This is a genomic window from Lentzea sp. NPDC036949, assembly GCF_055608075.1.
In genome coordinates, this window is record NZ_JBVJRA010000022.1 from 1 (window position 1) to 55,003 (window position 55,003).

At 70.0% G+C, this 55,003-nt stretch carries 55 protein-coding genes and 1 tRNA gene (1 of these 56 cut by a window edge); 35 read left to right on the forward strand and 21 right to left on the reverse strand.

Translation table 11 applies throughout. The features are described from left to right. Positions 1–224 precede the first annotated feature (224 nt). Positions 225–1,262 (reverse strand): winged helix DNA-binding domain-containing protein, encoded by a 1,038-nt coding sequence (locus ACZ7CD_RS36740; protein WP_470371846.1) that lies wholly within the window; start codon positions 1,260–1,262, stop codon positions 225–227. Continuing rightward, positions 1,250–2,359, reverse strand: coding sequence for a phytase (locus tag ACZ7CD_RS36745; protein ID WP_470380702.1), 1,110 nt, complete (start codon positions 2,357–2,359; stop codon positions 1,250–1,252). The genes ACZ7CD_RS36740 and ACZ7CD_RS36745 overlap by 13 nt, the downstream gene beginning before the upstream one ends. Before the next feature lie 67 nt (positions 2,360–2,426). Between ACZ7CD_RS36745 and pnuC the strand changes: the two genes are divergently transcribed. The 3 genes from pnuC to ACZ7CD_RS36760 all read left to right on the forward strand — a co-directional run bounded on the left by pnuC (position 2,427) and on the right by ACZ7CD_RS36760 (position 5,465). After that, positions 2,427–3,038 carry a nicotinamide riboside transporter PnuC gene (pnuC, locus tag ACZ7CD_RS36750; RefSeq protein ID WP_360397452.1) on the forward strand — a complete coding sequence of 204 codons (612 nt, stop codon included), beginning with the start codon at positions 2,427–2,429 and terminating at the stop codon, positions 3,036–3,038. Next, on the forward strand, positions 3,035–4,213 hold the full coding sequence (locus ACZ7CD_RS36755; protein ID WP_470380703.1) for a M14 family zinc carboxypeptidase: 1,179 nt from the start codon (positions 3,035–3,037) through the stop codon (positions 4,211–4,213). The genes pnuC and ACZ7CD_RS36755 overlap by 4 nt, the downstream gene beginning before the upstream one ends. Before the next feature lie 127 nt (positions 4,214–4,340). Next, complete coding sequence (locus ACZ7CD_RS36760) at positions 4,341–5,465, forward strand: DUF4279 domain-containing protein (RefSeq protein ID WP_470380704.1); 1,125 nt, start codon at positions 4,341–4,343, stop codon at positions 5,463–5,465. A 135-nt stretch (positions 5,466–5,600) separates the two neighbouring features. Here the strand turns inward: ACZ7CD_RS36760 and aceE are convergent, their stop codons facing one another. Next, the gene (aceE, locus tag ACZ7CD_RS36765; RefSeq protein WP_458433809.1) at positions 5,601–8,360 is read right to left on the reverse strand and encodes a pyruvate dehydrogenase (acetyl-transferring), homodimeric type; all 2,760 of its coding nucleotides are present in this window, start codon (positions 8,358–8,360) and stop codon (positions 5,601–5,603) included. A gap of 324 nt (positions 8,361–8,684) precedes the next feature. Between aceE and ACZ7CD_RS36770 the strand changes: the two genes are divergently transcribed. The 7 genes from ACZ7CD_RS36770 to ACZ7CD_RS36800 all read left to right on the forward strand — a co-directional run bounded on the left by ACZ7CD_RS36770 (position 8,685) and on the right by ACZ7CD_RS36800 (position 13,032). Continuing rightward, positions 8,685–9,116 carry a DUF3052 domain-containing protein gene (locus ACZ7CD_RS36770; protein ID WP_360397271.1) on the forward strand — a complete coding sequence of 144 codons (432 nt, stop codon included), beginning with the start codon at positions 8,685–8,687 and terminating at the stop codon, positions 9,114–9,116. A 90-nt stretch (positions 9,117–9,206) separates the two neighbouring features. Beyond that, on the forward strand, positions 9,207–9,671 hold the full coding sequence (locus ACZ7CD_RS36775) for a peroxiredoxin (protein WP_360397273.1): 465 nt from the start codon (positions 9,207–9,209) through the stop codon (positions 9,669–9,671). Between the two features lie 37 nt (positions 9,672–9,708). Continuing rightward, positions 9,709–9,780 (forward strand) — tRNA-Val (locus ACZ7CD_RS36780). A gap of 158 nt (positions 9,781–9,938) precedes the next feature. Then, the gene (locus tag ACZ7CD_RS36785; RefSeq protein ID WP_470380705.1) at positions 9,939–10,310 is read left to right on the forward strand and encodes a hypothetical protein; all 372 of its coding nucleotides are present in this window, start codon (positions 9,939–9,941) and stop codon (positions 10,308–10,310) included. A gap of 28 nt (positions 10,311–10,338) precedes the next feature. Next, positions 10,339–11,595 carry a cytochrome P450 gene (locus ACZ7CD_RS36790; RefSeq protein WP_470380706.1) on the forward strand — a complete coding sequence of 419 codons (1,257 nt, stop codon included), beginning with the start codon at positions 10,339–10,341 and terminating at the stop codon, positions 11,593–11,595. A gap of 108 nt (positions 11,596–11,703) precedes the next feature. Further along, positions 11,704–11,997, forward strand: coding sequence for a hypothetical protein (locus tag ACZ7CD_RS36795; RefSeq protein ID WP_360397279.1), 294 nt, complete (start codon positions 11,704–11,706; stop codon positions 11,995–11,997). Between the two features lie 9 nt (positions 11,998–12,006). Further along, positions 12,007–13,032: a saccharopine dehydrogenase family protein gene (locus ACZ7CD_RS36800; protein ID WP_470380707.1), complete on the forward strand. Its 1,026-nt coding sequence runs from the start codon at positions 12,007–12,009 to the stop codon at positions 13,030–13,032. Between the two features lie 175 nt (positions 13,033–13,207). Here ACZ7CD_RS36800 and lipA read toward each other — a convergent pair whose 3' ends face one another. The 3 genes from lipA to ACZ7CD_RS36815 form a co-directional block, all read right to left on the reverse strand. Continuing rightward, complete coding sequence (gene lipA, locus ACZ7CD_RS36805) at positions 13,208–14,209, reverse strand: lipoyl synthase (RefSeq protein ID WP_360397283.1); 1,002 nt, start codon at positions 14,207–14,209, stop codon at positions 13,208–13,210. 235 nt (positions 14,210–14,444) lie between these two features. Then, positions 14,445–15,335 (reverse strand): oxidoreductase, encoded by an 891-nt coding sequence (locus ACZ7CD_RS36810; RefSeq protein WP_470371840.1) that lies wholly within the window; start codon positions 15,333–15,335, stop codon positions 14,445–14,447. Beyond that, complete coding sequence (locus tag ACZ7CD_RS36815; protein WP_360397287.1) at positions 15,332–15,640, reverse strand: hypothetical protein; 309 nt, start codon at positions 15,638–15,640, stop codon at positions 15,332–15,334. Before ACZ7CD_RS36815 ends, ACZ7CD_RS36810 begins: the two co-directional genes overlap by 4 nt. 89 nt (positions 15,641–15,729) lie before the next feature. On the opposite strand from ACZ7CD_RS36815, the gene ACZ7CD_RS36820 reads away from it, so the two are divergent. The 3 genes from ACZ7CD_RS36820 to ACZ7CD_RS36830 all read left to right on the forward strand — a co-directional run bounded on the left by ACZ7CD_RS36820 (position 15,730) and on the right by ACZ7CD_RS36830 (position 17,913). Then, the gene (locus tag ACZ7CD_RS36820) at positions 15,730–16,320 is read left to right on the forward strand and encodes a TetR/AcrR family transcriptional regulator (protein ID WP_360397289.1); all 591 of its coding nucleotides are present in this window, start codon (positions 15,730–15,732) and stop codon (positions 16,318–16,320) included. 66 nt (positions 16,321–16,386) lie between these two features. After that, entirely contained in the window at positions 16,387–17,067 is a 681-nt protein-coding gene (locus ACZ7CD_RS36825) for an SDR family NAD(P)-dependent oxidoreductase (RefSeq protein WP_360397291.1), read from the forward strand. A gap of 240 nt (positions 17,068–17,307) precedes the next feature. Further along, the gene (locus tag ACZ7CD_RS36830) at positions 17,308–17,913 is read left to right on the forward strand and encodes a response regulator transcription factor (protein ID WP_360397293.1); all 606 of its coding nucleotides are present in this window, start codon (positions 17,308–17,310) and stop codon (positions 17,911–17,913) included. A gap of 252 nt (positions 17,914–18,165) precedes the next feature. Here the strand turns inward: ACZ7CD_RS36830 and ACZ7CD_RS36835 are convergent, their stop codons facing one another. Then, on the reverse strand, positions 18,166–19,296 hold the full coding sequence (locus tag ACZ7CD_RS36835) for a sensor histidine kinase (RefSeq protein WP_470380708.1): 1,131 nt from the start codon (positions 19,294–19,296) through the stop codon (positions 18,166–18,168). 373 nt (positions 19,297–19,669) lie between these two features. Between ACZ7CD_RS36835 and ACZ7CD_RS36840 the strand changes: the two genes are divergently transcribed. Genes ACZ7CD_RS36840 through ilvN form a run of 3 tightly spaced genes read left to right on the forward strand, consistent with a single transcriptional unit; the run spans position 19,670 to position 22,478 of the window. Then, the gene (locus ACZ7CD_RS36840; protein ID WP_360397297.1) at positions 19,670–20,485 is read left to right on the forward strand and encodes an AfsR/SARP family transcriptional regulator; all 816 of its coding nucleotides are present in this window, start codon (positions 19,670–19,672) and stop codon (positions 20,483–20,485) included. 20 nt (positions 20,486–20,505) lie between these two features. Continuing rightward, positions 20,506–22,212, forward strand: a complete 1,707-nt coding sequence (locus tag ACZ7CD_RS36845; RefSeq protein WP_470371839.1) for an acetolactate synthase large subunit — start codon at positions 20,506–20,508, stop codon at positions 22,210–22,212. Beyond that, on the forward strand, positions 22,212–22,478 hold the full coding sequence (gene ilvN / locus ACZ7CD_RS36850; protein ID WP_470371838.1) for an acetolactate synthase small subunit: 267 nt from the start codon (positions 22,212–22,214) through the stop codon (positions 22,476–22,478). Before ACZ7CD_RS36845 ends, ilvN begins: the two co-directional genes overlap by 1 nt. A gap of 64 nt (positions 22,479–22,542) precedes the next feature. On the opposite strand, the gene ACZ7CD_RS36855 is transcribed toward ilvN, so the two are convergent. Continuing rightward, entirely contained in the window at positions 22,543–23,025 is a 483-nt protein-coding gene (locus ACZ7CD_RS36855) for an SRPBCC domain-containing protein (RefSeq protein ID WP_360397301.1), read from the reverse strand. Positions 23,026–23,190: 165 nt separating this feature from the next. Between ACZ7CD_RS36855 and ACZ7CD_RS36860 the strand changes: the two genes are divergently transcribed. The 3 genes from ACZ7CD_RS36860 to ACZ7CD_RS36870 all read left to right on the forward strand — a co-directional run bounded on the left by ACZ7CD_RS36860 (position 23,191) and on the right by ACZ7CD_RS36870 (position 26,730). Beyond that, entirely contained in the window at positions 23,191–23,628 is a 438-nt protein-coding gene (locus ACZ7CD_RS36860; protein WP_360397303.1) for a nuclear transport factor 2 family protein, read from the forward strand. A gap of 24 nt (positions 23,629–23,652) precedes the next feature. Continuing rightward, positions 23,653–24,732, forward strand: a complete 1,080-nt coding sequence (locus ACZ7CD_RS36865) for an acyl-CoA dehydrogenase family protein (protein ID WP_458433799.1) — start codon at positions 23,653–23,655, stop codon at positions 24,730–24,732. A gap of 243 nt (positions 24,733–24,975) precedes the next feature. Then, entirely contained in the window at positions 24,976–26,730 is a 1,755-nt protein-coding gene (locus tag ACZ7CD_RS36870) for an MFS transporter (RefSeq protein ID WP_458433798.1), read from the forward strand. Between the two features lie 170 nt (positions 26,731–26,900). Here the strand turns inward: ACZ7CD_RS36870 and ACZ7CD_RS36875 are convergent, their stop codons facing one another. Then, positions 26,901–27,374: a hypothetical protein gene (locus ACZ7CD_RS36875; RefSeq protein WP_360397311.1), complete on the reverse strand. Its 474-nt coding sequence runs from the start codon at positions 27,372–27,374 to the stop codon at positions 26,901–26,903. Between the two features lie 142 nt (positions 27,375–27,516). On the opposite strand from ACZ7CD_RS36875, the gene ACZ7CD_RS36880 reads away from it, so the two are divergent. Then, positions 27,517–28,998 (forward strand): amino acid adenylation domain-containing protein, encoded by a 1,482-nt coding sequence (locus ACZ7CD_RS36880; RefSeq protein WP_470380709.1) that lies wholly within the window; start codon positions 27,517–27,519, stop codon positions 28,996–28,998. 64 nt (positions 28,999–29,062) lie between these two features. Here ACZ7CD_RS36880 and ACZ7CD_RS36885 read toward each other — a convergent pair whose 3' ends face one another. Both ACZ7CD_RS36885 and ACZ7CD_RS36890 read right to left on the reverse strand, forming a co-directional pair. Further along, complete coding sequence (locus ACZ7CD_RS36885) at positions 29,063–30,103, reverse strand: ketoacyl-ACP synthase III family protein (protein ID WP_360397315.1); 1,041 nt, start codon at positions 30,101–30,103, stop codon at positions 29,063–29,065. Positions 30,104–30,112: 9 nt separating this feature from the next. After that, positions 30,113–30,337 (reverse strand): acyl carrier protein, encoded by a 225-nt coding sequence (locus tag ACZ7CD_RS36890; RefSeq protein ID WP_360397317.1) that lies wholly within the window; start codon positions 30,335–30,337, stop codon positions 30,113–30,115. Between the two features lie 173 nt (positions 30,338–30,510). Between ACZ7CD_RS36890 and ACZ7CD_RS36895 the strand changes: the two genes are divergently transcribed. Next, on the forward strand, positions 30,511–30,966 hold the full coding sequence (locus ACZ7CD_RS36895) for a hypothetical protein (RefSeq protein WP_470371837.1): 456 nt from the start codon (positions 30,511–30,513) through the stop codon (positions 30,964–30,966). A 49-nt stretch (positions 30,967–31,015) separates the two neighbouring features. On the opposite strand, the gene ACZ7CD_RS36900 is transcribed toward ACZ7CD_RS36895, so the two are convergent. After that, positions 31,016–31,852 carry an NAD(P)H-binding protein gene (locus tag ACZ7CD_RS36900; protein ID WP_360397321.1) on the reverse strand — a complete coding sequence of 279 codons (837 nt, stop codon included), beginning with the start codon at positions 31,850–31,852 and terminating at the stop codon, positions 31,016–31,018. 142 nt (positions 31,853–31,994) lie between these two features. Between ACZ7CD_RS36900 and ACZ7CD_RS36905 the strand changes: the two genes are divergently transcribed. Continuing rightward, the gene (locus ACZ7CD_RS36905; protein WP_470380710.1) at positions 31,995–33,203 is read left to right on the forward strand and encodes a cytochrome P450; all 1,209 of its coding nucleotides are present in this window, start codon (positions 31,995–31,997) and stop codon (positions 33,201–33,203) included. A 53-nt stretch (positions 33,204–33,256) separates the two neighbouring features. On the opposite strand, the gene ACZ7CD_RS36910 is transcribed toward ACZ7CD_RS36905, so the two are convergent. Continuing rightward, positions 33,257–34,663, reverse strand: coding sequence for an MFS transporter (locus ACZ7CD_RS36910; RefSeq protein WP_458433793.1), 1,407 nt, complete (start codon positions 34,661–34,663; stop codon positions 33,257–33,259). Continuing rightward, positions 34,660–35,784, reverse strand: coding sequence for an epoxide hydrolase family protein (locus ACZ7CD_RS36915; protein ID WP_470380711.1), 1,125 nt, complete (start codon positions 35,782–35,784; stop codon positions 34,660–34,662). The genes ACZ7CD_RS36910 and ACZ7CD_RS36915 overlap by 4 nt, the downstream gene beginning before the upstream one ends. A 119-nt stretch (positions 35,785–35,903) precedes the next feature. On the opposite strand from ACZ7CD_RS36915, the gene ACZ7CD_RS36920 reads away from it, so the two are divergent. Both ACZ7CD_RS36920 and ACZ7CD_RS36925 read left to right on the forward strand, forming a co-directional pair. Next, positions 35,904–37,139: a cytochrome P450 gene (locus tag ACZ7CD_RS36920; protein WP_470380712.1), complete on the forward strand. Its 1,236-nt coding sequence runs from the start codon at positions 35,904–35,906 to the stop codon at positions 37,137–37,139. Continuing rightward, positions 37,136–38,146 (forward strand): NADP-dependent oxidoreductase, encoded by a 1,011-nt coding sequence (locus tag ACZ7CD_RS36925; RefSeq protein WP_360397331.1) that lies wholly within the window; start codon positions 37,136–37,138, stop codon positions 38,144–38,146. The genes ACZ7CD_RS36920 and ACZ7CD_RS36925 overlap by 4 nt, the downstream gene beginning before the upstream one ends. Here ACZ7CD_RS36925 and ACZ7CD_RS36930 read toward each other — a convergent pair. Next, positions 38,133–38,477, reverse strand: a complete 345-nt coding sequence (locus ACZ7CD_RS36930; RefSeq protein ID WP_470375800.1) for a hypothetical protein — start codon at positions 38,475–38,477, stop codon at positions 38,133–38,135. The two genes, ACZ7CD_RS36925 and ACZ7CD_RS36930, sit on opposite strands and share 14 nt — an antisense overlap. A gap of 79 nt (positions 38,478–38,556) precedes the next feature. Here ACZ7CD_RS36930 and ACZ7CD_RS36935 point away from each other — a divergent pair, with 79 nt between their 5' ends. Continuing rightward, positions 38,557–39,315: an SDR family NAD(P)-dependent oxidoreductase gene (locus ACZ7CD_RS36935; RefSeq protein ID WP_360397335.1), complete on the forward strand. Its 759-nt coding sequence runs from the start codon at positions 38,557–38,559 to the stop codon at positions 39,313–39,315. 28 nt (positions 39,316–39,343) lie between these two features. Next, positions 39,344–40,576, forward strand: a complete 1,233-nt coding sequence (locus tag ACZ7CD_RS36940) for a cytochrome P450 (protein WP_360397337.1) — start codon at positions 39,344–39,346, stop codon at positions 40,574–40,576. 53 nt (positions 40,577–40,629) lie between these two features. Here the strand turns inward: ACZ7CD_RS36940 and ACZ7CD_RS36945 are convergent, their stop codons facing one another. Beyond that, positions 40,630–42,048: an alpha/beta fold hydrolase gene (locus tag ACZ7CD_RS36945; protein WP_360397339.1), complete on the reverse strand. Its 1,419-nt coding sequence runs from the start codon at positions 42,046–42,048 to the stop codon at positions 40,630–40,632. A 163-nt stretch (positions 42,049–42,211) separates the two neighbouring features. Between ACZ7CD_RS36945 and ACZ7CD_RS36950 the strand changes: the two genes are divergently transcribed. The 3 genes from ACZ7CD_RS36950 to ACZ7CD_RS36960 are packed head-to-tail and all read left to right on the forward strand — an operon-like array spanning position 42,212 to position 44,566. Further along, a complete protein-coding gene (locus ACZ7CD_RS36950; RefSeq protein ID WP_360397341.1) occupies positions 42,212–42,535 on the forward strand; it encodes a 2Fe-2S iron-sulfur cluster-binding protein in 324 nt (107 codons plus the stop codon). 32 nt (positions 42,536–42,567) lie between these two features. Then, positions 42,568–43,347 (forward strand): SDR family NAD(P)-dependent oxidoreductase, encoded by a 780-nt coding sequence (locus ACZ7CD_RS36955; protein WP_458433787.1) that lies wholly within the window; start codon positions 42,568–42,570, stop codon positions 43,345–43,347. Between the two features lies 1 nt (position 43,348). Continuing rightward, the gene (locus tag ACZ7CD_RS36960; protein ID WP_458433786.1) at positions 43,349–44,566 is read left to right on the forward strand and encodes an NAD(P)/FAD-dependent oxidoreductase; all 1,218 of its coding nucleotides are present in this window, start codon (positions 43,349–43,351) and stop codon (positions 44,564–44,566) included. A gap of 21 nt (positions 44,567–44,587) precedes the next feature. Here the strand turns inward: ACZ7CD_RS36960 and ACZ7CD_RS36965 are convergent, their stop codons facing one another. Further along, complete coding sequence (locus ACZ7CD_RS36965; protein ID WP_360397347.1) at positions 44,588–45,193, reverse strand: response regulator transcription factor; 606 nt, start codon at positions 45,191–45,193, stop codon at positions 44,588–44,590. A 108-nt stretch (positions 45,194–45,301) separates the two neighbouring features. On the opposite strand from ACZ7CD_RS36965, the gene ACZ7CD_RS36970 reads away from it, so the two are divergent. Both ACZ7CD_RS36970 and ACZ7CD_RS36975 read left to right on the forward strand, forming a co-directional pair. After that, positions 45,302–45,889 (forward strand): NAD(P)H-dependent oxidoreductase, encoded by a 588-nt coding sequence (locus ACZ7CD_RS36970; RefSeq protein WP_360397349.1) that lies wholly within the window; start codon positions 45,302–45,304, stop codon positions 45,887–45,889. 5 nt (positions 45,890–45,894) lie between these two features. Next, positions 45,895–46,902: a ketoacyl-ACP synthase III family protein gene (locus ACZ7CD_RS36975; RefSeq protein WP_360397351.1), complete on the forward strand. Its 1,008-nt coding sequence runs from the start codon at positions 45,895–45,897 to the stop codon at positions 46,900–46,902. Between the two features lie 152 nt (positions 46,903–47,054). On the opposite strand, the gene ACZ7CD_RS36980 is transcribed toward ACZ7CD_RS36975, so the two are convergent. The 4 genes from ACZ7CD_RS36980 to ACZ7CD_RS36995 all read right to left on the reverse strand — a co-directional run bounded on the left by ACZ7CD_RS36980 (position 47,055) and on the right by ACZ7CD_RS36995 (position 52,525). Further along, positions 47,055–49,313 (reverse strand): sensor histidine kinase, encoded by a 2,259-nt coding sequence (locus ACZ7CD_RS36980; RefSeq protein ID WP_470380713.1) that lies wholly within the window; start codon positions 49,311–49,313, stop codon positions 47,055–47,057. Between the two features lie 97 nt (positions 49,314–49,410). Further along, complete coding sequence (locus ACZ7CD_RS36985; protein WP_360397355.1) at positions 49,411–50,082, reverse strand: hypothetical protein; 672 nt, start codon at positions 50,080–50,082, stop codon at positions 49,411–49,413. Continuing rightward, positions 50,079–52,340, reverse strand: coding sequence for a TOMM precursor leader peptide-binding protein (locus tag ACZ7CD_RS36990; protein WP_470380714.1), 2,262 nt, complete (start codon positions 52,338–52,340; stop codon positions 50,079–50,081). Before ACZ7CD_RS36990 ends, ACZ7CD_RS36985 begins: the two co-directional genes overlap by 4 nt. Continuing rightward, positions 52,337–52,525 carry a hypothetical protein gene (locus tag ACZ7CD_RS36995; RefSeq protein WP_360397359.1) on the reverse strand — a complete coding sequence of 63 codons (189 nt, stop codon included), beginning with the start codon at positions 52,523–52,525 and terminating at the stop codon, positions 52,337–52,339. The genes ACZ7CD_RS36990 and ACZ7CD_RS36995 overlap by 4 nt, the downstream gene beginning before the upstream one ends. 210 nt (positions 52,526–52,735) lie before the next feature. Here ACZ7CD_RS36995 and ACZ7CD_RS37000 point away from each other — a divergent pair, with 210 nt between their 5' ends. The 4 genes from ACZ7CD_RS37000 to ACZ7CD_RS37015 all read left to right on the forward strand — a co-directional run. Continuing rightward, positions 52,736–53,545, forward strand: coding sequence for an AfsR/SARP family transcriptional regulator (locus tag ACZ7CD_RS37000; protein WP_360397361.1), 810 nt, complete (start codon positions 52,736–52,738; stop codon positions 53,543–53,545). Positions 53,546–53,703: 158 nt separating this feature from the next. Beyond that, positions 53,704–53,955: an acyl carrier protein gene (locus ACZ7CD_RS37005; protein WP_470380715.1), complete on the forward strand. Its 252-nt coding sequence runs from the start codon at positions 53,704–53,706 to the stop codon at positions 53,953–53,955. A 28-nt stretch (positions 53,956–53,983) separates the two neighbouring features. Next, entirely contained in the window at positions 53,984–54,919 is a 936-nt protein-coding gene (locus ACZ7CD_RS37010) for an aromatase/cyclase (protein WP_470380716.1), read from the forward strand. A gap of 13 nt (positions 54,920–54,932) precedes the next feature. Further along, on the forward strand, positions 54,933–55,003 hold the 5' portion of the coding sequence (locus ACZ7CD_RS37015) for a hypothetical protein (RefSeq protein WP_360397367.1). 115 nt of this gene lie beyond the right edge of the window; the window shows 71 of its 186 coding nt (coding positions 1–71); it begins with the start codon at positions 54,933–54,935; its stop codon lies off the right edge, out of view.

Here is a 55,003-nt window from a genome sequence, read left to right on the forward strand (position 1 = left end):
ACAGCACTCAAAACCGACATGAGCAGCACAAACACCCAACTACCCGCCACCGCTTGACATAGAAGCTTCCAACTCAACATCAACCAGCACTTTTCTACTGCCAACAGCGCCGCCGGCCACCCGTGGACACAGGGCTGGTTCGTTAGACGACGAACAGGTTGGTGGTAGTCGGCGGCGATTTGATCATGTGTTGGTGGTACTTGCAGATGCTCTCGTCAAGGGGGTCAGCACAGCCAGTCGCGAAGGCGGTCGGCCTCCTGGCCGACCGCCTTCTGCCGGCTCTTCGGCATCCGGTCGAGGTAGTCGACGGTGACGCCGCGGTCCTTGCCGATCGACCAGGTGGCGACGACGTAGCCGTCGACGAGGACGGTGGGCTTGCCGCCGATGACGACGCCGAGCCGGTCGTCGGCGATGACCCTGCGGCGGTCGGCGTGGGCGAGCAGGATGTTGTCGAACTCGGGCAGGAACCGCACCGGCAGCTCGGTGTCCGCGCCGGGGCGTGGGGCGTCGGGCAGGTCGAAGAGCTCCTTGCCCGCTTCGGTGCGGAACGTCACGAGCTGTGGCCGCAGCTGGTCGAAGACCTCGCCGAGCCGGGTGGTTCCCGACCACTGCTGGGCGTCCATGACGGTCGCCGGACCGAACGCCCGCAGGTAGCGCAGGACCAGCTCGGTGCGCGGCACGGCCCGCTGCGGCTGCCCGAGCCAGTTCTCGACGGTCGTGCAGACCGCCCTCCCGCTGGTGTGCCAGAGGCCGCGGGGCGGGACCTGGACGAGGGCGAGCTTGTTGCGCAGGACGTTGCCCAGGACGGTGTGCTCGCGGTCGGGCCAGCGCGCCTGCAGCAGCTTGCCGGCGTCGGCGGTGCCCATGGCGGTGTCGTCGAGGATCTTACGGCCGGCCTCGGCGATCTCGTCGAAGTCGAGGCCCCGCAGCCGTTTCGCGAACGGGCCGCTCTGCAGCTCGCGGTCGAGCTTGAGCTGGGTGAGCGGGCGCAGTCCGAGCGCGTCCCGTGCGCTGACCAGGTGGATCGTGCCGCGCATGAGCAGCATGCGGACGGCCTGGCGACCGGTGAGCAGGTCTTCGAGCTCGGCGGGCCGGAAATCCTCGACCCTGCTCCACAGGCCGACGTAGGGCGACTTCGGTTCCTGCGCCTGGACGCCGAAGAGGTGCTCGATCGTGGCGAGCGCGCTCGTCTCGGCGCGCTCGCGCAGCAGCTGGCGTTCGATCAGTGCCCTGTTGAGCGCGTCCTGGCTCAAAGTCCCCATCGGGACAGGTTATGCCGGACGAAGGCGAATCCGGTGCCGTTCTCGCGTTCCCCGTCGTGGACGACGAGCAGGTTCAGCTTGCCGAGCACGACGTCGGCGCCGTCGGAGTGCTCGACGTCCTCGACCCGGAAGTCCTTGAGCGGCTTCATGTCGGCTTTGCGGTACACGACGAACCGGGAGTCGCCCTGGCTGGAGGCGAGCAGCACGTCACCGGCGATCGCGAGCCCCTCGGCGTCGGCTTCGAGCCACCTGCCGCCGAAGCCGGGGTCCGGGCCGTCGGCCACGCACTCCTCGGTCACCGGGTCGTACTTCTGCGGCGCGCCGAACGCGCGGACCCTGTCGACGAGCTGCGGCGTGCCGAAACCGTTGGCGCGCAACGGGATGCGCCAGATCCCGACGTCCTCCTGGGCTGCGTAGAGGGTGCCGGTGGCCTCGTCGACGACCATGCCCTCGACCTGCGGGCCCTCACCGGGCTCGCCGCAGACCGTCCAGCGCGTGCCGTCGGGCAGGGTGAAGGTGTCCGGCAGCTCCAGGGTGGACACCTTGCGGGTGTCGTACCGCGCGCCCTTGACGACGTGCAGCAGCGCGATGCTCGTCTCGTTGCGGCGGCTGGTGACGACGACGTCCGTGCCGTGCACCCGGCCCGCCGCGAGGCCGTAGGCGGTGTGCTGCTCCTCGACCTCGGCCTCGGTCTTCGCGAACACCGGCCTGGTCGCCGGGTCCGTGACGTCCCTCGCACCGCGTTCGTCCACTTGGAACACCCGGATGCCGTCGCGGCCCCGGTCGCTCACGAACGCGAGGTTCCCGAGCACGTCGACGTTGTTGTACCGGCCGGGCTTGGCCCCCGGCGCCGGCGGCAGCGGTGCCGGGCTCACGCCGATCGTGCGGCCGTTCAGGTCGAACGCCGCCAGGCCGCCTTCCTTGAGCGTGCCCAGCACCACACTGCGTTCCGGGTCGCGCGGGTTCACCCAGATGGCCGGGTCGTCCGCGTCGGCGGGCTCCTCGAACGTCCGGGTGACCACCGTCGGTGTGATGACGGGCGTCGCGGCCGGAGTGAGGAACAAAGGCACGAGCGCCAGTGCTAAGGAGGATGACATGGTGGCAAGGTAGGAAACACCGGTATACGGCGACTGAACCACGGGGGAACAAGCCGTGTGGTACGAGATGGGACTGACGATCTTCGGGCAGAAGATCGCGTACACCGAGCTGGTCGGGCAGGTGCTGGCACTCGCCGTCGTCTTCCTGGCGCAGCGCCGTTCACTCCTGACCTGGCCGGTTCAGCTCGTCTCGGTGGCGCTGCTGTTCACGGTCTACCTGTCCTCGCACCTGGGCGGGCTGGCCACGCGGCAGGTCGTCGTCGGGCTGATCGCGCTCTACGGCTGGTACGCGTGGGTGCGCCGGCGTGACCCGGTGTTCGGCGTCGTGGTGCGCAAGGGCTCCTGGCTCGAACGCGGTGTCGTCGCCGGCGTCTTCGTCGTGGGCACGGTCGCATTCGCGCTGCTCCTGGACGCGCTGGACGCCTCGTGGGCGCCGTGGCCGGACGCCGCGATCTTCGTCGGCACCGTGCTCGCGTTCGCGCTGCAGGGGCTGGGGCTGGTGGAGTTCTGGCTGGTGTGGCTGGTGGTCGACGCGGTCGGCGTGCCGCTGCAGATCCAGTCGGGCCTGTACTTCAGCGCGTTCGTCTACGTGATCTTCGCGGGCCTGGTGGTCCACGGTTTCATCGACTGGAACCGCACCGCCCGCCGGTTGACACAGGCGGCAAAGTCTCCCCTATGAGGGGACTGATCGCGTTACTCGCCGCACTGTCGTTGCTGGTCACCGTCCCGGTCACCGCCGCGGCGGCTCCTGAGCCGCGCACCGGGTTCGAGCTCACCGGCAGGTGGACCACCGAGTCAGAGGAACAGGCCTACCTGCGCTCGCTGGGCCTGCCGCTCACCCGGATCGGCACCACCCTGCAGGGCCGTCCCGTGCAGCTCGTGCGGGTCGGCCCCGCCTCGGCCCGCACCGTGGTGCTGTTCATCTGCTCCCAGCACGGCGACGAGCCGGCGGGCCGCGAGGCGTGCCTCATCCGCATGCGCTCCCTGCCGCGCACCGGCCCGGTGACCTACCTGTTCGTCCCGAACGCCAACCCCGACGGCCGCGCCCTCGACACGCGGGGCAACTCCTCCGGCATCGACGTCAACCGCGACCACCTGCTGCTGCGCACCGCCGAGGCCCGCGCGATGGCCGCCGTGATCCGCGACTTCCAGCCCGACGTCATCCACGACCTGCACGAGTTCGGCCCGACCGCGCCGTACTACGTGAAGGACGTCCTCTGGCTGTGGCCGCGCAACCTCAACGTCGCCCCCGGCGTGCACGACCTGTCCGAGACGCTGTCCCGCTCGTACGTCCGCCCGTCGGTCGAGGCAGCCGGCCGCACCTCCGGTGTCTACGGCATCTACGTCGACCCGGTGACCGGTGAGCCGATCCGCCAGGTCGCGGGCGACGGCCAGGAACGCATCCTGCGCAACACCGGCGGCCTCAAGCACGGCATGGGCCTGCTCGTCGAGACGAACGCCGACGGCACCCCGGCGTTCCGCGTCGACTCGCACCTGAAGGCCCTCGACGGCACCCGGTCGTTCGTCCGCGAGAACCGCTCGGCCATCGAGTCCGCCAACGCCGCCTCGCGTGCCGTGCGATCCGGGCCGGTGTACTTCGGCGGCGCCGACAACCAGGCCCCGGACCCCTCGGACGTGCTGGCCACCCCGCCGTGCGGCTACGTCGCGACCGGCGCCCAGTACTCGGAGTACCGCGACGAGCTCGAACTGCACGGCATCAAGTCGCAGTACCTGCGCGGCGGCGACCGCATCGTGCCGCTGAAGCAGGAGGCCCGCGCGCTCATCCCGTTGCTCCTCGACGCCCGCGCCGACCAGCCCCTGTTCGCCGCCCAGCCCGTCGCCCAGTGCCAGTAGCTCGCTGACCAGCGGTTACTCACCCTGTTGCAAAAGACGTTTGCGGACGTCCGCAAACGTCTTTTGCAACAGGGACGTGCCGGTGAACTGATATATCGGTCGCGAGCTACTGCTGCGTCGTGGTCGGATGCCCGTCGTGCGAGTCGAGCAGTACAGCTACTTCGCCCTCACGAGCGACACCGTGCCCGCCGCCGAGATCACCCGGCGGCTGGGCCTGGAACCGGATGAGGTGCTCGTCCGCGACAGCGAACAACCCGAGCACGACCTCCCGCGGCGCCACGTGTGGAAGCTCGTCCACCGAGGCCCCGAACGCCTCGACGAGCAGGTCCAACTCCTCGTCGACCGCCTGCTCCCGGTCCGTGACGAGCTCGTCGAGCTCACCGCGGTATCCGATATATCAGCGAGCTTCGTCTTGGTGCGGCACGACGGCGACGGCGGGCCGTTGCGCGAGCTCACCACCGACCTGACGGCGAGCGCGGAGCAGAACCTCGCCGAGCACGCCTGCCACCTCCACCGCCACCTGCCGGGCGCGACCGTGACGCGGACCGGCGACCTCCTCGTCGCCGACAGCGGCCTGACCGACGACACGTTCAACATCGTCGCCACCGCCCGCTTCACCCCGGCCACCGCCGCCACCCGCGTCGCGGAGACGGTGGCGGCGCTGAAGGCGACCGGCCGCCCGTTCTCCTGGTGGGTCGGCCCCGCCACCACGCCACCCGATCTCGCCACCCTGCTCACCCAGGCCGGTCTGACCGCGGCCGAGACCGAGGCGGCGATGTGGGCGGAACTGCCGGACGACCTCCCCGACCCCCACGCCGACGGCCTCGACCTCCGCCGCGTCACCACCGAGGCCGAGCTCGCCGACTACGCCACCGTCCTGGCCGCCAACTGGACCCCGCCCGCCGCCACGGTCCGCGAGTTCTACGCCGCCACCGCCGCGCACGCGTTGCGCAGTCAGGCCCGCTACCTGGTCGGCTACGTCGGCGGCCGGGCGGTCTGCACCGCGGAGGTGTTCCTGCACGCGGGCGTCGCCGGCGTCTACAACATCGCCACCCTCGCCACGGACCGCCGCCGCGGCTATGGCGGCGCGATCACGCTGGCCGCCTTGCACACCGCACGCGCCGAGGGGTACCGCATCGCCGTCTTGCAGGCGTCGGAGGAAGGCGAGCCGGTCTACCGCCGACTCGGGTTCACGGTCGCGGGCCGGTTCACCGAGTACGCCGTCGACGGAGGCGGGGACGCCGGCCGCTGAGCGGCCCGTGGATCTCCAGCCGCACCCGTTCGCGGTGATCGTGTGGGCGGGGACGGCTCCGGTCGCCACGGTCGCGCTGAAACGGCCGGAGGGCCGTTCCACGCGAAGTGGAACGGCCCTCCGGAGGACGAAGACCTACGCGAGACCCGCGTCCGACGTGGACGGCCCCGCCGCCTGCACATCGTCGATCTTGTACTTGCGCGCCGCCTCGACGACCTTCGACCGCTCCACCTCACCGCGCTTGGCCAGCGCCGCCAGCGTCGCGACGACGACCGACTCCGCGTCCACCAGGAAGTGGCGGCGGGCGGCCGGGCGGGTGTCGGAGAAGCCGAAGCCGTCCGTGCCCAGCGTCGTCATGTCGGTCGGCACGTACGGGCGGATCAGGTCAGGGATCGCCGACGCCCAGTCGGACACCGCGATGACCGGGCCCTGCACGTCCTTCAGCACCTGCGTCACGTACGGCACGCGCGGCTCGGCGTCCACGTGCAGCAGGTTGTGGCGGTCGGTCTCCACGGCCTCGCGGCGCAGCTCCGAGTACGACGTGGCGGACCACACGTCCGCGGAGACGCCCCAGTCGTCGGACAGCATCTGCTGGGCCTTGAGCGCCCACGGCAGGCCCACACCGGAGCCGAGGATCTGCGCGCGCGGACCGGGCGTCGCCGGGCCGTCCTGGTACTTGTAGAGGCCCCGCAGCAGGCCCTCCACGTCCAGGCCCTCCGGCTCGGCCGGCTGCACGTACGGCTCGTTGTAGACCGTCATGTAGTAGAAGATGTTCTCGGCGTTCTCGCCGTACATCCTGCGCAGACCGTCCTTGACGATGTGCGCCACCTCGAACGACCACGCCGGGTCGTACGCGATCACGGCCGGGTTCGTGTGCGCCAGCAGCAGCGAGTGGCCGTCGGCGTGCTGCAGGCCCTCACCGGTCAGCGTCGTGCGGCCCGCGGTGGCACCGAGCACGAAGCCGCGCGCCATCTGGTCCGCCGCCGCCCACAGGCCGTCACCGGTGCGCTGGAAGCCGAACATCGAGTAGAAGATGTAGATCGGGATCATCGGCTCGCCCTGCGTGGCGTAGGACGTGCCGACCGCCGTGAACGACGCCGTGGAACCCGCCTCGTTGATGCCCTCGTGCAGGATCTGGCCCTGCTCGGACTCCTTGTAGGCGAGCATCAGGTTGGCGTCCACCGAGGTGTACGCCTGGCCGTTCGGGTTGTAGATCTTCTGCGTCGGGAACATGGAGTCCATGCCGAACGTTCGTGCCTCGTCCGGGATGATCGGCACGATCCGCGGGCCGATCTCCGGGTCCTTCGCGAGGTCGCGGACGAGCCGGACGAACGCCATCGTCGTGGCGACCTCCTGCTTGCCGGAACCGCGGCGCACGCCCTCGTAGACCTTGTCGCCCGGCAGCACCAGCGCCTTGGACTTCGTGCGGCGCTCCGGCACGAACCCGCCCAGCTGACGGCGGCGCTCCTGCATGTACTGGATCTCCGGCGAGTCCTGCCCGGGGTGGTAGTACGGCGGCAGGTACGGGTCGGCCTCGAGCTGCTCGTCCGTGATCGGGATGCGCAGGCTGTCGCGGAAGCCCTTCAGGTCCTGCAGGGTCATCTTCTTCATCTGGTGCGTCGCGTTGCGGGCCGCGAAGTGCGGGCCGAGCGAGTAGCCCTTGATGGTCTTGGCGAGGATCACGGTCGGCTGGCCGACGGTCTCGGTCGCCGCCTTGTACGCCGCGTAGACCTTGCGGTAGTCGTGGCCGCCGCGCTTGAGGTTCCACACCTCGTCGTCGCTCATGGCGTCGACGAGGGCCTTCGTGCGCGGGTCGCGGCCGAAGAAGTGCTCCTTGACGTACGCGCCGTCGTTCGCCTTGTAGGTCTGGTAGTCACCGTCGGGCGTGTTGTTCATCAGGTTCACGAGCGCGCCGTCGCGGTCCGCGTGCAGCAGCGCGTCCCACTCGCGGCCCCACACGACCTTGATGACGTTCCAGCCGGCACCGCGGAAGAACGACTCCAGCTCCTGGATGATCTTGCCGTTGCCGCGCACCGGGCCGTCGAGGCGCTGCAGGTTGCAGTTGACCACGAACGTCAGGTTGTCGAGCTGCTCGTTCGCCGCCAGCTGCAGCAGGCCGCGCGACTCCGGCTCGTCCATCTCACCGTCGCCGAGGAACGCCCACACGTGCTGGTCGGAGGTGTCCTTGAAGCCGCGGTCGTGCAGGTAGCGGTTGAACCGCGCCTGGTAGATCGCGTTCATCGGGCCGATGCCCATCGAGACCGTGGGGAACTCCCAGAAGTCCGGCATCAGCCGCGGGTGCGGGTACGACGGCAGGCCGCCACCGGGACCGGCGTGCGAGTACTCCTGGCGGAAGCCGTCGAGCTGGTGCTCGGACAGGCGCCCCTCCAGGTACGCGCGGGCGTAGACACCGGGGGAGGCGTGCCCCTGGATGAAGATCTGGTCGCCGCCACCGGGGTGGTTCTTGCCGCGGAAGAAGTGGTTGAAGCCGACCTCGTAGAGCGACGCGCTGGACGCGTACGTCGAGATGTGGCCACCGACACCCACGCCGGGTCGCTGCGCGCGGTGCACGGTCATCGCGGCGTTCCAGCGGATCCACGCGCGGTAACGGCGCTCCACCTCCTCGTCACCGGGGAACCACGGCTCCCGCTCGGTGGGGATGGTGTTGACGTAGTCGGTGCTGATCAGCGAGGGCATGCCGACCTGGTTCTCGCCCGCGCGCTCCAGCAGCCGCAGCATCAGGTACCGAGCGCGCTGCTGTCCGCCACCCTTGAGGACCTCGTCGAACGACTCGAGCCACTCGGCCGTCTCTTCGGGGTCGATGTCCGGCAGGTGCGCTGCCAGGCCGTCGCGAATGACACGTACCCGCTCGGGGCCTGTGTTCTGCGGGCTCAAGGTGTCTCCTCGGCTTCGTTGGCGGTACACGCGCTGGCCCGGAAAACCGTGCCACGCGCTCCTATCGTTGTCCTTGCGCGACGACTTCGTCACCGCTACTGATCGGTAGTTCTGGATCGTGTCGCTCACGCGCGCGCGATAAGAGGTATGTAGAGCATGCCTGGTGCCAGTCTAAGCACCTTCACAGGGGTCCCCCACACGGCGTGTCACGTGGTCAACAGTTGCGCCGGGGGTAGCCGACAGTGTTCGCTGTCCCGTGTAGTGGACCATCCGGCGACAGTCTTCACGGGCTGTCGCCCTTGCGTAGTTGGAGGAGTGAAAACCGTGGTCGCCGCGGAAGACGCCGGCAAGATCGGCGTCGCCGAGAAGCTCGGGATCGAATCGGGCATGGTCGTCCAGGAGATCGGCTGGGACGAGGACGTCGACGACGCCCTCCGCGCAGCGGTCGAAGAGCAGATCGGGGCCGACATCCTCGACGAGGAGGCCGACGAGACGGTGAACGTCGTCTTGCTCTGGTTCCGGGAGGACGATGGCGACCTGGTGGACTCCTTGCTCGAAGCCACCAACCTCCTGGCAGAGGACGGCATCATCTGGGTGCTGACCCCGAAGACGGGCCGTACCGGCCACGTCGAGCCGAGTGACATCGCCGACGCCTCCGGGACTGCGGGCCTCTCGCAGACCTCGAACATCAGCGTGGCCGACGACTGGGCCGGCACGAGGCTGGTGTGGCCGAAGTCCGCCAAGGCCAAGCGCTGACTCGAGCACGGCCCGCATAGGCTGTGACCCACGGGCGGTTGTCACCCGTCCGTGGTTCAGTCGTGTGTCAACCCGGAGAGGTCTTCCTTCATGGCGGTCGAGGTCGGTTCACAAGCCCCGGACTTCACGCTCAACGACTACAACAAGCAGCCGGTGACGCTGTCGTCGTTCCGCGGCTCGAAGAACGTGCTCCTGGTCTTCTACCCGTTCGCCTTCAGCGGCACCTGCCACGGCGAGCTGTGCCAGGTGCGCGACGAGATCGCGGCCTACGAGGACGAGAACGTCCAGGTGCTCGGCGTGTCGGTCGACAGCGTGTTCGCCCTGAAGGCCTGGGCGACGCAGGAGGGCTACTCCTTCCCGCTGCTGTCGGACTTCTGGCCGCACGGCGCCGTCGCGCAGGCCTACGGCGTGTTCAACGACGCGGTCGGCATGGCGCTGCGGGGCACGTTCCTGGTCGACACCGGGGGTGTGGTGCGCTTCGCCGAGGTCAACGGCCCCGGTGAGGCCCGCGATCAGGAAGGCTGGAAGAAGGCCGTAGCCTCCTTGAAGGCATGATGTACCTGTCCGGCGCCGTGGTGGCGGCGGGCGGCACGGGCGTGTAGCTCAGCGGAAGAGCACTCGGTTTACACCCGAGCGGTCGCAGGTTCGAACCCTGTCGCGCCCATTTCACACGGGGCGAGGTGCGTTGACGCACCTCGCCCCGTTCTTCTGCCGGTGGCGCAACTTCGATCGTGGTGGCATCTGGAACCGGCCAGGTCGGTGCCGTACTTTTACGGCCTGTCGGGGACGTTTGGGCCCACCACCTCCGAAGGACGACGACTCGTGAAGCGCAGGGGCAAGACGCCGCGGCCCGACCTCGGCACCGTTACGCAGGAGCAGGTGAAGCTGCTCGCGCTGGTCGAACAGGGTGGTGTGCACCGCGGCGCCACCAGCTGGTACCTGGAGCACCGGCCCGCGAAGCAGTGGGACGCCGAGGCGCTGGAGGTCCTGCGGCTGCGCGGCTGGATCAGCTGGGTGAAGCCCGACCGCGCGATCGACCACGGCATGGCCGCGCCGGTCGACATCACGCCGGAGGGGCGGATGGCGTTGCGGCACCACCTGCCCGACTGGGTGCTGGGGCGCAGGGCGATCGCCGCCTCGCCGCCGCGGCTGCCCGCGGTGGAGACGATCGGCGTGTTCGACGCACTGCGGTGACCGCGGGTCCGGGGAAGACGGAGAGGCCATGACGAACCTGTTGACCGGCGGCGAGCTGCGGGCTCGTGAGCACCACCGCATCGAGGACGAAGCGCGCGCGTCCGGGCCCGTGCACCCGGTGACGCTGCCGAACGGCGTGCGCCTGCAGGTCGTCACCGTCGGGCTGGAGCTCACCCGCAGGCTGCTGACCGACCGGCGGCTGTCGAAGGACAGCGACGCCTTGCAGCGGGAGATGAAACGCCAGCTCGCCGCGCTCGGCAGCACCCAGACCGAGTTCGCGGGGCTGTTCGGGCCGAGCATGCTCAACAGCGACAACCCGAAGCACGCCCGGTTGCGCGGGCTCGCGGCCAAGGCGTTCACCTGGCCGGCGGTGCAGCGGCTCGCCCCGCGCGTGGAGCAGGTCACCGCGGAGCTCGTCGGCGCGCTGCCGGTGGGGGAGGAGGTCGACGTCGTCGCTGCGGTCGCCGTGCCGGTGCCGTTGCACATCATCGGCGAGGTGCTCGGTGTGCCCGAGGGTGACCGTGCGCGCGTGCGGACGTTGATCGAGACGATGATGTCGATGGAGCCGGAGGTGTCGCAGCCGGCCAGCGACGCGCTGGGCGGTTACTTCCACGCTCTGCTGAGCGGCAGCGGCCTGGACGAAAGCTCGCTGTTCGGTGCGTTGGTCGCAGCTGACGACGACGGCGACCGGTTGACCCACGACGAGCTCATGGCGATGGCGTTCCTCCTCGTAGTAGCGGGCCACGAGACGACGGCGGGTCTCATCACCAACGTCATCCACGACGCGGTCGACCACGGCCTGTGGGAGCGGGTCGCGGCCGAACCCGAGTTGGTGCCGGTGCTCGTCGAGGAGACGCTGCGGCAGAACTCGCCGGTCCGCAGCGCCACGCACCGGATCACCACCGAGCCGGTCGAGATCGGCGGTGTGGTGGTGCCGGAGGGCACGCTGCTGCTCATCAACCTCGGCGCAGCCGGACGCTGCCCGGTCGCGCACGAGGACGCCGCGCGGTACCGGGTCGACCGGGCGGCGACGGGGCACGCGTCGTTCGGTCACGGTCCGCACTTCTGCCTGGGGTCGGGGCTGGCGCGGCTGGAGACCGAGACCGTGCTGCGGCAGCTCACCGCACGGTTCCCGCGCGCCCGGTTCGCCGGCGACGGGCCGCCGGCCGTGACGCACAACGACATCATGGTCAGCGTCCGTGAGCTTCCCGTCGTGTTCGGCGGTCCACACGGGACGGACACCGGTCTGGCCGAGTGGAGCAGCGCAACGGGTTCTTCGTCGTAACGGGGCGTGCGAGAGCCGCGACAGCGTTCAGCGGGGGATTAGGGGACCAACCCCCAATGCGGCTGACCAGGGCTATCCCCGCGTCCAACCGGGACGTAGCTTCCCCTCATGTCACTGCGCACGTTCGCCGTCGTGGTCGGTCTTGCGTTCCTCCTGGGTGGGAGCGCGATCTTGTTCGTGGCGCTGGCCGTCGAGTCGCCGAGCGGTGCGCTCGTGCAGTGCGGCAACGGCCTGGGCATCGGCTTCGACGAGTCGGCCGCCGCCGCGATGGGATCGGCCTATGTGGACATCTGCGGTGACCTGCGCCTGCGTCGGCTGTACTGGGCATTGCCCGTCATCGGCGTGGGCGCCGTGCTGCTGATCGGCTCTTTGGTCGCTTCCCGCGACGCTACTCGCCGGTAAGGTCGCGGCATGACGTGGATGGTCTACGGAGCCAACGGGTACACCGGCCGGCTCATCGCCGAGCTCGCCGTCAAGCGCGGCGAACGACCGGTCCTCGCGGGCCGCTCCGCCGAGAAGGTCGAGCCGATCGCCGCCGCCCTCGGCCTGGAGCACCGCGCGTTCGACCTCTCGCAGGCCCGCGCGCACCTGGAGGACGTCGACGCCGTCGTGCACTGCGCGGGCCCGTTCGCCCACACCGCGACCGCCATGGTCGACGCGTGCCTCAAGACCGGCACGCACTACCTCGACATCACCGGTGAGATCGACGTCTTCGAGTCCATCGCCCTACGCGACGCCGACGCGCGCAAGGCCGGCATCGTGCTGCTCCCCGGCGCCGGTTTCGACGTCGTCCCCACCGACTGCGTGGCCGCGATCCTGAAGAACGCCCTGCCGACCGCGACCCACCTCGACCTCGCGTTCGTCGTCGGCGGGGGAGCGAGCGCGGGCACCACGAAGACCTCCGTCGAGGCCGCCGCGGTCGGTGGCCGCATCCGCGAGAACGGTGCGTTGAAGAGCGTCCGCATCGGACACCGCAGGCGCACCGCCTACTTCCGCTCCGGCCCGCGCGAGGTCGGCAGCATCCCGTGGGGCGACGTGAGCACCGCCCACCGCTCGACCGGCATCCCGAACATCACGACGTTCACCCTCGTGCCCGGCGCGCTGGGGCGGCTGCAGAAGGTGTTCGCCCCGATCCTGCAGGCGCCGTTCGTGCAGAACGCCGCCAAGACCGTCGCCGCCAAGGTCAAGGGCCCCGACGAACACAAGCGCGCCACCACCCGCGCCGAGGTGTTCGGTGAGGCCTGGGACGCCTCCACCAAGGTCGACTGCGCCCTCACCACCCCGAACGCCTACAGCCTCACCGCCGACTCCGTGCTGCGCGCCATCGGCAAGGTCGCCGGCGTCGCCCCCGGCGCCCACACCCCGTCGAGCGCGTTCGGCGCCGACTTCATCCGCGAGCTCGACGGCGTCGTCGTCGGCGAGGTCCGCTTCAGCTAGCTCCCCTGGGCTGGCCAGCTCGAAGCTCACCGATATATCAGCTGCACGCAAAATACGTTTGCGGACGTCCGCAAAAGACTCATTGCAAAGGGGTCAGCGAACAACAGCGCCCAACCGGTACATCGGCGTGAGCTGCCGATATATCAGTTGGGCGCTGTCGTCGTGGAGCTGAGGGTCAGCGGGGCGCGAGCAGGCTCGTGATCTCCTGCGAGGCCGACACGGTGAGCAGGTGCTGGAGGTTCTCCGGCAGCTCTTCGCCGCGCTTCTGCTTGGCCTGCGCGTACAGGCGGCCGGCGCGGTAGGAGGAGCGGACCAGCGGTCCGGCCATCACACCGAGGAAGCCGATCTCCTCGGCCGTCTCCTTGTGCTGGACGAACTCCTCGGGCTTCACCCAGCGCTCCACCGGGTGGTGCCGCGGCGACGGGCGCAGGTACTGGGTGATGGTGATGATGTCGCAGCCCGCGTCGTGCAGGTCGGCGAGCGCCTCGGTGACCTCCTCCGGCGTCTCGCCCATGCCGAGGATCAGGTTCGACTTCGTGACCAGGCCGAACTCGCGGGCCTTCGTGATCACCTCGAGGGAGCGCTCGTAGCGGAACGCGGGACGGATGCGCTTGAAGATCCGCGGCACCGTCTCCAGGTTGTGCGCGAGCACCTCGGGACGGGACTCGAAGACCTCGGTCAGCTGCTCCGGGACCGCGTTGAAGTCCGGGATCAGCAGCTCGACGCCCGTGCCGGGGTTCATCTCGTGGATCTGGCGGACGGTCTCGGCGTACAGCCACGCGCCGCCGTCGGCCAGGTCGTCGCGCGCGACGCCGGTGACCGTGGAGTAGCGCAGGCCCATCGCCTGGACCGACTCGGCGACGCGGCGGGGCTCGTCGCGGTCGAGGTCGGCGGGCTTGCCGGTGTCGATCTGGCAGAAGTCGCAGCGCCGCGTGCACTGCTCGCCGCCGATCAGGAACGTGGCCTCGCGGTCTTCCCAGCACTCGTAGATGTTGGGACAGCCGGCCTCTTCGCAGACCGTGTGGAGGCCTTCGCGTTTGACCAGACCTTTGAGCTCCCGGTATTCGGGGCCCATCTTCGCGCGCGTCTTGATCCAAGACGGCTTCTTCTCGATCGGCGTCTGGCTGTTGCGGACCTCGAGCCGCAGCAGCTTCCGACCCTCTGGTACCACAGTCACCACCTCACCCTACGCTGCGCCCCCGCGTGTCCGGCGTCACGCACGTCCGACGGTGGGACGCCGTGCCGGACGCCGGGTGGAGCAGCCTCGTTGTTCACGATCTGTTGTTCACGCGAGTCGTGCCGACCATGAACAACGCGCCGCGCCGAGACTGTTCCTCGCCCGGAGGTGACGACCGGGTAGCCGGTGTCCTCCGACTCCCCCCAAGCGGGGGCACCGGCCCGGCCCTTCCCGCCTACGGCAGGTCGGGGGTGATTCCGGTCAGCTTGACGGTGAGGTCCCAGAGGCGGCTCGCGGCGAGGTCGTCGCGAGCCGCCGGGGTCATCCCGGCGATCGCGGGGTGGCCGCGCAGGCCGTTGAAACCGCCTGGCCCGTAGTAGAGGCCGCCGTGCGCGTCCGGTGAGGTCGCCGCGTAGAGCTGCGGCAGCGCGCCCATCTCCACCGACTGCGAGAACAGGTGGCTCAGGCGGCCGCCGAGGCGCATCACCGACGACCTGTGCGCGCTGGCCATGTTGTTGGTCAGCTCGGTGGCCGTCATGCCGGGGTGCGCGCCGATCGACGCCACATCCGGGCAGCGGCGGTCCAGCTCGCGTGCGAACAGGATGTTGGCGAGCTTCGACTGGGAGTACGCGGCGGCGGCGTGGTACGAGCGGTGTTCCCAGTTCGGGTCGTCGAAGTTCATGCGGCCGTACTTGTGCATGATCGACGCCACGGTCACCACCCGCGCGCCTGGCCGTTGCCGCAGCACGGGGAGCAGCAGGAACGTCAGGGCCGCGTGGCCGAGGTGGTTGGTGCCGAACTGGCGCTCGAAGCCGTCGGCCGTCCGGCCGAGCGGGACGGCCATGATGCCGGCGTTGTTGACCAGGACGTCGAGCGTGCCGACCCGGTCGGCCGCGGCGCGGACGGAGGCCAGGTCGGCGAGGTCGAGCGGGAGGACCTCGGCGGACCCCCTGACCTGGCGCCGGGCCGCCTCACCGCGTTCGGTGGAGCGGCAGCCCATCAGCACGTGGGCGCCTTTGTCCGCCAGCACCTGGGCGGTGCGCAGGCCGAGACCTGAGTTCGCACCGGTCACCAGCACGGTGCGGCCGGTCTGGTCAGGGATGTCCGCGTCGGTCCAACGACTCATGGGGTCATTCCTACCGCCCGGTAACTGCCGAGCGGAAGGTGGGCGTCGAGTACCGCTCGCAACACCGGCTCGTCGGCCGCGAGCTCCGCGGTCACCCGGTCCTCGTCGACGGGGCCGTCGAGCGCGGCGGCCTCCATGCGCGCGGTCAGCTTGTTGTGCCAGCGGTGGTCGAGCGCCAGCAGCAGTTCGTCGAGCGAGGAGAACACGTCCGGATCCACGATGAGCGGCGCGGACGGGTCGCGACGGGCGTCGTGCAGCACGGCGTCGAGCGCGTCGCGGCGTCGGTAGTGATCGGCCCAGGCCATGGTTCGTACCCCCGGTTTCTCGCATACCTTCGGTATGACACGACCATACCACCGGTACGTACCGCCGGTATGTGAGCTACGTTTCGTCCGTGCGAAACCGACGGGCCGAGTACTCGGAGTCGACCAGGCAGGCGCTGGTCGACAGCGCGGTCGACCTGTTCACCAAACGCGGCTACGCCGGCACGTCACTCGACGAGGTCGTCAAACGCGCACGTGTGACGAAAGGCGCGCTTTACCACCACTTCAGCGGCAAGCAGGCGTTGTTCGAGGCGGCGTTCGCGCAGGTCGAGACGAAGTCGATCGAGCCGCTGGCGGCTCTGGTGACCGGCGAGGGCGAACCGTGGGACATCGCGGTCGCCGGGTTGCGCGCCTACGTCCGCAAGTGCCTCGACCCCGAATACCAGCGGATCATCGTGCACGAAGCGCCGGTGGTGATGGGCTGGGAACGCTGGCGCGAGGCGGAGGAGCACTTCAGCTTCGGCCTGCTGCGCACCGCCGTGCAGCTGCTCGTGGACGCCGGTGAGATCGAGGAGGCGCCGGTGGAGATCATGGCGCGGCTGCTGTTCGGGGCGCTGTCCGCGGGCGCGAGCACCATCGCCAGCTCGTCCGACCCGAAGCGCACGGGCCGCGAGGTCGAAAGCGCGATCCTGCGGGTACTGGAGGGACTGCGCAAGAAGTAGTCGAGTTCCGCCCTAGCGGCCCGGCGCAACGTCGATCACCACGCGGACAACGAGGTGGTCAGCATCATGATCGAACCGGTCAACACGCGCCTGGGACTCGACGGCAAGCTAGCGCTGGTGACGGCGGGGACCCACGGGCTCGGTCTCGCCATCGCGAGCAAGCTCTGCGACAACGGCGCCCACGTCATCCTCACGACCTCTGCCGACGACGTCGACCTGGAGCGCGCGAAGCTCGTGCTCGCGGGCAAGCCCGGCTCGGTGACGGTCACCCAGCTGGACATCACCGACGAGCACTCGGTGCGCCTGCTCCTCGACCGGGTCAAGGAGGAGCGAGGTCAGCTCGACGTGTTCGTGCACCACGCCGTCTCGCCCGACCTCACGCCGTTGCTCAACGTCGTGGAGCCGCTGGCCAAGGCCTTCGTCGACGGCGGGCGGGTGGTCGTCGCCGGCTACACCGTGACACCGGTGCACGGCGTGATCCGCACACTCGCCCTGGAGATGGCCTGGTACCGGGTGGCCGTCAACGCCGTCGTCACCACCGTCGTCGACAACGGCCCCATGAACATCGACCCCGACCTGGTCGACCGGCTCGCCATCAAGAGCCCGTCCGGGCGGGTGACCCTGCCGGAGGACATCGCGAACGCGGTCGCATTGCTGTGCACCGACGAGGCCTCCTGGATTCAGGGTCAAGTCATCACCGTTGACGGCGGACTCGAACTGCTGGAGCGGTGGGGCGAAACGCGCTGATCTTCGCGAGGTGCATGCTCCACCGGTCCGCTCGGGTGCCACTCGAGCGGACCGGTTCGCGTTTCGGAAACCGAGCAAGGAGTGAGCGTCCGGTGACCCGCGGTCATCTGGCGATTGGCAATATTAATTGCTCATAGCGCATTCGGAGTAACGCTGGCCGCAATGGGTCCCGATGCTTGTCCTGCATGGTCACCGAGTGTAAAACTCGAAATGGTGACCTGGGGGCAACTAGGGGGTCGGATGATCAGAGTGCTGCTCGCCGAGGACGTGCAAATGGTCCGGGGCGCTTTGGTCGCTTTGTTGAACCTCGAACCGGATATTGAGGTCGTCGCGTCCGTCGCGACCGGTGACGAAATCATCGCGGCGGTGGAGAAGAACAAACCGGACGTCGCGGTGCTCGACATCGACCTCCCCGGCATGGACGGCCTTTCCGCCGCCACCGTCATCCACGACACCGCCCCCGACACCCGGACGCTGATTCTCACGAGCCTCGGCCGGCCGGGAACGCTGCGCCGCGCGTTGAACGCCCGCGTCAACGGTTTCATCCTCAAGGACGCTCCCGTCAGCGAGCTCGCGGACGCCATCCGCGGCGTCTCCGTAGGCCGCAGGGTGATCGACTCGCAGCTCGCGCTCTCGGCGTGGGACACCGACGAGTGCCCGCTCACGCCGCGAGAGCTCGAGGTGCTGCGGCTCGCCTCCGACGGCGCCGACGCCATGGAGATAGCCACGACGCTGTTCCTGTCCGTCGGCACCGTGCGCAACTACCTGACGGCCGCGACGGCCAAGCTCGACGCCCGCAACCGGGTCGACGCCGTTCGCATCGCCCGCAAGTCCGGCTGGTTCTGACCGGACCCGCTCTGACAGCTCACCCTTTGCAATGACTCTTTGGACGACGTCCGCAAAAGACCAGTTGCAAAGGGGTAGCTGTCTGACGCGAGCTATCTGAGGCGAGCTGCCGGCGGTGAGCTACCTGGCGGTTGAGCAACTTTGCAACGAGTCTTTGGACGACGTCCGCAAACGAGTCGTTGCAAAGGGGCAGGTCGGAGGGGTGTGAGGAGCGCGGCTGGAGAGCTGGGCGCAACTGATATATCGGTGTAGCTACACCTGAGGGTGTGCGTTGGCGCGGGCCGGGACGCACGGGATCGCGGCGTGCACGTGGAACGAGCCGTCGCCGGTGTGGCGGGCGGTGAAGGTGCCGCCGGCGGCTTGGACGCGTTCGGCCTGGTTGCGGACGCCGTTGCAGTCGAGCGAGGTGGAGCGGACGGCGGCGCCGTCGTTGACGACGTCGAGCAGGACCGTGCTGCCGCGCTGGTGGACGCCGATGGTGCAGGTGCTGGCGTCGCTGTGGCGCAGGACGTTCGTCACGGCCTCGCAGAGCACCGCGGACAGCACGGTCTCGATGGCCTCGGGCAGCGGGTCGTGGTCGAGCTCGACGCGGACGTCGATGTCGGAGGCCGCGAGCATCGCCTTGGCGGAGTTCGAGATGTCCGCGAGCGAGAGCGGACGGTAGGCGCGGGCCAGGGAACGGACGTCGGCCAGGGCGTGGTGGGTGATGGTGAGGATCTCGCTGATGTGCTGCTTGGCGTGGTCGGGGCTGTCGGCGACGATGCGGTGCGCGAGCTCGCTCTTCAGCTTGATCGCGCTGAGGCTGTAGCCGAGCAGGTCGTGCAGGTCGCGGGCCACGCGGAGGCGTTCGGCGGCCACGGCGGCGACGGTGGTGTCGACCGCGTCCAGGGGCAGCGGGTCCGGGGGTGCCGCGACGGGGGCGGCGGGGGCCGGGCGGTGCGTCGCGAAACCCGTGGCCAGGCCTGCCAGCAGCAACGCGGTCGCAGCGGTGGCCATCATGGCCTCGCCGTGCGCTGCCTGGGCGAGACCGGTGGCGATCACGGTCAGGATGAACAGCGACCAGCCGAAGAACGGGCGCAGCACGACCAGGGCGTTGCCCGCCACCAGGCCTGCCACGCCCGCCCAGGAATGCCCGAACGCGACGTGCGGCAGCACCAGCAGCAGGGCCTGCGCGGCCAGCACCAGGTGCCTGCGGAGTACCGACAGCTGCCCGAAATAGGTCAGTTGCAGTACGACGAGCAGTGAGAAATCAATGGCCGAGACCACCAATTCGGGGGTGTCGCCGGCGAGCAGCAGAGCGCGGGTCAGGTCCGTCAGGCAGACACCGGCGAACAGGGCGACGATGACCGCGCGGTATCTCGGTATCGCAGGCGATGCAATCAACGTGCCCCCCAAGAGCAAACCGCCCAAGAGCAGACGCAGCACTCTCGTGATCACGACGTGCGCTCAGGCCCGAATACTAGACAGACCAGAGCAGTCAGGTCTGACTTACTGTATCGGTGCAGATCGTTGTTCCGCATTGACTCGCAGCTCAATTTCACGCGAAAGGACCAGTATTTTCGGCAACAGTCACCGCATGTGTTCGCGTGCTTACCGGACGGATCTGTTTGGGTTCGTTTGAGCATATGAATTTTTCACGCCGGCCGCAGTAGTTCGCCATCCGAGAGTCGTGGCGGGATACGTGGCGTGCGATAGCCCCGCCCAGGTGAACTTGGTGGCACGACCAAGTCGACCGCCGCTGTCAGGGGAGGATCCAATGGAGATCAAGGTTCTGGGACCGCTGGAGGCACGGGAGAACGGCGTCTCGATCGCGCCGAGCGCGGTGAAGCCCCGTCAGGTGCTCTCGCTGCTGGGCCTGCAGGCCGGGCACGTCGTCACGGTCCCGACGTTGATCGAAGAGCTCTGGGGGATGACACCGCCGCGCAGCGCGCTCACCACGCTGCAGACCTACGTGCTGCAGGTGCGGCGGCGCATCGAGGCGGCCATGCCGGGCGAGGGTCCCGGTGTCGCGAAGAACGTCCTGGTCACCCGGTACGGCGGCTACATGCTGGACGTGCCGCCGGAGGCCGTGGACGTCCGCAGCTACGAGCGGCTCGCCACCGCGGGTCAGCGCGCGTTCGAGATCGGTGACCTGGAGTCCGCCTCCCGGCTGCTGCGCAACGCCGCCGACGTGTGGCGCGGCCCGGTGCTCGTGGACGTGCAGATCGGCGTGCGGCTGGGCATGGAGGTCACCCGCCTGCAGGAGAGCCGCCTGGGCGTGCTGGAGACGCGCATCGAGGCCGACCTGCAGCTGGGCAAGCACCAGTCGCTGCTGAGCGAGCTGTCCGTGCTCACCGCGCAGCACCCCATGCACGAGAACCTGTGCGCGCAGTACATGCTCGCGCTCTACCGGGCCGGCCGGCAGTGGAAGTCGCTGGAGGCCTACCAGGCGCTGCGGGACACGCTCATCGAGGAGCTCGGGCTTGAGCCGTCCGAAAGGCTGCGTCAGTTGCAGCGGGCGATCCTGAGCTCCGAACCGTCGCTCGACAAGCCCCTGTCCCCTCGCCAGCTGGAGCGTCAGCTCGCGGGCTGAACCCCCGTCGGGAGCACATCGTGGAGACCACCGGTGCAGGTGCGTTGATCAAAGCGCTTGAGGACGTGGGCTGCGAGGTGATCTTCGGGATGCCCGGTGGGGCGATCCTGCCCGCGTACGACCCGCTGTTCGACTCGAAGATCCGGCACGTGCTGGTGCGGCACGAGCAGGGCGCCGGGCACGCCGCGCAGGGGTACGCGCAGGCCACCGGGCGGGTCGGGGTGTGCATGGCGACGTCGGGTCCGGGGGCGACGAACCTGGTCACGCCGATCGCGGACGCCTACATGGACTCCGTGCCGATCGTGGCGATCACCGGCCAGGTCAGCCGGTCGGTGATCGGCACGGACGCCTTCCAGGAGGCGGACATCCGCAGCATCACGCTGCCGATCACCAAGCACAGCTTCCAGGTGCACGACCCGGCCGACATCCCGCGGGTGGTGGCCGAGGCGTTCCGGCTCGCCGCCACCGGACGGCCGGGACCGGTGCTGGTGGACCTGCCCAAGGACGTGCTGGCCGCCACCACCACCTACACCCCGCCCAAGCCCGTCGCGCAGTCCCGCCCGGCGCTCTCGCCGGTGCAGGTCCGCACCGCCGCCCAGCTCATGGGCACGTCGAAGCGCCCGGTGTTCTACGTGGGCGGGGGAGTGGTCCGCTCCGGTGCCGCGGCGGAGCTGCTCAAGCTCGCGAACTCCACCGGCATCCCGGTCGTCACCACGCTGATGGCGCGCGGCGCGTTCCCCGACTCGCACCGCCAGCACCTGGGGATGCCGGGCATGCACGGCACGGTGCCCGCCGTCGCCGCCCTCCAGCGGGCCGACCTGCTGATCGCGCTCGGGACCCGGTTCGACGACCGGGTCACCGGGTCGCTGCCGCACTTCGCCCCGCACGCCGCGGTGGTGCACGCCGACATCGACCCGGCCGAGATCTCCAAGAACCGCAAGGCCGACGTCGGCATCGTCGGTGACTGCCGCGACGTGCTCGCCGCCCTCAACGCGGTCGTCTCCCACGTCCCCGACCTCACCGAGTGGTGGGCCTACCTCGACGGCCTGCGCACCACCTACCCGCTCGGCTACGACCACCCCGAGGACGGCGCGCTCGCACCGCAGTACGTCATCGAACGGCTCAGCACGCTCGCCGGCCCCGAGGCGATCTACACCTCGGGCGTCGGCCAGCACCAGATGTGGGCCGCCCAGTACGTGCGCTACGAACGCCCCGGCTCGTTCATCAACTCCGGTGGCGCGGGCACGATGGGGTTCGCCGTGCCCGCCGCCATGGGAGCGCAGACCGGCGCGCCCGACCGCACGGTGTGGGCGATCGACGGCGACGGCTGCTTCCAGATGACCAACCAGGAGCTCGCCACCTGCGCCGCCGAGGGCATCCCGATCAAGGTCGCGATCATCAACAACGGCAACCTCGGCATGGTCCGGCAGTGGCAGACCCTGTTCTACGAGGGCCGGTACTCCAACACCCGGCTCGGCACGCACGACCGGCACCCCGACTTCGTCAAGCTGGCGGAGGCGCTGGGCTGCGTCGGGCTCCGCTGCACCACGCAGTCCGAAGTGGACGACGTCATCCTGGAGGCCATGTCCGTGCGGGACCGGCCGGTCGTCATCGACTTCGTGGTGGGGCAGGACGCCCAGGTCTGGCCGATGGTGCCCGCCGGCACCGGCAACGACGAGGTCATGGCCGCACGAGGAATCCGCCCCCTGTTCGACGAGGAAGAGTGATGACCAGACATTCGCTGTCCCTGCTGCTGCGCAACGACCCCGGTGCGCTCGCCCGGATCGTGGTGCTGTTCTCCAGCCGCGGCGTCGAGGTCGAGTCGCTGAGCCTCGGCCCCGCCGAGCGCGGTGAGCTGTCGCGCCTCGACGTCGTGGTCGACCTGCAACCCGGCCGCACGCCGGCCCAGCTCATCAAGCAGCTCGGCCGGATCGTCGACGTCAAGAGCGTCGTCGACCGCACCCACGCCGAGGCGCTCGAACTGGGCGCCTGAACAACGGAGAATGGCCGCCCCGAACCTGCGGGGCGGCCATTCTCCGTTCCTGCGCCGGGGTGCCTCAGGCCGCCTTGGGGACGTGGCGGTCGACGACGCCGGCGTACTTCTCCAGCGTCTCGCCGGGGGACGGACCGTCGAGGGCCTTGTGGATGCTCTCGGCGATCTCGCCGTGGCGGTGCAGGTCGGCGTGCGTCAGCGTGACCTTCGTCGTGGCCGGGCCGACGACCTCGAAGTCCACCTTGATGAACGACGCCTTGTCGTCCTCGAAGATCGGCTGCCAGTAGGGGCCGACCCGCCACGTCATGACGAGGCGCTTCGGCGGGTCCCACTCGGTGATGGTGCCCCAGGCGATCTCCTCGCCGTCAGCGCCGCGCTCGAAGTAGCGGCCGCCGACGAACGGCTCGATCGTGATGGCCTGCCGGTCCTTGACGAAGACGTGCGACTCCGGCCACCACTCGATCGGCCGTCCGGCGAAGATCGCGAACGCCTGCTCGATCGTCGCCTCGACCGTCACCGACTTGGCGACATCGGGAGTTGAGGCCATGTGGCCCTCCTCGCGGGGTTGGGTTGCGGGTGATGTCGCTGTTCACCGTGACCGGTTTGTCTCAACCGCCGATCGAACCGAGGTCGAACCAGGACGGCTCGACCGGATGTCCAGTGCCGCCACCCATATTCGCGGTAGCGAAACCCGGCAGACCGAGGAGTTGTCGTGTCCCCAGCCAGTGTTGCCGCCTCCGTTGCGGTCTACATCGAGGTCCAGACGTTCTACGCCCGGCAGATGCGGCTGCTCGACGCGTTGGACGTGGAGGGCTACGCCCAGACGTTCACCGAGGACGGCGTCACCGACCACGCCCACCGCGGCGAGAAGGTCGAGGGCCGTGCCGCCCTGATCGCCGGCGCCAGCGCCGCGCTGCCCCGCTACAAGGGGGTCGCCGTGCGGCACTGGAACGACCACTACCTGGTCGAGGAGGTCGACGAGAACACGCTGAACGTCAGCTACGCCTCGCTCGTCACCCGCACCACGCTGGACGGCCAGGTGTCGTTCGAGCCCACGTTCTCCATCGAGGACGTGCTCGTGCGCATCGACGGACAGCTCTACACCAGGTCCCGCACGATCCACCGCGACCTGCCCGTCCAGGCCGCGTGACCTGCACACCCAGGAGGTGACGAGGTGACTGCTCAACAAACCGGGCTGGCCGCCGCCGCGGAGAAGGTCAAGCTGATCGCCGCGGAGCACGCGGTGCAGGCCGACACCACCCGCGAGCTGGCCCCCGAGGTCGTGGAGGCACTGCGCGACGCCGGGTTCGCGCGGCACTTCGTCGCAGCCGGGCGCGGCGGCTCGCAGGGCACGTTCGCGGAGCTGACCGAGGCCGTCATCACCGTGGGGCAGGGCTGCTCGGCCGCCGCGTGGTGCGCGTCGCTGTCGGCGTACTCGTCCCGGTTCGCCGGGCTGCTGCCCGAAGAGGGCCACGACGAGATCTGGGCATCCGGCCCGGACACGTTCGTCGTCACCGGCCAGCCGCCCATGGGCAAGGGCACGGTCGTGGACGGCGGCCACCGGCTCAGCGGCCGGTGGACCTACGTCAGCGGCGTGGACTTCGCCGACTGGGCGCTGCTGTGCGGCATGGTCGGTGACGAGGGCCGCTTCTTCGCGGTGCCGCGCGGCGACCTCACGGTCCTCAGGACGTGGGACAGCGTCGGGATGAAGGCGACCAGCAGCCATTCCGTCGTGGTGGACGACGTCTTCGTGCCGTCCCACCTGTCGCTGAACCGCGCCGACCTGCTCACCGGCACCAGCTGGTCGCCGGTGCCGAGCCACAACGTCCCGTTCCAGGCGGTCGGCGGCCTCACGTTCGTCGCACCGGCCGTCGGAGCGGCGATGGGAGCGCTCGACGCGTGCGTCTCGGTGCTGTCGGGGAAGAAGCAGTCCGTCACGTCCGCGGTCGACCTGGTCCGCGCGTCCGGTCAGGTCGAGTCGGCGAAGCTGCTCGTCGAGCAGAACGCCAGGGTGCTCGACGACCGCGAGTTCACCCCGGCCGCGATGGCGCGCAACGAGCGCAACGTCGCCTACGTGGCCGAGGTCCTGGTCGATGCGACCGGTGGCCTGGTGCGGGCCGCCGGCACCGGTGGCCTCGCGGAAGGTGGTGCGCTGCAACGGTTCTGGCGCGACGTCGTCAGCTGCTCCAGCCACGTCGCGCTGCGGTACGAGACCGCGTCCGTGCGCACCTACCCGGCGTCGCTCTTCGGCTGACGCCGGGAGAACCGGCCCCGGCGCCACTGCGCGGCGCCGGGGCCGCAGGCGTGCCGTCGTTCCGCTCCGCCGCGACCTGACCGGAACTCAAGCGGAGGGGATCACCCTGGTAGCTCGACCGGCAGTCGTCGTTTGGAGGCAGGAGGTGGGACCTCGTTCAACAAGACCGGCTCTCCAGCCACGACGAGTCCTGACCCACCCCCTGCCGTGCGCAGCGGAACATCAGTCATCTGAGGAGAAATCGTGACCTCCACCAACACCAACCCCGACCTGGAGTCGCCACCGGCGGCTGCCGCTGCGCAGGCGGCTGCGGTCGTCGACGCGCCGGCGGCCGACCCGCGCCGCTGGATCGCGTTCATCATCATGACCGTCGCGACGTTCATGGACATGCTGGACGGCAGCATCGTCAACGTCGCACTCCCCGCGATCCAGCACGGCATGGGCGCGAGCTTCGTGCAGCTGCAGTGGATCACCGCGGGCTACGTCTTCGCGTTCGCCCTCACACTGATCACCGGCGGTCGCCTCGGTGACATCTACGGCCGCCGCCGGATGTTCCAGCTCGGCGTCCTCGGCTTCGTCCTCACGTCGTTCCTGTGCGGCATCTCGATCAATCCGGAGATGCTCGTGGCCTCCCGCCTCGCGCAGGGCCTCGCGGCCGGCCTGATGGTGCCGCAGGTCATGTCGATCATCCACGTCACCTTCCCCGACAAGGAGAAGGGCGCGGTCTTCGCCATCCAGGGCACCATCGGTGGTCTCGCGGCCACGATCGCGCCGCTCGTCGGTGGCCTCCTGGTCGCCTGGAACGTCTTCGGCTGGGACTGGCGGACGATCTTCCTGGTCAACGTCCCGATCGGCATCCTCGGCTACGTGCTGGGCTGGAAGTACATCAACGAGTCGAAGGCCCCGAGCCGCATCCGCCTCGACCTCGTCGGCGTCGTCCTCGCGACCGTCAGCCTCACGGCCCTGCTGTTCCCGCTGACCTTCGGCCGCGAGCTGCACTGGCCGGCGTGGGGCTTCGTGCTGATGGCCGCCTCCGTCGTCGGCTTCATCGGCTTCGTCGCCTACGAGAAGGCCAAGCAGCGCAAGGACGGCATGCCGCTCGTGCCGCTGAACCTGTTCAAGTCCCGCAGCTTCTCCGCGGCCCTCGCGCTGATGCTGGGCATGTTCAGCTTCACCGGCATGTTCATGCTGGCGCTCTACCTGTACCTGCAGGAGGGTCTCGGCTTCTCGCCGCTGCGGACCGGTGTCACGCTGCTGGCGTTCTGCATCGGTGCGTTCATCACCGCGTCGGCCTCGGTCATCGCGCTGGTGCCGAAGTTCGGCCGCGCCGTCCTGCAGGTCGGTGCCGTCGTCATCGCCGTCGGTGTCGCGGTGCTGCTGTTCTCGGTCAGCCCCGACGTCACGAGCTGGGGCCTGGTTCCCGGGCTGCTGCTCATCGGCCTCGGCTTCGGCATGACGGCCACCCCGATCGCGCTGTTCGCACTGCAGGAGGTGCCGCACGAGGACGCGGGTGCGGCCTCCGGCCTGATCAACACCAAGCAGCAGCTCGGTTTCGCGGTCGGCATCTCGGTCGTGACGCTGGCGTTCTTCTCGCCGCTGGCCTCCCACGGCGCGACCAACGCGGAGTCGCTGACCCCGCAGGTCCGCCAGGAGCTCGTGGCAGCCGGTGTCGCCGACGCCAGGGCGGACGAGCTGGCCGGTGCGTTCAAGACCTGCGCCGTCAGCGGGTTCGCCGGCACGCCGGAGTCCGGTGCGGCGGCGTGCGCCGCCCTGCAGGCCGACCCGCAGGCCAAGGCCGTCGCCGACAGGTACACGCACCAGGCCGCGGGCCAGTCCTTCACGGACGCGTTCCGCACCACGCTGTACGTCGGCTTCGGCTTCGCGGCCCTCGCGCTGCTGCTCGCCTCCTTCCTGCCGCGCTGGCTGAAGCAGGAGGAGTGGGGCGCTCCCGCCGAGGACGGTGCCGCCGAAGGCGCTGAGGAACCCGCCAAGGCGTAGTTCCACCGCTGTCGCAGTCAGGGGCCCCGGACCACCCGTCCGGGGCCCTCTGCTGTGAGCACGTGGGGGCCCCGCGTGCCTCCTGGGGGAACGCGGGGCCCCCGCGTGCACGAGAACAGGCCCCCACGCGGGTGGTGGGGGCCTGTGGGGTGACGGGGTGTGACGGGGGGTCAGATGCGGAACGCGGCGCCCTCGACGTCGACGGGGCCCTGCCACGGGGTGCCGTCGTTCATGTTGATGTAGGTGTGCGCCTTGGTGCTGAACTTCTTCTTGTTCGCGCTGATCTTGCCCAGGTGGCTCGCGTTGATCGAGCCGACCGGGTTGCCGTTCTCGTCGCGGTGCGCGTGGTGGGTGATCCAGAAGCTGAACTGGCCGTCCTTCGCCGCCGTCCAGACGCCCCGGCCCTCGAGGTGGTCGGGGTAGCCGGGCTTGGTCTCGCAGTGCAGCTGGTAGTCGGCGGTGAAGTCGCAGAACAGCGGCGTCAGCAGCGGCGGCTGTTCGATGTGGATGGTGACGGTGAGGTCCCAGCGGCCGACGAGCGCGTTCTCGTAGCTGGGCTTCGCGGTGGCACCGGCGGCGGCGACGACGGGTACTGCCAGCGCACAGGCGGCCACGGCGGCCATGGCCTTCTTGCGGACGTTCATGGGGGACGCCTCCGATGAGGTGGGGCAGCGGACGCGCTGAGTGTTGTTCGCGCAGCTCAAGCACCCCTGTAGCGCCAGTTGTGACCCGAGGCGGCTTCGAGGCGGGTTGCGGAGGATGGCACAAAGCGAGAGGAGCTGGGGCATGTCTGCATCGGTGACCGACGCGTTCCGCTGCCGGGCGGCCAGGACGCCCGACGCGGTCGCGCTGTCCGCGGGACACGACGTCGTGACGTACGCGGAGCTGGACAGGTGGTCCGACGCGCTCGCCGGCGAGCTCGTCGAGGCCGGTGTGCGGTCCGGCGACCGGGTGGCGGTGTGCCTGGAACGGTCGGCGCAGCTCGTCGTGGCACTGCTCGGCGTGCTCAAGGCCGGCGCCGCGTACGTGCCGATCGATCCCGAGGACCCCGAGGCGCGGGTGTCGATGATGCTCGCCGACGCGCAGGTGTCCGTCGTGGTGGGCCGGTTCTCCGCCGGGTTCACCACGCTGAAGGTACCGCCGCGCGGGTCGAGGTCCACTGTGGACGCACTCCCGGTCGTGGCACCGGAGGACGTGGCGTACCTGATGTTCACCTCCGGCTCGACGGGCCGGCCCAAGGCGGCGATGGTGGAGCACCGCAACATCGCGAACCTCGTCACCGCGCCGAACTACCTGGAGATCACCGCGCGGGACCGGTTCCTCCAGCTCGCCACGGTGGCGTTCGACGCCGCCACGTTCGAGATCTGGGCCGCCCTGCTCAACGGCGCCCGGCTCGTGCTCGCCCCACCCGGTGTGGTGCAGGCGGAGGAGCTCGGCGACCTGCTGCGCACCAACGAGATCACCGTCCTGTTCCTCACCGCGGCGCTCTTCCACCGGCAGATCGACGTGGACGTCGACGCGTTCAAGGGCCTGCACACGGTCATGTCCGGCGGTGACGTCCTGTCCGTGCCGCACATCCGGCGGCTGCGGGAGGCGCTGCCGACCGTGCAGATCATCAACTGCTACGGCCCGACCGAGACCACCACGTTCGTCACCTGCCACCGCGTCGGCGCGGGCGAGGACCTCGGCGGCACCCTCCCGATCGGCAGGCAGCTGCAGAACACCGACGTCGTCATCGTCGGCGACGACGGGACACCGGTGCCCGACGGCACCGCGGGCGAGCTGTGGGCGGGCGGCGCCCAGGTGGGCCGCGGCTACTGGCAGCGCCCGGACCTCACCGAGGAGCGGTTCGTGCGCGGCAGCTGGAACGGCGTGCGCTACTACCGCACCGGTGACCAGGCGCGGCGGCGCCCGGACGGCGTCGTCGAGTTCCTCGGCCGGATGGACGACCAGTTCAAGCTGCGCGGGTTCCGCATCGAACCGGGCGAGGTCGAGAACGCGCTCACCGAGCACCCGCAGGTGCGTGCCGCGGCGGTGGGGGTGCGCACCCACCCCAGCGGTGACCGCAGGCTGGTGGCGTGGGTGGTGCCCTCCGGCGAGGGGATCGACAAGCGCTCGCTGCGTGCCCACATGCGTGCGAGCGCACCGGAGCACATGGTGCCGGCCGGGTTCGTCGTGGTGGACGAGCTGCCGATCACGAGCAACGGCAAGACCGACCGCAAGGCGCTGCCGGAACCGGACTGGAGCTCGAAGGCGCTCTACGTCTGAGCGGCTCAGGACATGCGGAAAGGGGCGGGCTCGTAGGGAGAGCCCGCCCCTTTCGACGCGTCCGCTAGAGCCAGGACGGGACTTCCAGGATCTCCAGCACCGCGGCGGTCCAGACGTAGCCGGCGCCGGAGGACTGCAGGACGACCAGGTCGCCCGGCTTCGGGTCGCGCTCGGCCAGCACGTGGTCGAGGCCGATCGCGATGTCCGCGGTGCCGACCATGCTGTACTGCTTGGCCCAGTCGTAGGTCGTGGAAGCGCGGTCGACCCCCAGGAGACCGCAGATCCCGTGCGTGACGATGGTCTCCGCGAGCTGCTGGTGCAGGAAGAACCGCGCGTCCGCGAGCTCGATCTCCGCTTCGTACAACGCCATCTTGAGCGAGTGCCGCACCCCGCCGCCGATCCGCGCGATCATGTCGTCGAGGTCGACGTCGGCGTTGCGCAGGAAGTCCTCGACACCGCTGTTGAGCTGCAGGGTCCGGCCGTCGAGGAACGGTCCGGTGGTCCACGGCTGGAACCCGCGCGACATCTGCTCCAGGGTGGAGTCGGCGTGGGAGTGGATCGAGCGGACCCGCGCGAAACCGGAGCGGTTGGACAGCACCAGCGCCCCCGCGCCGTCGCCGTTGACGTTCTGCTCCTCCGACGCCCACCGGTCGAAGTACGGCAGGTGGAACGCGTCGCCCGCCGTCACGAGCGCGGCCGAGGTGTCGCGGTGCGACGACAGGTAGGACGCCGCGAGGTCCACCGCGGCCATGAAACCGTTGCAGCCCTGCTTGACCTCGAACGCGGGCCCGGTGCCGCCGACGGTGTTGGCCTGCACGTAGCTCGCCGGCGTCCAGAGGTCGAGCCCCTGGTGCGACAGGGAGGCGTGCACGGTCAGGCCGAAGTCCAGCGGGCTCAGGCCGGAGCGCTCCACGGCCTCCAGACCGGCTTTCGCCGCCATGACGGGACCGGTCTCGCCCGGAGCGGCGACGCGCAGCTCCCGGTAGCCGTTCATGGCCTTCTTCTCTTCCGTGTACCGGCCGGCCGCGATGGCGTCGTCCACCGTCTCGACCTGCTCGGGCAGGTATGTGCCCACACCGGCGATGTACAGGTCATTCCACCGCATGTCGAACTCCTAGGCTGCCTGGTCCAGCTGCTTGGCGACGGCGCGCGCCGTCGGGTCCTCGTAGAAGCTGCGCAACGGGACGCGGACGCCGTACCGCTCGTGGAGCTGCTTGACCAGCTTCGACGCGAGCAGTGAATGGCCCCCCAGGTCGAAGAAGTGGTCCTGCGGCTCGATCCCCGGCACTCCGAGCACCTCCCCGAACAGGTCGCAGAGCTCTGTCTCCCGATCTGTCACGGCGTCCTCCCTGTCAGCCCTTGAGTAATGAGAACTTTGCGTTGCCCGGGTCGAGATGGGCTTGGGCCGCAACGGAAAACACCGCGTTCGAGCCGTTCTGGAGTTTGCGCCGAGGGAAGTCGTCCACGGTTGCGCGCGTCCGTCGCAAGCAACCCGGGTTGGGAGCCACACAGATGCAGACGTTCACTCCGAAACGGTCGACCGCCCTCGTGCGCGCAGCAGCGGTCACAGCCGTGGTGCTGCTCGCGTTAACGGGCCTGACCACGGCCGCGAACGCGACGGGCTGCACACCGGTCGGCAGCTGGACCGGTCACGTGACCCGCACGGACGGGGACCACCCGACCAAGCTGGTGTTCAAGGCCAACGGCAGCGTGTTCCTCACCAACGAGCAGAACACCACCACCAAGGGCTCGTGGTGGTGGACCGGCGCCACCACGTTCCACTACAAGTTCCGCGGGGAGAAGGTCTACGACGAGAACGGCGCCTACTTCGCCTACGTCGACTTCGACCAGGACGCCGTCCAAAGCGGACCGAACGGCTTCACCAGCTCCGGCCCGTCGACGTTCTTCCTCGCCGACGGCACGAACCTGGGCACGTCGGCCATCACGTTCACGATGGCGCGGGTCTGACGCGCGGCCGGAGCCGGGGCAGGTCCGCCGCCCCGGCTCCGGCACGGGGTCACACCAGGAACGAGGCGTGCTCCTCCACCCACTGGCGGAACGTGCGGGCCGGCTTTCCGGTGATCCGCTCGGCGGTCGCGCCGGTGTCCGCAGGGACACCGACCGCGGCCTCCCACTGGTTCAGCAGCGAGGTCAGCACGGGCGGCGGCACGAAGGCGCTCATCTGCGCCTCACCCTCCTCGCGGGTCAGGCCGTTGACCACGAGCTCGCGGCCGAGCACCTCGCCGACGATCTCCAGCTCCCGCCGGAACGTGAGCGACTCCGGCCCGGTGAGGTCGACGACCTCGTCCTCCAGCTTCTTCTCCGTCAACGCGACCACGGCCACGTCGGCGATGTCGTCCTCGTGCACCGGGGCGACCTGCGCCTCGGGGAAGACCTGGTCGATCGTGTCGCCGGCCTGCAGCGCGTAGCTCCAGCCGAACGCGTTGCTCATGAAGGCACCCGGCCGCAGGATCGTGTAGGTCAGGCCCGACGCGACGACGGCCTCCTCCACGACCTTGTGGTGGTGTGCCAGCGGGTCCTCGTCGGCGCCCGGGAGGCCGACGGTGTTCGACGACAGCAGCACGACGCGCTCGACGCCCGCCTTCTCGGCCTCGTCGAGGAACTGCGTGATGCCGTCCGGCTCCGCGTAGAGCAGCACCTTGGAGACACCGGCGAGGGCCGCGACGAACGTCTCCTGGTCGGTGAGGTCGAGGGCGACGGTCTCCACGCCCTCGGGGACGTCGAGCTCCGCGGGGTTTCGGCCGGACGCGCGGAGGCTGTGACCCGCCGCGTAGAGCCGCTGGAGCACGCGGCGGCCCACGTTGCCGCGCGCTCCGGTGACGAGGATGGTCATGGTTGATCTCCAGAATGGGGATGGTTCGCCTGGATGGCCGATCACGCTCAGCGTCCACTCGGTCACTCGAACCGCGCTGGACCGGGGTTCAGGCCACCACTCCTAACGTGCGGAAACATCCCATGAGCGTGAGGAGCGCACGGTGGTCACCTTTCCCGTTCCCGGATCCAGCTACCGCGGTCCGGCGCCGGAGTTCGCGCGGTTCCGCGCGACGAGCCCGGTCGTGCGCCTGCCCGCCGCCGGTGGCGGCCACTGCTGGGTCGCCACCACGCAGGACGCGGTCCGCGCCGTTCTCGACGACGTGCGGTTCTCCCGCGCGGCGTCCTACGAACCGGGCGCGCCGGTGTTCCCCGGTCTCTTCCAGGCGCCGCCAGGCATGATCATCTCTCTCGACCCGCCCGCGCACACCCGGCTGCGCGACCTGGTGTCGCAGGCGTTCTCGGTGGACCGGGTCGAGTCCATGCGACCGAGAATCCAGCAGCTGGTGGGAGAGTTGCTGGACCGCGCCGACGACGAGGCCAGGCAGGGACCGGTCGACCTGCTGGGGACGTTCACGTTCCCGCTGGCCATCACCGCGATCAGCGAGCTGCTCGGTGTGCCCGCCGCCGAATGCGACACGTTCGCGCGGCTGATCCGGGAGTTCGCCGCCGTGGACGCACCGGAGGTCGCGGCCGCGGCGGGGGAGCAGCTCGGCGAGTACATGGCGGCGCTGGTGTTCGGCAAGCTGCGGGCCCCCGGCGACGACGTGCTGTCGGCGCTGACGCAGGTCCGGATCGGCGACGACGGCCTGGCGGTCGACGAGCTGATCGGCCTCGGCTACACGCTGCTCGGCGCGGGCGGCGACTCCACGGCGTGCCACCTCGCCAGTTCGGTGCTGACCCTGCTCGGCCACCACCGCGACGGGTGGGTGCGGCTGGGCGGGCACCCGGAGGAGGTGCCGGCCGCGGTCGAGGAGCTGCTGCGCTGGATCGCGTTGTCCACCAACGACACCACGGGCCTGCCGCGGATCGCCGCGGAGGACGTCGCGTTGTTCGGGGTCACGATCCCCAAGGGCGACGCGGTGTTCGTGTCGACGAGCTCGGCCAACCGCGACGAGACCCTGTTCGCCGACCCGGACGTGCTCGACCTCGCCCGCACCGGCAACGCGCACGTCGCGTTCGGGCACGGCATCCACCGCTGCCTCGGCGCCCCGCTGGCCCGCATCGAGCTGACCGCCGCGCTGGAGGAGCTGACCCGGCGCTTCCCGGCCGCCCGGCTCGCGGTGCCGGAGGAGGAGCTGCGGTGGCAGCGCGCCGACATGAACCACCGGCTCGTCGAGCTGCCCGTGGACCTGCACGGCAAGGGTTTCTGACACACGAAGAACGGCCCCCGGAAAGCTTTCCGGGGGCCGTTCTCGTTGTGCGGCTACTTCTTGCGGGGTACGGCGAGTGCCGCCAGCGCTCCGCAGAAGGTGAAGACGCCGGCACCGAGCAACGCGAGCCCGTACCCGGACCCGAGCGAGTGCCGCAACGGTTCACCGGCGGCCAGCAACGAGTCCGCGCGGGCCGACGACATCGTCGCGAGCACGACCAGGCCGATCGCGCTGCCCATCTGCCGGATCGTGTTCAGCAGCCCGGACGCGAGGCCCGCCTGCTCGCGCGGGACACCGGACGTGGCGGCGTTCGTGGTCGCGTTCAGCACCGCGCCCATGCCGAGGCCCAGCACCGTCGTCGGCACGAGGATCGTGCCGAGGAACGTCGACGTCTCGTCCGCTGTGGACACCCACAGCAGGCCGGCGGTCGCCGAGAGCAGCCCCGCGAGCAGCACCGGCCGCGGTCCGATCCTCGGGACGATCCGCGCCACGCCGAACCCGCCCAGCGCGATGCCGATCGACAGCGGCAGGTAGCCGAGGCCGGTCGCGAGCGCGCTCAGCCCCATCACCTGCTGCAGCACCAGGGTGAGGAAGTAGAAGGTGCTGAACAGGGCCGCGATCGCGAAGAACGCCACGACGTTCGTCGCGGTCACCGAGCGGTTGCGGAAGATGCCGAGCGGCATCAGCGGGTGGGCCGACACCGTCTGCTGGCGCAGGAAGAACGCGAACAGGACCACGGAGAGCGCGAGCGACCCGGCGACCTGCCAGGAGCCCCAGCCCAGCTCGTGCGACTGCGCGATGCCGTAGACCAGTGCCATCAGGCCGATCGTCACGGTGATCGCACCCGGTACGTCGAGGCTCTTGCGGCCCCCGTTGCTGGGTGTCTCCGGCACGGCGCCGCGGATCATCGACACCAGTGCGATGCCGAGCGGCACGTTGATCAGCAGCACCCACCGCCAGCCCAGCGACTCGGTGACGATGCCGCCGAGCAGCACGCCGACCGCGCCACCCGTACCGGACACCGCGCTCCACCAGCCGAACGCCTTCGCGCGGGCGGTGGGGTCGGTGAACGTGGTGCCCAGGACCGTGAGCGAGGCCGGTGCCATCACGGCCGCGCCCAGGCCCTGGAAGCCGCGGGCCGCGATCAGGGTGCCGGGCGAGGTCGCCATGCCGCCGACGGCGCTCGCGACCGTGAACAGCGCGGCACCGAGCAGGAACACCCGGCGCTGCCCGAACAGGTCGGCGAGCCGCCCGCCCAGCAGCAGGAAGCCGCACACCGCGATGGTGTACGCGCTGTTCACCCACTGCAGGTCGTGCCGCTCGAACCCGAGGTCCTCGTAGATCGAGGGCAGCGCGACGTTCATGACCGACGCGTCCAGCACGTTCATGAACTGCGCCAGGCAGCACACCGCCAGAACGAGCCCGAGCTTGGCACCGGGCCTGTTCAGCGTCGCCGTCATGCGCGCACCAGCCGGAAGAACGTCCGCAGCTCCTCGACCAGGACGACCGGGTTCTCCAGCGCGGGGAAGTGACCGCCGGACGGCATCTCCCGCCAGTAGCGCAGGTCGGTGAACCGGTGCTCGGCCCACGCCCTGGGCATCCGCGCGTCGGCGGGGAACACCGAGAACCCGGTCGGCACGGACACCTGCGTCAGCGGCGACTTGTTGTAGCTCTCCCAGTACAGCCGGCCCGAGGACGCGGCGGTGGCGGTGAACCAGCACACCGACACCATGTCGAGGATCCGGTCGCGGGGGATGATCTTCTCCGCGTCACCGTCGTGGTCGCTCCAGGACCAGTACTTCTCGCCGGCCCAGCCGAGCTGGCCGACGGGGGAGTCGGTGAGCCCGTAGGCCAGCGACTGCGGCTTGGTGTTCATCACCGCCGCGTACGCGGACTCCTTCGCGGCGAACTCCTTGAGCGCACCCAGGCCCTCGTAGTCGCGCTGCGTCAGCTGGACCTCCGCCTCGGGGGCGGACGCGAACGGCATGACGAGGTGGATCGCCTCGACGTGGCCGGGCGCGATGTGGCCGAGGATGCCCGTGATGAACGAGCCCCAGTCGTTGCCGTGCGCGTAGAACCTGTCGTAGCCGACACGTCCCATCAGCGTGACGAGGGAGGCGGCGATCTTCTCCAGCGTCCAGCCGGTGCCGGTCGGCTTGTCGCTGAAACCGTAGCCGGGCAACGAGGGCGCGACGACGTGGAACGCGTCGGCCGGGTCCGGCGGGTTGGTCAGCGGCTCGATGACGTCGAGGAACTCGGCGACCGAACCGGGCCAGCCGTGTGTGAGCAGCAACGGCTTCGCGTCCGGGTGCGGGGAGCGGGCGTGCAGGAAGTGGATCCCGACACCGTCGATCTCGGTCTTGAACTGGGGGACGGCGTTCAACCGGGCCTCGGTGGCGCGCCAGTCGTAGACGTTCGCCCAGTACTCGGCCAGTTCCTTGGCGTAGGCCAGCGGCATGCCCTGCGACCAGTCGTCCACGGTCTCCGCGTCCGGCCACCTGGTCGCCGCCAGTCGCCGGGTGAGGTCCGCCAGTTCGGAGTCGGGAACCTCGACCCGGAACGGCACGAGTGCAGTGTCCATGGCGCGAAGGTAGGGACGAAACCTCGAACCCCGGTCGACATCCGGGTTTCGAGCCGACTTCGAGGTGCGCGGAGCAGGGTTCGGCGCGAGGCCAGGCCGAAATTTCCCGGAGGTGTCCCGTGCTGCCCCTTGAACTGGACGAGGAGTTCCCGTTCAGCGGTTCCTCCTACCGCGGCCCGGACCCGAAGTACGACGAGCTGCGCGCCACGTGCCCCGTTGCCAAGGTGCGCACCAACACCGGCACGCCGACCTGGGTGGTCACCGGCTACTCCGACGTCCGCGCCGGGCTCGCCGACCCCAGGCTGAGCCGCGCGTTGACGTGCGCCGAGGGTGCTCCCCAGGTCGGCGGCGCCATGACCACCACCCCCGAGATGATCATCTCGCTGGACGGGTCCGAGCACTCCCGGCTGCGCAAGCTCGTGATGGGCGCGTTCACCGTCCGCAAGGTCGAGGCGATGCGCGCGGGCGTGCAGAAGGTGTGCGACGAGCTGCTGGACGCCGTCGAGCTCGACGGCGGGCCGGTCGACCTCGTCGAGAAGCTCTGCGTCCCGTTGCCGCTCACCGTCATCGGTGACCTGCTCGGCGTGCCCACCGAGGACCTGAAGATCTTCGAGACCGACGCGCGGGCGTTCGCGACGTTCGACGAGAACGACCCGGAGGCGCCGATGCGGGCGTTCGGGCGGCTCGCCGGGTACGTCATGGGCCTGATCGCGCAGAAGCGCGAGAAGCCCGGCCAGGACATGCTGTCCGACCTGATCTCCGCGCGGGACGACGACGACAAGCTCAGCGAGCAGGAGCTGGTGACGTTCGCGTTCACGCTGATCGGCGCCGGCTTCGACACGGCAGCCAACCAGATCTCCAACTCGGTGCTGGCGCTGCTGCACGACCACCCGGACACCTGGCGGCGCCTGGTCGCCGACCCGTCGCTGATCCCGGCGGCCGTCGAGGAGCTGCTGCGGCACGTCAACCTCTTCGCCACCGACACCACCGGGTTCCACCGCATCGCGGCGGAGGACCTGGAGCTCGGCGGGCAGAAGATCGCGAAGGGCGACGCGGTGTTCTTCGTGCTGTCGTCGGCGAACCGGGACGCCGCGGTCTTCGAGAACCCCGACGTGCTTGACATCGACCGCGCCACCAACCCGCACATCGCGTTCGGGCACGGCGTGCACTACTGCCTCGGCAAGCAGCTGGGGCGCATGGAGATGGCGATCGCCATCGAGGGCCTGACCCGCCGCTTCCCGGACCTGCGGCTCGCCGTGCCGTACGAGGACCTGAAGTGGCACCAGGGCGAGATCAACCACTCACTCATCACCTTCCCCGTCACGTGGGGGCTGGAGAACCAAGGAGAGTCATGAGCATCCCCGAGAAGCAGTGGGAGGTCAGGCTCGCCAAGCACGTCGAGGACGACCTGACCCCCGAGCACTTTGACCTCGTCGAGGTGGCCGTCCCCGAGATCGGCGACGGTGAGGTGCTGGTGCGCGTCGGCTACGTGTCGGTGGCGGCCGCCTTCAAGGAGTTCATGCGGGCCGACTGCCAGATCCCCGGCGTGCCGCCGTGGAAGGTCGGCGAGCCCGCCGGCGCCGGTGGCGTGGGCACCGTGGTGAAGTCGAACAGCCCCGACCTCGCGGTCGGCGACCTGGTGCAGTCGTTCGGGCCGTGGCAGGAGTACTGGTCCGGGCCCGCGCAGCAGTTCATCAAGCAGAACCCGCACCACGTGCCGTCACCGGTGTACTTCCTGTCGCAGGGCCCCACCGCCTACTACGGCATGGCGACCATCGCGCAGGCCGGTGAGGGCGACGTCGTGTTCGTCACCGGCGCCGCCGGCGGTGTCGGGTCGCTCGCCGGGCAGATCGCGAAGGCCCGCGGTGCCAGGGTGATCGGCTCGGCCGGCTCGCAGGCCAAGGTCGACTGGCTGGTGAACGAGCTGGGCTTCGACGCCGCGTTCAACTACAAGGACGGCCCGGTGGCCGACCGGCTGCGCGAGCTGGCACCGGACGGCATCAGCGTGTTCTTCGACAACGTCGGCGGCGAGCAGTTCGAGGCGGCGGTCCAGGCCGCCCGCCCGCACGCCCGGTTCGCGCTGTGCGGTGCGCTGGCCAACCAGGCCGGTGGCTCGGCCGAGCACCCGCGGCTCGACCTGATGACGGCCATCACGAAGCACCTGGAGATCCGCCCGTTCGCCTGCTACCACCTGCCGGAGCAGATCCAGGACTGGGTGGTCCACTTCGGACAGTGGTTGCAGGAGGGGAAGTTCGTCTTCCCGCACACGATCGTCGAGGGCGGGGTCAAGGCGGCGCCGCAGGCGTTGCTGTCGCTGCTCTCCGGCGCCTACACCGGGAACGTGACGGTCAGGTTCTCCTGATCGCGGTGATCCTGACGTGCGCCGTGCGGATGGTGCTGCCATCCGCACGGCGCACTGTCGTGATCCCGGTGCTGACGAACGCGTCACCGCTCAGCACGGCGTCCTGGGCGATCTCGACGGTGCCGGGCGGTTCGGCCATCTCCTCGGTGATCCGGTAGGAGAACGTGCCGGGCCCGGTCGCCGTCCAGGTGCCGGATCCCGTGCCACCGCCCAAGAGCGTGGCCGTGCCGTCGTCCGCGAAACCGAGCTCGCTGAAGGACTCGCCACCCGGCCGGCCGACCCGTGCGCGCCATCGTCCCGTGATGTCCATGCCCCACAGGGTTTCCGTCACTGCTGGACCTGGACTCAAGGAACACCGAGCAGGGTTGGCGGCGACTGCTCTTACAGGAGAGAAAGAAGCTGGAGGCGTCATGTCGGACGCACCATTTGCCGGACAGCAGGTCGTCGTGACGGGTGGGGGAACCGGCATCGGCCGCGCGGCGGCGCTGGCGTTCGCCGACCTCGGCGCCGCGAACGTGATCATCACCGGCCGCCGCGAGAACCGGCTCACCGAGGTCGTCGCGCTGCACCCGGCCATCACCGCCGTGGTCGCCGACGTGACCACCGAGGAGGGCGCGCAGAAGGTCGTCGACGCCGTGAAGCTCGGTGGCGGCAAGGTCGACGTGCTCGTGCACAACGCCGGGATCTTCCGGTTCACCCCGGTCGCCGGTTTCGACCTCGGCACGGCCCGCGACGTGCTGGAGACCAACCTGGTCGGCCCGCTGGTGCTGACCGCCAAGCTGCTGCCGCAGCTGACCTCGCCCGGCGGCAGCATCGTGTTCGTCTCGAGCAACGCGGGCCACATCGCCGTGCCCGGCGGCGGCGTGTACGGCGCCAGCAAGGCCGCCGTGGACAGCCTGGTGCGCAGCTGGGCGCTCGAGCTCGCCCCGCAGGGCATCCGCGTCAACGCGGTCGCGCCCGCCGCCGTGCGCACCGAGGTCTACGCGGCCAACGGCCTGAGCCCCGAGGAGGTCGAGGGCTACTTCGGCTTCCAGGCCTCGCAGACCCCGCTGGGGCGCACCGGTGAGGTCGACGACGTCGTCCCGTGGATCACCCGCTTCGCCGAGCCGGCGAGCTCGTGGGTGACCGGTCAGATCATCACGCTCGATGGCGGCGCTGACCTGGCGTGAGCCAACCCGAACCAGGAGGAACCGAAAGATGACCAGCAGCGCCACCGAGCCCGGTGTGGACACGTTCCCGTACAAGCGCCAGTGCCCGTTCACCCCGCCCGCGCAGTACGCGCAGATGGCGGAGGAGGACGTCGTCGAGGTCACGCTGACCGGGTCCGGCCTGCGGATCTGGACGATCAGCGGCTACCACACGATCAAGCAGCTCCTGACCGACCCGCGGATCAGCGCCTCCCGCAAGCACGACAACTTCCCGTTCTACTTCATCGCGCCGCCGGAGTTCCGCACCGAGACGTCGTTCATCGGCTACGACAACCCCGAGCACACCAAGACCCGGCGCAAGGCGGCGGTGACGTTCACCAACCGCCAGGTGAAGCGGCTGCGCGGGCGCATCCAGGAGATCGTCGACGAGTACATCGACAAGATCCTCACGATGACCCCGCCCATCGACTTCCACCGCGAGTTCTCGCTCGCCGTGCCGATGACGGTCATCTGCGAGCTGCTCGGCATCCCGCAGGACGAGCACGACTTCTTCATCGAGCACGGCACCTGCCTGCTGGGCGGGCACTCGACACCCGAGCAGCGCCAGGCGGCGATCGTCGAGGTGAACGCCTACGTCGACAAGCTGATCACGTTGAAGGAGCAGGAGCCCGGCGAGGACCTGCTGTCCAGGGCGATGGCCGAGTACGCGGCCTCCGGCGAGGAGTACACGCGCCGCGACCTGTTCAACATGATCCGCCTGCTGATGAACGGCGGCCACGAGACCACGGCCTCGATGCTGTCGCTGGGCACCGCGGCGCTGCTGGAGCACCCGGAGGAGCTGCAGAAGCTGCTCGACGACCCCGAGGGCATGATCGAGCCGGCCGTCGAGGAGCTGGTGCGCATCGCGACCATCGGTGACACCGCCATCCCGCGCGTCGCGCTGGAGGACATCGAGATCGCCGGCAAGACCATCAAGGCCGGCGACGGCATCCTGTGCCTGGGCCTCAACGGCAACCGCGACCCGGAGGTCTTCCCGGAGCCGGAGAAGCTGATCCTGGAGCGCGGCACCCGCAAGCACCTCGGGTTCGGCCACGGCCTGCACCACTGCATCGGCGCCGACCTCGCGCGGCTGGAGATGCAGCTGGTGTGGACGACGCTGTTCCAGCGCATCCCGTCGCTGCGCCTGGCGAAGCCGTTCCTGGAGATCCCCCGCAAGGAGGGCGCCGTGATCTACGGCCTCTGGGAGCTGCCGGTCACGTGGGACCTGCCCGCAGAGGACTGACCGCACGCGCAAAGGGGCCCCGCTCACGAAGAGCGGGGCCCCTTTCGCGTTGCTCAGTCCTTCGGGATGTCCGGGCGCCGCACGTGCCCCGGGATCCGGGTGTGCTTGCTCCGCGGGAGCACGCCGTCGACGAGGTAGTCGTCGACCAGGGCGTCGAGGACCTCGTTGCCCGCCAGCGCGTACACCTCGTGGTCACCGGAGTCCTCGATGACGACCAGCGGGTGGTCCAGCAGCGCGGCGAGCTCGACGCCGCCCTCGACGCGGTCCATCGGGTCGCCGTCGGCCTGCACCACCAGGCCCTTGGGGTAACCGGGCTGCGCGAGCTCCGTCGGCGGTTCGAGGCTCTCGAACGTCCGGAACGCACCGACCCACGGCTGCGCCCGCAGGACCCCGTAGCCGTACGGGTGCGTGGCCCGGTGCTTGCGGACGTCGGCGTAGTAGACCTCCAGGTCCTGCGGCCAGTACGTCTCCAGCGTGATGGCCTCCAGCACCCCGACCCGCAGGTCGCCCTCGGAGTCCTGCGGCCGCCACGTGCCCTGCCCGACGATCAGCGTCTTCGCCTTGTCGAGGTTGCCGTCGCCGAGCGCGGTGTTCAGGTCGCCGATGAGGTAGCCCAGCGAGTCCCACTGCGCCCGGTCCGTGGCCCTGGTGCCGACCGCGCCGTCGAGCAGCGTCCTGAGGTGCACCTGGCCCTGCTCGTCGAGCGCCGCCACGACCTTCTCGACCTCGGCGATGACGTCCGCGGCGTTCGTGCCGAGGTGGAAGTGCCCGTCGCGCTCCGCTGTCCACTCCGCCCACAGCTCGACGTTGCGGTAGACCGCCTCCGCCTGCGTGACGAACTGCTGGCGCCAGGTCCACTGCGGGTTGATGCACGAGTCGAGCACCGTGCGGTCGAGGTGCTCGGGGAACATCGTCCCGTACACCGCACCGACGTACGTGCCGTACGCGTAACCGACGAACGAGATCTTCTCCTCGCCCAGCACGACCCGGACCAGGTCCATGTCGCGGGCGGTGTTGCGGGTCGTGATGTGCGGCCGCAGCTCCCCGCCCGCCTTCTGGCAGCCGAGCTCGCGCAGCCGCATGTCCTCGGCCAGCTGCTCGAACAGCGAGTCCGGCGGCCGGCTGTCGAACGGCGCCTTGGGGATCGTGACCTCGCTGTAGAGCTTGGTCGACTCGCCGTACCCGCGCGGGTCGAACCCGATGAGGTCGTAGGCGGACCTGAGGCGCGCCCCGAAGTGCTTGATCAGCCCCAGTCCGTCACCACCGTCGCCGCCGGGACCGCCGTTGACCGCGAGCAGCACGCCACGCCGCCGCGCCGGGTCGGTGGCCTTCAGCCGGGCGAGCGCGATGGTCAGCCTGGGACCGTCCGGGTCGGAGTAGTCGCGTGGCACGACGACCGTCGCGCGTTCAAGGCCGTCCTCGAACGGCGGTGACCAGTTCACCTGCTGGTCGTAGAACTCCCTGAGGGGCACGGTGGAACCTCCGCGTGTGGGTGTGCGCCGACACCCCAGCGTCGCAACAGGTCCTTGAACGCCAGCGGAGCAGGAGCGTTCAAGGTGACCTCCACCGGGCGCACAGCGCGACCGCCCAAGGTGGAGCACGTCCGGCGAGCCGCAGATCCGTGGGAGAACTGCCATGCCAAAGATCACTTACGTAGCGCACGACGGCGTCGAGACCGTCGTCGACGTTGCCCAGGAAGACACCGTGATGCGCGGCGCGGTTCTCAACGGTGTCAAGGGGATCGTCGCCCAGTGCGGCGGCGGCGCCTCCTGCGGCACGTGCCACGTGTACGTCGACCCGGAGAACACCAAGCCGTTGGCGCCGATGCACCAGGTCGAGGACGAGCTCCTCTACTTCACGGCCTGCGAGCGCAGGGAGAACAGCCGGTTGAGCTGCCAGCTCCCGGTGACCGAGGAGCAGGACGGGCTCGTCGTGCACATGCCCGAGAAGCAACTCTGAGGCCGAGCAGCAACCCCGAGGGAGAGAAGAGCATGAGCAAGCGACGGGTCGCCCTGGTCACGGGCGCCACCAGTGGAATCGGCCTCGAGGTCGCGCGCAGCCTCGGTCAGCAGGGGCACGCGGTGTTCGTCGTGGCCCGCACCGCCGAGAACGTCACCACCACGGTGAAGCAGCTCAGGGAAGAGGGCTGCGAGGCCGACGGCGCCGCAGCCGACGTGACGTCCACAGAGGACATCCGCGGCGCGGTGCGGAAGGCCGTCGACACGTTCGGCCCGGTCGAGATCCTCGTCAACAACGCGGGCCGCGGCGGCGGTGGCATCACCGCCGAGCTCGACGAGGACCTGTGGCTGGACGTCATCGACACCAACCTCAACGGCGTCTTCCGCTTCACCAAGGAGGTGCTGAGCACCGGCAAGATGGTGGAGCAGAGCTGGGGCCGGATCATCAACATCGCCTCCACCGGCGGCAAGCAGGGCGTCGTGTTCGCCGCGCCCTACTCGGCCTCCAAGCACGGCGTCGTCGGCTTCACCAAGGCCGTCGGCATCGAGCTCGCCAAGTCCGGCATCACCGTCAACGCGGTGTGCCCCGGCTACGTCGAGACGCCGATGGCCGGCCGGGTCCGCCAGGGCTACGCCAACCACTGGGGTGTCAGCGAGGACGAGGTCCTCGAGAAGTTCAACGCCAAGATCCCGCTGGGTCGGTACAGCACGCCGGAAGAGGTCGCCGGTCTCGTGACGTACCTGACGACGGACACCGCGTCCTCGATCACCGCGCAGGCGCTCAACGTCTGCGGCGGGCTGGGCAACTACTGACATGCGCGGCGAGTCGGTAGTCGTCGTCGGGGCCGGGCAGGCGGGCTGCCAGGTCGCGGTGTCCCTGCGCGAGCAGGGGCACCGCGGCCCCATCACCCTCATCGGTGACGAAGCCCAGAAGCCCTACCAGCGGCCCCCTCTCACGAAGGCCTACCTGGCGGGGGAGACCGACCTCGCCGGGCTGGTGCTGCGGCAGGACTCCTACTACGAGGACCACGGCATCAAGCTCGTCACCGGCGAGCGGGTGCTGGGCGTCGACCGGTCCGCACGGGTCGCGGTGCTGGGCTGTGCGCGCACCATCGGCTACGACCACCTGGTGTTCGCCACGGGGGCGCGACCGCGGCCGTTGTCCATCCCCGGCGCCGAGCACGTGCTGAACCTGCGCTCGGTCGCCGACGCGGACGTGCTCCGGCAGCGGCTCGACGGGCAGGTCGGGCTCGACGTCGTCGTCATCGGCGGCGGGTTCATCGGCCTCGAGCTCGCCGCCGTGGTGCGCAAGCTGCGCCACGAGGTGACCGTCGTCGAGACGCAGCCGCAGGTGATGCAGCGCGCCGTCACACCGGAGACCGCGCGGCAGCTCGTCAACCGGCACCGGTCGGAGGGCGTGCAGGTCCTGACCGGCCGGGGCGTCGCCGCCGTCCGGGAGGGCCTCGTCGAGCTGACCGACGGCACGGTGCTGGTGGCCGACCTGGTCGTCGCCGGCATCGGCGTCCTGCCCAACACCGAGGTCGCGCAGCGCTCCGGGCTCGCCACCGACAACGGCATCGTGGTCGACGCGCACCTGCGCACCGTCGACCAGCGCGTGCACGCCGTCGGTGACTGCGCCCGGTTCGCCAGCACGCTCACCGGCGGGCTCACCCGCCTGGAGTCCGTGCAGAACGCCACCGACCAGGCCACCTGCGTGGCCGGGGCGATCCTGGGCAGCGCCGAGCCCTACACCGCGCTGCCGTGGTTCTGGAGCGACCAGTACGACGTGAAGCTGCAGATCGCGGGCCTCACCGAGGGCCACGACCGCGCGGTCACCGTCGGCGACCCCGCGGAGGGCCGGTTCTCGGTGTTCTGCTTCCGCGGCGACAAGCTGGTCGGTGTCGAGGCCTACAACAAGCCGATCGACTTCATCATGGCCCGCAGGGTCCTCGAGGGCGGCAACACCCTCACCCCCGAGATCGTCGCGCGGCCCGGGTTCGACCTGCGCGGCAGCCTGCAGCGGGCGGCGTGAGCCGTGCCGTCCGCGGACCCGTCACAGCCAGCCGGCGTCGTCGGCGATGCGGATGGCGTCCACCCGGTTGCGGGCGTTGAGCTTGGTCATGGTCGTCGTCAGGTAGTTGCGCACCGTGCCGACCGACAACGACAGCGCGGTCGCGATGTCCGGCGCGTCGGCACCGTTGGCCGCGAGCCGCAGCACCTCCAGCTCGCGGTCGGTGAGCGGGCACTCGCCGCGGTCCCACGCGGCCAGTGCCAGCTGGCTGTCCACGACCCGTTCCCCCGCGGCGACGCGGCGGATCGCGTCGGCGAGCTCACCGGGCGGCGCGTCCTTCAGCAGGAAACCGTCCACCCTGGCCGCCAATGCCCGCCGCAACGTCCCCGGCCGGCCGAGCGAGGTCAGCATCAACGTCCTGACCTGTGGCATCGACTCGCGGATCGTCGCCGCGGCACTCAGCCCGTCGAGGATCGGCAGGTCGATGTCGATGACGCAGACGTCCGGGCCGTGCTGCCGGACCGCCGGCACGATCTTGTCGCCGGAGCTCACCTCGGCCACGACCTCGATGTCCGGTTCGAGGTTGAGCAGCGCGATGAGAGCACCGCGCACCATGTGCATGTCCTCCGCGAGCAGAACCCTGATCATCGCGCCCCTCCGCGCGACACCATATCCCCCGGCGTTCATGTCGCGCTCCACGCCACATCAAGGCCACCCGGCAAGGGTGAGGACAGCTGCCTTGCGAAGGGATGCGCCATGGAACGCAGCGTCAACGTGACAGTCGTGTACTACTCCTCGACGGGAACGATCCACCGGCTGGCCACGGAGATGGTCGAGACGGCGGAGAAGCACGGCGCTGAGGTGCGGCTGGTGCGCGCGGCGGAGCTGGCGCCCGCCACGGTCGTCGAGTCGCGGCCCGCCTGGAAGGCGCACCTGCTCGACACCGCCGACGTGCCGATCGCGGCCGTCGACGACGTGCTGTGGGCCGACGCCGTCATCCTCGGCACGCCCACCCGCTTCGGCAACGTCTCGGCGCAGCTCAAGCAGTTCATCGACACCCTCGGGCCCGCGTGGTTCAGCGGCCTGCTCGCGAACAAGGTCTACAGCGCGTTCACCTCGGGCGGCAGCACCCACGGCGGCATGGAGACCACGCTGGTGTCGATCTACAACATGGTCTGCCACTTCGGCGGGATCATCGTGCCGCCCGGTGGCGACTTCAACCCCTACGGCACGTCCCACGTGCTGGGTGCGGACAACCGGCCGGTCTGCGACGTGACGTTGCGGGCGGCCGGGGTGCAGGCAGAACGCGTCGTGCGGGTCGCCCGCGCGCTGAAGGAGGTCTGACCGCGGTGCGAGTGAAGGACATCTTCGTCAGTGGCAGCGGGGTGCGCCTGCCCGCGACGCTGTCGGTCGCGGACGCGATCGCGTCGGGGGAGTGCGAGCCGAAGCTCGTCGCGCGCACGGACGTCGAGTCGGTGGCCGTGTCCCCGACCGAGTCGGCGGCCGAGATGGCGGTCGCCGCCGCCCAGGTCGCGCTGGAACGGGGCCGGTCGGGACCGGCCGACATCGACCTCATCCTGCACGCCACCACCTACCACCAGGGCCAGGACCTGTGGCCGGTCGGCTCCTACATCCAGCGCGAGACGGTCAGGAACTCCTGCCTGGCGCTGGAGATCCGGCAGATGTCCAACGGCGGCATGGCCGCGCTGGACCTCGCGGTGTCCTACCTGGCGGCACGACCGGGCCGCGACGCCCTGCTGACCACGTCGGACCGCTTCTGCCTGCCCGGCATCGACCGGTGGCGCACCGACCCGGGAACCCCGTACGGCGACGGCGCTTCCGCGATCGTGCTGACCAGCAGGGGCGGGTTCGCGCAGGTGCTCTCGCTGGCCATCAACGCCGACTCCGACCTCGAACCGCTGCACCGCGGCGACGTGCCGTTCGGGCTGGCGCCGTTCTCGCACCGCATCCCGGTGGACTTCGAGGAGGCCAAGCACACGTTCAGCCGCGAGTTCGGCCTGTCCTACGGCATCAACAAGGCCAACGCCGGTCAGGCCAGGGTCGTGGAGGAGGCGCTCGCCGACGCCGACATGAAGCTCGGCGACGCCGACTGGGTGATCCTGCCGCACTTCGGCCGCCGGCGGCTCGACGTGAACTACCTGCGCCCCTACGACCTCGAACCGGAGCGCACCACGTGGGAGTGGAGCCGCACGGTCGGGCACCTCGGCGCCGGTGATCAGTTCGCGAGCCTCGACCACCTGGTGCGGAGCGGCAAGGCGACGTCCGGTCAGCGGATCGTCATGTTCGGCGTGGGCGCCGGCTACAGCTGGGGCTGCGCGGTCCTGGAGATGCTGTGACCGGCAGCGGGACCTCGGTGAACTCCCGGTAGACGCGCTGTCCTCGGCGGGTGACCTGCACGCAGGTCACCCGCCGATCGCATGTCCACTTGTTCCGGTGTGCGGCCGAGGTGATCAGGTGCCGAACGACGGGAGACCGAGCGGAGGCCGCCTCAGCTGACCGGCAGCGGGATCTCCGCGCGCAACCGGAACTTCTGGTCGGGCAGCAGGCCCGCGTGCAGGTCACCGCCGAGCGCGCGGACGCGGGTGGTGAGGTTGCCGATGCCGCTGCCGTCCCGCGACCTGCACGCCGTCTCCGGGATGCCGTCGTTGACGATGTCCATCCGCACCAGCTCCGGCGAGCTCGACAGCACGATCTCGCAGTGCTCGGCCTTGCTGTGCCGCAGCAGGTTCGTCACGCCCTCGCGCAGCACGGTCGCGAGCGTCACCTTCACGTCCTTGGGCAGCTTGTCGCACGCGTCGATCCGCACGGTGACCGCGATGTCGGCCGCGGTCAGCAGCGCCTGCGCCGACTGGGTCTCCTCGTCGAACGACAGCTCGCGGTAGCTCAGCGCCACCGACCGCACGTCCGCGAGCGCCTGCCGGGAGATCTCCAGCACCTCGGAGAGCTCCTGCCGGGCCCGGCCGGGGTCGAGGGTGACCAGCCGGTGCGTGAGCTCGCTCTTCAGCGTGATCGCGGAGAGGCTGTAGCCGAGCAGGTCGTGCAGGTCGCGTGCGAACCGCAGCCGTTCCTGGGCGACCGCCGCCGTGGCCAGCTCCTCGCGCGCCTCGTGCAGCTCGGTCACCATCGACCGCAGCCGGGTCAACGCGTAGAGCACCAGTCCGTGGTTCGTCGCGGCGATGATGCCGTACGCCACCCAGGCACCGGTGAACCCGGTCGCGGTGTAGACGAAGTACTGGCCGCCGACGACCGCGAGGAACGCCGCCCAGCCGTACGGGCGGGGGAGCAGCAGCGCGGCCGACCCCGCGAGGAAGCCCGGCACGCTCATCAGCGCGTTCCCGTACAGCAGCACCGGCACGTACACGCAGACGGCCAGGCCGGCGAGCACGGCGACGGTGCTCGCGAGGTTCAGCCGCTTGTGCGGACGGCCCACGACCGCCACGACCAGCCCGACCACGCCCGCGGTGCCGAGCACCTCGGCCGCCATGCCCGGCAGCCCGATGCGCGGCAGGTCGAACGCCACCTGCGCGAGCGACATCAGGCCGTAGCCGACCACCACCGCCGTGAACAGCACCTGCGCGAACCGGGTCGCCATCGGCGTTCCGGCGAACCTGCGGGTCCGCGACGGTTCCTCCGGCCGCGGTTCGGCCGGCACCTCGGCGTGCAACCGGTGGGTGCCGGCGTCCACCTCGGCGCGCAGCGACCCGCCGATCGCCGTGGCGCGGGTGGCGAGGTTCGCCAGGCCGCTGCCGCGGTCGGTGCCCACCTCGGCGGTGGCGCCGTCGTTGACGATGTCGATCGACACCACCGGCCCCGTCCCGGAGACGGTGATGGTGCAGCGGGTGGCCTCGCTGTGCCGCAGCAGGTTCGTCACGCCCTCGCGCAGCACCGTGGCGAGCACGGTCCGGGAGCGCGGGGACAGCTCGGCGAGGTCGGTCTCGATGGTCGTCGCGACGCCCGCCGCGGTGAGCACGGACCGCGCCGACTCGATCTCGTCGGCCAGCGACAGCTCGCGGTAGCTCGACGCCACCGCACGAACGTCCGTCAACGCCTCGCGGGCGATGCCCAGCACCTCGGCCAGCTCGCGCAACGCCCGTTCGGTCTGCTCACCGATCAGCCTGCGCGCCAGCTCCACCTTCAGCGTGATCGCCGACAGGCTGAACCCGAGCAGGTCGTGCAGGTCGCGAGCGAACCGCAGCCGCTCCTGCGACACGGCGAGTTCCGCGAGCTCGGACCGGACCGTCTCCAGCTGCTTGACCAGCGACGGGAGGCGTGACAGGCCGTACACGACGAGGCCCGCGACCAGCGGTGACAGCACGTAGTAGGCCAGCGAGGACGGGCTGTCGACGTAGGCGGCCTGGATCGCGCCGTTGCTGAGCGCGACCACGCCGAAGACGACCCAGCGCACCCGGCCGGGCAGCACCAGCAGCGCACTGCCCGCGAAGAACCCCGGCATGCCGGCCCAGGCGGAGTGCAGCAGCGGCATCGGCGCGTACACCAGCGCCGCCATCGCCCCGAGCGCCAGGTAGGCCTTGCCGGAGCGCAGGTTCGCGCTCGGCCGGGAGAACACCCGCAGCTGCAGGAACCCGATGGCGAGCAGGCAGGCGAGCGCACCCGCGGTCCACGCCGGCTCCACACCGGTCTGCAGGACGGAGATGAACGCGTTGCCCAGGTAGTTGGCGAAGACCACGCTGATGACGACGTACGCCAGACGACGGGACACCGATGAGCGTTCCAGTCGTTGCGTCACAGCGGCTCCCACACGAGGTTCGGGACGCGGCCATGATACGGGCGGGACCTGTGCGGGTCCCGGGTTCCGGCTCGCCGATCGGAGCAACATGACCCGTTCAGCCCTCTGTCGCGACCACGAGCCCCGCACCGGCCAGGTAGGCGACGACGTCGGCGACCAGCTCCGCGTCGACCTGCAGCGCCTCCGCGACCTCCACGACGGTGCTGTCGGCGGCGAGCAGGGCCTTCGTGATCTCGGTGGCCGGCGCGCTGTGCAGGATCACCTGGTAGGGCTGACCGGGGCACGCCAGGGCCTGGTCGCCGTTCAGCCGTTCGATCTCGGTGCCCGGCCGCACGCCCACGACCGCGCGCTCACCGAGGTGCGGGAGCGTGAACACCGCGTCACCGGTCACCGCCACGACGGACAGGATCGGGCCGGCACCGTCGTTCAGCCCGAGCGACGGCACGACGCAGCCGCCCAGCTGGTCCAGCGTGCTCTTGAGCTTGCGCCAGATCAGGCACGGCCCCGAACCGGTCTTCCAGCGCACGAAGTTGTCGTGCAGCGCCGAGATGTTCTCCAGCGCGACCGGTCCGAGGCTCATCCGGTGCAGCGCCTCGCGCACCAGCGGACTGGTGTCCGCGAGCTCGATGGCGCCCCACCGGCCGTGCACGGTCAGCGTCTCGCTCCCCTCGTCCACGAAGGCGTCCTCCAGCAGCGACCACAGCGGGCGCCCGGACGGGACGTGCGACTGCGTGGTCACCACGGCGCCTCCGCTCTGCAAGGTGCTCACATGAACAAGGGAATCGGGTTGAGCTCGTCGTAACTCCTGGGCCGGGCCAGTCGTCCCAGTTGTACAGGTACGTCGTAGAGCCGCCCTTGAGCGAACCTCGACCAGAAGTGCCGCAGTCCCGGCACGACCACCCGCACCACCGGGAGTCCCACGTCGGGACGGGTCTGGTCGAGCACGAGCAGCTCCATGCCCTTCGCCTCCAGCACGTCCTGGATCGCCCGGATGTCGTCGAGCAGGTCCGGCCGGTGGACGTAGGTGTGGAACCGCGGTGCGCGGGCCGGTACGTCCGGGTCCGGTGCCAGGTAGGGCTGCTCGGCCAGGCGCGCGGTCTCGAACCAGCGCCGCATGTCGACGTCGAACCGGCACATGTCGACCGGGTCGCACACCATCGGCATGCACTGGTTGAGCTCGGTGAGCGCCCGGCGCGCGGCCAGCCGCGGGTCCAGGTGCGCGCCGCAGCCGAACATGATGTCCTCGCGCGGCCCGCTCGTGCGGCGGGACACCGCGACCATGGTGGGCACGCCGAGGTCGGAGGTGACGTCGAGCAGCCACACCTCACGGCCCAGGCCCGCGTGCACCGCGCGCAGCTCGTCGATCCACGGGTCGCCGAACGCGTCCAGGTCCATGCCCGGCACCGGCGTGCGGTTGTACCACCAGATCGACACGGCGTCGCGTTCCACGAGTTCCAGCAGGCCTTGCAGCACCGCGTCCTCCACGCTGCTGCCCGCGGCGCAGCCGTTGGAGTTGGACGTGACACTCGGCGGACAGGGGGCGCCGAAGTAGAGCAGGCCGGTGGGCAGGAACCTGTGGCGCTGACCGGTGAGCGACCACAGCGGCGTCCAGTCCATCACCTCGTCCTCGTCGAACGGGGCGGTGACGTGCTGGAACGACGAGTGGTCCGCGTTCCACTCCTGCCGGGTCGCGTACTGGCGGGGGTGGTAGAGCTGCACCGCGTCGGGGTGCAGCGCGGCGGTGCCGAGCGAGCGGTAGCTGCCGCGGACCGCGGCCTCCTCGCCGAAGTACGCGCCGCTGCGGCGTTCCACTGCCTCGCACAGCGCGCCGACCTCGGCGTCGAGCGGCGTCACGCCCTTGCCGCCGCTGTCCGCGCGCAACGCCGACCGCAGGCCCTCAAGGCCCTCGCCGGCCGCGGCGATGTTCGTGCCGGACTGGTAGGAGTTGAAGAACGCGGGCCCCGTCTCGTTGCGCCGGATCTCCTTGATGATCCCGGTGACCGGGCCGACCAGGTGCCGGTAGGTGTCGAGCACCTCCTGCGGCGACGACGACCGGTGGCCGCCACCGTCGCAGGAGCGCTTCACGCGGCTGAACAGCTCGACCGGCTCGAACGTCCTGCGGGCGACGATCCCGGGGTCACCGCAGCCCTGGCACTGCGGGCGGGCCTGCACCTCGTGCTGGGTGACCTTCATGGTCAGGCTGTCGTAGCTCCAGATGGACCGCTGCTCGGGCGGCCGCAGGCCGGCGAGCCACTTGGTGGCCTCGACCGCGGCGGTCTCCAGCGCCATGTGCACGAGCGACGGCAGCCCGATGGCCGGGCGCGGCGCGGGACCGGTCTGCCCGCAGCGGGCCCGGATGTGGGCCTCCGCCTTGCGGTTGGCCGACAGCCGCACGGCCAGGCAGCGCCAGCACGGCCCGTCGCCGGGGGTGAAGAACGGGCCCACGCACACCTGCGCGCCGACCGGTTTGACCAGCAGCCACGGGATGCCCGCGGCGCGGTGGGCCGCGTCGATCTCGCGCAGCTCCGGTGCCAGGTAGTCCGCGCAGACGACGACGGTCAGGTCACCACCGCCCGGGGTGATCGCGAGTCCGTTGCGCTGCAACGCCCGTTCGAGCGGCTCGTGGTCGATGTCGCCGACCGCGACCACGGAGACGAGCGACGTCGTCGTCGCCGCCACCGCGTCACACGGGTCGAGGCCCGCCGCGTCCCAGTAGGCGAGCGCGGCCTCGGTGCCGGCCGAACCGTCCTGGCCGCCCCGCCTGCTGATCAGGCCGGCGGCGGTGAGGCGCTCGAGCATGCGCGCCACCTTGTCGGCGGTCAGTTCGGCGGGGACGTCGCGCAGCAGGCCCGCGAGGTCGCGGGTGCCGTCGAGGAGGTGGGCGAGCGTTTCGACGTGGGTCCCCGCAACAGCGGTCACCCCTGACTCGCCGATCAGGTACACCGCCTCACCGCGCACGATCTGCGGCTGGAGGTGTCGTTTGAAACCGATCTTCTCGTCGCCCGGTTCGGCCAGCTCGTGTCTCATGCCGCGAGGACCTCGTCGTAGGCCGTGTACTGGCTGCCGACGACGCAGGTGCCGCTGCTGCAGCAGCTCCAGATGATGATGTCCATCGAGGCCTCACGGTCGAACTGGTAGATCTTCATGTCGTCGGAGTCGTCGGTGGCGGGACTGACGGAAGCCAGGTGCTCCACGGTGGCGGTGGCGGACATCTGCATCTCCGATGTTTGCGAGTCGGCTGATGTGGGTAATCATGCGGACCTGCGGTAATGGGTCGGTAGTTACCGGCTAATGCGCAGCGGTATGAAGTTTTCATACCCGTCACGGGTCGAACTCATCTGAGATCGGGGACCTCCGCACTAACGCCCGCGCGTTGGGCCGAGCAGACTAACGGTGTGCTCGGAACCGAAGGAGGGGTCGCGATGCAGATCAAGGTCCTGGGGCCCGTCGAGGCCAAGGTGAACGGTCGCTCGGTGACGCCCACCGCGGCCAAGCCGCGGCAGGTCCTGGCGCTGCTCGCGCTGCACTCCGGGCAGGTCGTGTCCGTCCCGACCCTCATCGAGGAGCTCTGGGGCGACCGGCCGCCGCGCAGTGCGCGCACCACCCTGCAGACCTACGTCCTGCAGCTGCGCAAGCTCATCGGCGACGCACTCTCCGCCGACGGTGCGAACGCCGCGAAGGAGGTGCTGGTCACCCGGTACGGCGGCTACCTGCTCGACGTGCCGGAGGAGGCCGTCGACGTGCACGAGTTCGAACGCCTGGCCCGCGCCGGCCAGCAGGCGAGCGAGGTCGAGGACTTCGCCTCCGCGTCCCGGCTGCTGCGCCAGGCGCTGGAGATGTGGCGCGGCCCGGCCGTCGTCGACGTGCGCCCCGGCATGCCGCTGAGCATCGAGGTCGTGCGGCTGGAGGAAGCCCGCCTGGGCGTGCTCGAGGCGCGCATCGACGCCGAGCTGCGGCTGGGCAGGCACAAGTCGCTGCTGAGCGAGCTGTCCGTGCTGACCGTGCAGAACCCGATGAACGAGAACCTGTGCGCGCAGTACATGATCTCGCTGTTCCGGGCCGGCCGGCAGTGGCAGGCGCTGGACGCGTTCAAGGCGCTGCGCAACACCCTGATCGAGGAGCTCGGCGTCGAGCCCTCGTCCCGGCTGCAGGGGCTGCAGCACGCCATCCTCACGTCCGACCCGCGGCTGGACAGCGCGGAAACCCGCCAGTTGCAACGACTTCTGGCCTGAGTGTCGTTCCAGCGGCCCCCGTCACCCTGTGACGGGGGCCGTTTTTCGTTGTGCGGCAACAACTTCTTCGAGGACATCTCCAGCGGTGCACAGCCGCGCGCTGGCAACCTCACTGGTGGGCGCGCGGAAACCGCCCGCTGGAGGAAAGGAAGCTAGCCGTGAGCGCACTGAGCATCGAGGGCCTCAAGGAGATCCTCAACGAGGCCGCGGGCGACGACGACTCGTTCAAGCAGGGCCAGGACATTCTCGACATCCCGTTCCTCGAGCTGGGCTTCGACTCGCTCGCCCTGCTGGAGACGGTCGCGCTGATCAAGCGCAAGTACGGGGTCGCCATCGCCGACGACGAGATGGCGTACCTGGAGACACCGCGTCAGCTGCTGGACAAGGTCAACGGGCAGATCGCGGCCTGACGCCGGCGACTCGGATACGGAGACGGACATGACGCACACCACCACGCACACGGTCATGATCGGGGCTCCCGCCAAGGTGGTGTACGACCTGGTCGCGGACGTGACGACCTGGCCGTACATCTTCGGACCCACGGTGCACGCCGAGGTGTTCGAACGGGACGGCTCGACCGAGCGGTTGCGGTTGCACGCTTTCGCCAACGGTGACGTGCGCACGTGGACGTCCCGCCGTGAGCTGGATCCGGCGAACCTGCGCATCGAGTTCCAGCAGGAGCGCTCTGCCGCACCGGTGAAGACGATGGGTGGGGAGTGGCGGATCGTCCCGATCGCCGACTCGGCGACCCGGGTCGATCTGCTCCACCACTTCACCGCGGCGCAGCCCGAGGCGGTCGACCTCATCCTGACCGCCGTCAACAACAACAGCGACGCCGAGCTCGCCGCCCTCAAGCGGGCGGCCGAGTACGGCGACGACTACGACAAGCTGGTGCTGTCGTTCTCCGACAGCATCACGATCCACGCGAGCCGCAAGGACGTCTACGAGTTCCTGTACCGGTCGGACCTGTGGCCGCAGCGCCTGCCGCACGTCGCCCGGCTGGACCTCACGGAGGCCGTCACCGGTGTGCAGTCCATGGAGATGGACACGCGCAGCCCGGACGGGTCGATCCACACCACGCACTCGGTGCGGGTCTGCACCCCGTACGACGGCATCGTCTACAAGCAGACGCACACGCCGCCGATCATGGCGGCGCACGTCGGCCGGTGGACGTTCCGCGACATCGGCGACGGTGTCGAGGCCGGGATCGAGGCGACCTCGCACCACACGGTCGTCATCCGGCCCGAGGTGGTTCCCGAGGTGCTGGGAGCGGACGGGACGATCGAGCGCGCCCGCGAGCTGATCCGCCACGCGCTGGGCACCAACAGCCTCACGACCCTCCGGCACGCGAAGGAATTCGCCGAGAACGGATGACAGGGGTGACGTGATGAGGTTGGCTGGCGCGGACTTGCTCACCGCCGCTGCACGCGCTGCGAGCCGCAACGGGCTCTACGTGGT

What these genes read in the sequence shown, in the direction of transcription:
- ACZ7CD_RS36925 (WP_360397331.1), top strand. Translation starts at nt 37,136, where the DNA reads ATGAGCATCCCCGAGAAGCAGTGGGAGGTCAGGCTCGCCAAGCACGTC.
- ACZ7CD_RS36915 (WP_470380711.1), bottom strand. Translation starts at nt 35,784, where the DNA reads ATGGACACTGCACTCGTGCCGTTCCGGGTCGAGGTTCCCGACTCCGAA.
- ACZ7CD_RS36755 (WP_470380703.1), top strand. Translation starts at nt 3,035, where the DNA reads ATGAGGGGACTGATCGCGTTACTCGCCGCACTGTCGTTGCTGGTCACC.
- ACZ7CD_RS36995 (WP_360397359.1), bottom strand. Translation starts at nt 52,525, where the DNA reads ATGTCCGCCACCGCCACCGTGGAGCACCTGGCTTCCGTCAGTCCCGCC.
- ACZ7CD_RS36910 (WP_458433793.1), bottom strand. Translation starts at nt 34,663, where the DNA reads ATGACGGCGACGCTGAACAGGCCCGGTGCCAAGCTCGGGCTCGTTCTG.
- pnuC (WP_360397452.1), top strand. Translation starts at nt 2,427, where the DNA reads ATGGGACTGACGATCTTCGGGCAGAAGATCGCGTACACCGAGCTGGTC.
- ACZ7CD_RS36940 (WP_360397337.1), top strand. Translation starts at nt 39,344, where the DNA reads ATGACCAGCAGCGCCACCGAGCCCGGTGTGGACACGTTCCCGTACAAG.
- ACZ7CD_RS36775 (WP_360397273.1), top strand. Translation starts at nt 9,207, where the DNA reads ATGGCGGTCGAGGTCGGTTCACAAGCCCCGGACTTCACGCTCAACGAC.
- ACZ7CD_RS36965 (WP_360397347.1), bottom strand. Translation starts at nt 45,193, where the DNA reads ATGATCAGGGTTCTGCTCGCGGAGGACATGCACATGGTGCGCGGTGCT.
- ACZ7CD_RS36955 (WP_458433787.1), top strand. Translation starts at nt 42,568, where the DNA reads ATGAGCAAGCGACGGGTCGCCCTGGTCACGGGCGCCACCAGTGGAATC.
- ACZ7CD_RS36815 (WP_360397287.1), bottom strand. Translation starts at nt 15,640, where the DNA reads ATGGCCTGGGCCGATCACTACCGACGCCGCGACGCGCTCGACGCCGTG.
- ACZ7CD_RS36960 (WP_458433786.1), top strand. Translation starts at nt 43,349, where the DNA reads ATGCGCGGCGAGTCGGTAGTCGTCGTCGGGGCCGGGCAGGCGGGCTGC.
- ACZ7CD_RS36970 (WP_360397349.1), top strand. Translation starts at nt 45,302, where the DNA reads ATGGAACGCAGCGTCAACGTGACAGTCGTGTACTACTCCTCGACGGGA.
- ilvN (WP_470371838.1), top strand. Translation starts at nt 22,212, where the DNA reads ATGACCAGACATTCGCTGTCCCTGCTGCTGCGCAACGACCCCGGTGCG.
- ACZ7CD_RS36825 (WP_360397291.1), top strand. Translation starts at nt 16,387, where the DNA reads ATGATCGAACCGGTCAACACGCGCCTGGGACTCGACGGCAAGCTAGCG.
- ACZ7CD_RS36740 (WP_470371846.1), bottom strand. Translation starts at nt 1,262, where the DNA reads ATGGGGACTTTGAGCCAGGACGCGCTCAACAGGGCACTGATCGAACGC.
- ACZ7CD_RS36795 (WP_360397279.1), top strand. Translation starts at nt 11,704, where the DNA reads ATGTCACTGCGCACGTTCGCCGTCGTGGTCGGTCTTGCGTTCCTCCTG.
- ACZ7CD_RS36990 (WP_470380714.1), bottom strand. Translation starts at nt 52,340, where the DNA reads ATGAGACACGAGCTGGCCGAACCGGGCGACGAGAAGATCGGTTTCAAA.
- ACZ7CD_RS36885 (WP_360397315.1), bottom strand. Translation starts at nt 30,103, where the DNA reads ATGCGGTGGAATGACCTGTACATCGCCGGTGTGGGCACATACCTGCCC.
- ACZ7CD_RS36830 (WP_360397293.1), top strand. Translation starts at nt 17,308, where the DNA reads ATGATCAGAGTGCTGCTCGCCGAGGACGTGCAAATGGTCCGGGGCGCT.
- ACZ7CD_RS36880 (WP_470380709.1), top strand. Translation starts at nt 27,517, where the DNA reads ATGTCTGCATCGGTGACCGACGCGTTCCGCTGCCGGGCGGCCAGGACG.
- ACZ7CD_RS36790 (WP_470380706.1), top strand. Translation starts at nt 10,339, where the DNA reads ATGACGAACCTGTTGACCGGCGGCGAGCTGCGGGCTCGTGAGCACCAC.
- ACZ7CD_RS36895 (WP_470371837.1), top strand. Translation starts at nt 30,511, where the DNA reads ATGCAGACGTTCACTCCGAAACGGTCGACCGCCCTCGTGCGCGCAGCA.
- ACZ7CD_RS36855 (WP_360397301.1), bottom strand. Translation starts at nt 23,025, where the DNA reads ATGGCCTCAACTCCCGATGTCGCCAAGTCGGTGACGGTCGAGGCGACG.
- ACZ7CD_RS36950 (WP_360397341.1), top strand. Translation starts at nt 42,212, where the DNA reads ATGCCAAAGATCACTTACGTAGCGCACGACGGCGTCGAGACCGTCGTC.
- ACZ7CD_RS36760 (WP_470380704.1), top strand. Translation starts at nt 4,341, where the DNA reads ATGCCCGTCGTGCGAGTCGAGCAGTACAGCTACTTCGCCCTCACGAGC.
- ACZ7CD_RS36875 (WP_360397311.1), bottom strand. Translation starts at nt 27,374, where the DNA reads ATGAACGTCCGCAAGAAGGCCATGGCCGCCGTGGCCGCCTGTGCGCTG.
- ACZ7CD_RS36935 (WP_360397335.1), top strand. Translation starts at nt 38,557, where the DNA reads ATGTCGGACGCACCATTTGCCGGACAGCAGGTCGTCGTGACGGGTGGG.
- ACZ7CD_RS36810 (WP_470371840.1), bottom strand. Translation starts at nt 15,335, where the DNA reads ATGAGTCGTTGGACCGACGCGGACATCCCTGACCAGACCGGCCGCACC.
- ACZ7CD_RS36745 (WP_470380702.1), bottom strand. Translation starts at nt 2,359, where the DNA reads ATGTCATCCTCCTTAGCACTGGCGCTCGTGCCTTTGTTCCTCACTCCG.
- ACZ7CD_RS36840 (WP_360397297.1), top strand. Translation starts at nt 19,670, where the DNA reads ATGGAGATCAAGGTTCTGGGACCGCTGGAGGCACGGGAGAACGGCGTC.
- ACZ7CD_RS36900 (WP_360397321.1), bottom strand. Translation starts at nt 31,852, where the DNA reads ATGACCATCCTCGTCACCGGAGCGCGCGGCAACGTGGGCCGCCGCGTG.
- ACZ7CD_RS37010 (WP_470380716.1), top strand. Translation starts at nt 53,984, where the DNA reads ATGACGCACACCACCACGCACACGGTCATGATCGGGGCTCCCGCCAAG.
- ACZ7CD_RS37000 (WP_360397361.1), top strand. Translation starts at nt 52,736, where the DNA reads ATGCAGATCAAGGTCCTGGGGCCCGTCGAGGCCAAGGTGAACGGTCGC.
- ACZ7CD_RS36800 (WP_470380707.1), top strand. Translation starts at nt 12,007, where the DNA reads ATGACGTGGATGGTCTACGGAGCCAACGGGTACACCGGCCGGCTCATC.